Annotated in this window: 52 protein-coding genes and 3 rRNA genes (2 of these 55 only partly in view); 6 read left to right on the top strand and 49 right to left on the bottom strand. The window is 63.4% G+C overall.

Features of this window, described 5'->3' with window-relative positions; translation table 11 throughout:
- A protein-coding gene (locus KPL76_RS10035) for a DUF2252 domain-containing protein (RefSeq protein WP_216332937.1) crosses the window boundary here: on the top strand, nt 1–863 show its 3' portion. Its footprint begins 520 nt before the window's first position; 863 of the gene's 1383 nt are visible here — the last part of the coding sequence; its start codon lies off the left edge, out of view; its stop codon occupies nt 861–863.
- 9 nt (nt 864–872) lie between these two features.
- On the opposite strand, the gene KPL76_RS10030 is transcribed toward KPL76_RS10035, so the two are convergent.
- On the bottom strand, nt 873–1436 hold the full coding sequence (locus tag KPL76_RS10030; RefSeq protein ID WP_216332935.1) for an MOSC domain-containing protein: 564 nt from the start codon (nt 1434–1436) through the stop codon (nt 873–875).
- A gap of 65 nt (nt 1437–1501) precedes the next feature.
- Complete coding sequence (locus KPL76_RS10025; protein WP_253201992.1) at nt 1502–2131, bottom strand: LysE/ArgO family amino acid transporter; 630 nt, start codon at nt 2129–2131, stop codon at nt 1502–1504.
- 61 nt (nt 2132–2192) lie between these two features.
- Between KPL76_RS10025 and KPL76_RS10020 the strand changes: the two genes are divergently transcribed.
- On the top strand, nt 2193–3110 hold the full coding sequence (locus KPL76_RS10020; RefSeq protein ID WP_253201991.1) for a LysR family transcriptional regulator ArgP: 918 nt from the start codon (nt 2193–2195) through the stop codon (nt 3108–3110).
- An 18-nt stretch (nt 3111–3128) separates the two neighbouring features.
- On the opposite strand, the gene der is transcribed toward KPL76_RS10020, so the two are convergent.
- From der to infC, 35 genes are all read right to left on the bottom strand, one after another.
- The gene (der, locus tag KPL76_RS10015) at nt 3129–4667 is read right to left on the bottom strand and encodes a ribosome biogenesis GTPase Der (protein WP_216332933.1); all 1539 of its coding nucleotides are present in this window, start codon (nt 4665–4667) and stop codon (nt 3129–3131) included.
- A complete protein-coding gene (gene cmk / locus KPL76_RS10010) occupies nt 4645–5415 on the bottom strand; it encodes a (d)CMP kinase (RefSeq protein ID WP_216332931.1) in 771 nt (256 codons plus the stop codon). The genes der and cmk overlap by 23 nt, the downstream gene beginning before the upstream one ends.
- Nucleotides 5412–6494 carry a prephenate dehydrogenase gene (locus tag KPL76_RS10005; protein ID WP_253201990.1) on the bottom strand — a complete coding sequence of 361 codons (1083 nt, stop codon included), beginning with the start codon at nt 6492–6494 and terminating at the stop codon, nt 5412–5414. The genes cmk and KPL76_RS10005 overlap by 4 nt, the downstream gene beginning before the upstream one ends.
- Nucleotides 6495–6561: 67 nt before the next feature.
- Entirely contained in the window at nt 6562–7479 is a 918-nt protein-coding gene (locus KPL76_RS10000; protein WP_216332929.1) for a pseudouridine synthase, read from the bottom strand.
- Nucleotides 7463–8116, bottom strand: a complete 654-nt coding sequence (scpB, locus tag KPL76_RS09995) for an SMC-Scp complex subunit ScpB (protein ID WP_216336339.1) — start codon at nt 8114–8116, stop codon at nt 7463–7465. The genes KPL76_RS10000 and scpB overlap by 17 nt, the downstream gene beginning before the upstream one ends.
- Nucleotides 8117–8213: 97 nt before the next feature.
- Complete coding sequence (locus tag KPL76_RS09990) at nt 8214–9008, bottom strand: ScpA family protein (RefSeq protein WP_253202237.1); 795 nt, start codon at nt 9006–9008, stop codon at nt 8214–8216.
- 109 nt (nt 9009–9117) lie between these two features.
- Complete coding sequence (locus KPL76_RS09985) at nt 9118–10008, bottom strand: ParA family protein (RefSeq protein ID WP_216332925.1); 891 nt, start codon at nt 10006–10008, stop codon at nt 9118–9120.
- 109 nt (nt 10009–10117) lie between these two features.
- Nucleotides 10118–11116: a site-specific tyrosine recombinase XerD gene (gene xerD, locus KPL76_RS09980; protein WP_216332923.1), complete on the bottom strand. Its 999-nt coding sequence runs from the start codon at nt 11114–11116 to the stop codon at nt 10118–10120.
- A 62-nt stretch (nt 11117–11178) separates the two neighbouring features.
- Complete coding sequence (locus KPL76_RS09975; RefSeq protein WP_216332920.1) at nt 11179–11844, bottom strand: NUDIX hydrolase; 666 nt, start codon at nt 11842–11844, stop codon at nt 11179–11181.
- Between the two features lie 4 nt (nt 11845–11848).
- Nucleotides 11849–13537: a CTP synthase gene (locus tag KPL76_RS09970; protein WP_371733957.1), complete on the bottom strand. Its 1689-nt coding sequence runs from the start codon at nt 13535–13537 to the stop codon at nt 11849–11851.
- Between the two features lie 87 nt (nt 13538–13624).
- Entirely contained in the window at nt 13625–15382 is a 1758-nt protein-coding gene (recN, locus tag KPL76_RS09965) for a DNA repair protein RecN (protein WP_216336335.1), read from the bottom strand.
- A gap of 83 nt (nt 15383–15465) precedes the next feature.
- Entirely contained in the window at nt 15466–16383 is a 918-nt protein-coding gene (locus KPL76_RS09960; RefSeq protein WP_216332917.1) for an NAD kinase, read from the bottom strand.
- Complete coding sequence (locus tag KPL76_RS09955; protein ID WP_371733891.1) at nt 16380–17243, bottom strand: TlyA family RNA methyltransferase; 864 nt, start codon at nt 17241–17243, stop codon at nt 16380–16382. The genes KPL76_RS09960 and KPL76_RS09955 overlap by 4 nt, the downstream gene beginning before the upstream one ends.
- Nucleotides 17236–17400 carry a hypothetical protein gene (locus KPL76_RS09950; protein ID WP_216332912.1) on the bottom strand — a complete coding sequence of 55 codons (165 nt, stop codon included), beginning with the start codon at nt 17398–17400 and terminating at the stop codon, nt 17236–17238. Before KPL76_RS09950 ends, KPL76_RS09955 begins: the two co-directional genes overlap by 8 nt.
- A gap of 22 nt (nt 17401–17422) precedes the next feature.
- The gene (locus KPL76_RS09945; protein ID WP_216332909.1) at nt 17423–18451 is read right to left on the bottom strand and encodes an HAD-IIA family hydrolase; all 1029 of its coding nucleotides are present in this window, start codon (nt 18449–18451) and stop codon (nt 17423–17425) included.
- A complete protein-coding gene (locus tag KPL76_RS09940; protein ID WP_253201988.1) occupies nt 18420–19400 on the bottom strand; it encodes a hypothetical protein in 981 nt (326 codons plus the stop codon). The genes KPL76_RS09945 and KPL76_RS09940 overlap by 32 nt, the downstream gene beginning before the upstream one ends.
- A 183-nt stretch (nt 19401–19583) precedes the next feature.
- Nucleotides 19584–19700 (bottom strand): 5S ribosomal RNA (gene rrf, locus KPL76_RS09935).
- Nucleotides 19701–19892: 192 nt separating this feature from the next.
- Nucleotides 19893–23013: ribosomal RNA gene (locus KPL76_RS09930) — 23S ribosomal RNA — on the bottom strand.
- A 494-nt stretch (nt 23014–23507) separates the two neighbouring features.
- Nucleotides 23508–25032, bottom strand: a 16S ribosomal RNA gene (locus KPL76_RS09925).
- Together the 16S, 23S and 5S rRNA genes form the textbook arrangement of a ribosomal RNA operon.
- A 692-nt stretch (nt 25033–25724) precedes the next feature.
- Nucleotides 25725–27023: a tyrosine--tRNA ligase gene (tyrS, locus tag KPL76_RS09920; protein ID WP_253202235.1), complete on the bottom strand. Its 1299-nt coding sequence runs from the start codon at nt 27021–27023 to the stop codon at nt 25725–25727.
- Nucleotides 27024–27042: 19 nt separating this feature from the next.
- Nucleotides 27043–27747 (bottom strand): DNA-3-methyladenine glycosylase, encoded by a 705-nt coding sequence (locus KPL76_RS09915; RefSeq protein WP_216332907.1) that lies wholly within the window; start codon nt 27745–27747, stop codon nt 27043–27045.
- Between the two features lie 34 nt (nt 27748–27781).
- Nucleotides 27782–28009 carry a hypothetical protein gene (locus KPL76_RS09910; protein ID WP_216332904.1) on the bottom strand — a complete coding sequence of 76 codons (228 nt, stop codon included), beginning with the start codon at nt 28007–28009 and terminating at the stop codon, nt 27782–27784.
- Complete coding sequence (gene argH, locus KPL76_RS09905) at nt 28006–29499, bottom strand: argininosuccinate lyase (protein WP_216332901.1); 1494 nt, start codon at nt 29497–29499, stop codon at nt 28006–28008. Before argH ends, KPL76_RS09910 begins: the two co-directional genes overlap by 4 nt.
- Before the next feature lie 7 nt (nt 29500–29506).
- Complete coding sequence (locus KPL76_RS09900; RefSeq protein WP_216332891.1) at nt 29507–30721, bottom strand: argininosuccinate synthase; 1215 nt, start codon at nt 30719–30721, stop codon at nt 29507–29509.
- Between the two features lie 138 nt (nt 30722–30859).
- Nucleotides 30860–31795, bottom strand: coding sequence for an ornithine carbamoyltransferase (argF, locus tag KPL76_RS09895; protein WP_216332889.1), 936 nt, complete (start codon nt 31793–31795; stop codon nt 30860–30862).
- Entirely contained in the window at nt 31792–33051 is a 1260-nt protein-coding gene (locus KPL76_RS09890; RefSeq protein WP_256438710.1) for an acetylornithine transaminase, read from the bottom strand. The genes argF and KPL76_RS09890 overlap by 4 nt, the downstream gene beginning before the upstream one ends.
- A complete protein-coding gene (gene argB / locus KPL76_RS09885) occupies nt 33048–34055 on the bottom strand; it encodes an acetylglutamate kinase (RefSeq protein ID WP_216332874.1) in 1008 nt (335 codons plus the stop codon). Before argB ends, KPL76_RS09890 begins: the two co-directional genes overlap by 4 nt.
- Nucleotides 34055–35212, bottom strand: a complete 1158-nt coding sequence (argJ, locus tag KPL76_RS09880) for a bifunctional glutamate N-acetyltransferase/amino-acid acetyltransferase ArgJ (RefSeq protein WP_216332872.1) — start codon at nt 35210–35212, stop codon at nt 34055–34057. Before argJ ends, argB begins: the two co-directional genes overlap by 1 nt.
- Nucleotides 35209–36255: an N-acetyl-gamma-glutamyl-phosphate reductase gene (gene argC, locus KPL76_RS09875; RefSeq protein ID WP_216332870.1), complete on the bottom strand. Its 1047-nt coding sequence runs from the start codon at nt 36253–36255 to the stop codon at nt 35209–35211. The genes argJ and argC overlap by 4 nt, the downstream gene beginning before the upstream one ends.
- Before the next feature lie 16 nt (nt 36256–36271).
- Complete coding sequence (pheT, locus tag KPL76_RS09870; RefSeq protein ID WP_216332869.1) at nt 36272–38848, bottom strand: phenylalanine--tRNA ligase subunit beta; 2577 nt, start codon at nt 38846–38848, stop codon at nt 36272–36274.
- 4 nt (nt 38849–38852) lie between these two features.
- A complete protein-coding gene (gene pheS / locus KPL76_RS09865; protein WP_216332867.1) occupies nt 38853–39908 on the bottom strand; it encodes a phenylalanine--tRNA ligase subunit alpha in 1056 nt (351 codons plus the stop codon).
- A gap of 95 nt (nt 39909–40003) precedes the next feature.
- Nucleotides 40004–40810 carry an RNA methyltransferase gene (locus tag KPL76_RS09860; protein ID WP_216332865.1) on the bottom strand — a complete coding sequence of 269 codons (807 nt, stop codon included), beginning with the start codon at nt 40808–40810 and terminating at the stop codon, nt 40004–40006.
- Between the two features lie 98 nt (nt 40811–40908).
- Nucleotides 40909–41301, bottom strand: coding sequence for a 50S ribosomal protein L20 (gene rplT, locus KPL76_RS09855; protein WP_216332863.1), 393 nt, complete (start codon nt 41299–41301; stop codon nt 40909–40911).
- 32 nt (nt 41302–41333) lie between these two features.
- Nucleotides 41334–41528: a 50S ribosomal protein L35 gene (gene rpmI, locus KPL76_RS09850; RefSeq protein WP_104243253.1), complete on the bottom strand. Its 195-nt coding sequence runs from the start codon at nt 41526–41528 to the stop codon at nt 41334–41336.
- A gap of 27 nt (nt 41529–41555) precedes the next feature.
- Entirely contained in the window at nt 41556–42257 is a 702-nt protein-coding gene (gene infC, locus KPL76_RS09845) for a translation initiation factor IF-3 (RefSeq protein ID WP_216336330.1), read from the bottom strand.
- 308 nt (nt 42258–42565) lie between these two features.
- Between infC and KPL76_RS09840 the strand changes: the two genes are divergently transcribed.
- Nucleotides 42566–42916: a DUF1844 domain-containing protein gene (locus KPL76_RS09840; protein ID WP_253201986.1), complete on the top strand. Its 351-nt coding sequence runs from the start codon at nt 42566–42568 to the stop codon at nt 42914–42916.
- Nucleotide 42917: 1 nt separating this feature from the next.
- Nucleotides 42918–44414, top strand: coding sequence for a cryptochrome/photolyase family protein (locus KPL76_RS09835; protein ID WP_253201985.1), 1497 nt, complete (start codon nt 42918–42920; stop codon nt 44412–44414).
- A gap of 33 nt (nt 44415–44447) precedes the next feature.
- On the opposite strand, the gene KPL76_RS09830 is transcribed toward KPL76_RS09835, so the two are convergent.
- From KPL76_RS09830 to KPL76_RS09805, 6 genes are all read right to left on the bottom strand, one after another.
- Nucleotides 44448–45407 carry an SseB family protein gene (locus tag KPL76_RS09830; protein WP_371733890.1) on the bottom strand — a complete coding sequence of 320 codons (960 nt, stop codon included), beginning with the start codon at nt 45405–45407 and terminating at the stop codon, nt 44448–44450.
- 14 nt (nt 45408–45421) lie between these two features.
- A complete protein-coding gene (gene priA / locus KPL76_RS09825) occupies nt 45422–46162 on the bottom strand; it encodes a bifunctional 1-(5-phosphoribosyl)-5-((5-phosphoribosylamino)methylideneamino)imidazole-4-carboxamide isomerase/phosphoribosylanthranilate isomerase PriA (RefSeq protein WP_216332858.1) in 741 nt (246 codons plus the stop codon).
- A gap of 81 nt (nt 46163–46243) precedes the next feature.
- The gene (hisH, locus tag KPL76_RS09820; protein WP_216332857.1) at nt 46244–46876 is read right to left on the bottom strand and encodes an imidazole glycerol phosphate synthase subunit HisH; all 633 of its coding nucleotides are present in this window, start codon (nt 46874–46876) and stop codon (nt 46244–46246) included.
- Nucleotides 46873–47481, bottom strand: coding sequence for an imidazoleglycerol-phosphate dehydratase HisB (gene hisB / locus KPL76_RS09815; RefSeq protein WP_216332854.1), 609 nt, complete (start codon nt 47479–47481; stop codon nt 46873–46875). Before hisB ends, hisH begins: the two co-directional genes overlap by 4 nt.
- Before the next feature lie 77 nt (nt 47482–47558).
- A complete protein-coding gene (locus KPL76_RS09810) occupies nt 47559–48683 on the bottom strand; it encodes a histidinol-phosphate transaminase (protein ID WP_216332852.1) in 1125 nt (374 codons plus the stop codon).
- A gap of 91 nt (nt 48684–48774) precedes the next feature.
- Nucleotides 48775–49149, bottom strand: a complete 375-nt coding sequence (locus tag KPL76_RS09805; protein ID WP_216332850.1) for a LysM peptidoglycan-binding domain-containing protein — start codon at nt 49147–49149, stop codon at nt 48775–48777.
- Between the two features lie 306 nt (nt 49150–49455).
- Between KPL76_RS09805 and lexA the strand changes: the two genes are divergently transcribed.
- Nucleotides 49456–50121, top strand: a complete 666-nt coding sequence (gene lexA, locus KPL76_RS09800; RefSeq protein ID WP_216332848.1) for a transcriptional repressor LexA — start codon at nt 49456–49458, stop codon at nt 50119–50121.
- 115 nt (nt 50122–50236) lie between these two features.
- Here lexA and hflX read toward each other — a convergent pair whose 3' ends face one another.
- Nucleotides 50237–51850 (bottom strand): GTPase HflX, encoded by a 1614-nt coding sequence (hflX, locus tag KPL76_RS09795; protein WP_216332846.1) that lies wholly within the window; start codon nt 51848–51850, stop codon nt 50237–50239.
- 46 nt (nt 51851–51896) lie between these two features.
- Between hflX and KPL76_RS09790 the strand changes: the two genes are divergently transcribed.
- Nucleotides 51897–52523, top strand: a complete 627-nt coding sequence (locus tag KPL76_RS09790; protein WP_216336323.1) for a class I SAM-dependent methyltransferase — start codon at nt 51897–51899, stop codon at nt 52521–52523.
- Nucleotides 52524–52610: 87 nt separating this feature from the next.
- Here the strand turns inward: KPL76_RS09790 and dapF are convergent, their stop codons facing one another.
- From dapF to recA, 5 genes are all read right to left on the bottom strand, one after another.
- Nucleotides 52611–53492, bottom strand: a complete 882-nt coding sequence (dapF, locus tag KPL76_RS09785) for a diaminopimelate epimerase (RefSeq protein ID WP_216332844.1) — start codon at nt 53490–53492, stop codon at nt 52611–52613.
- Between the two features lie 9 nt (nt 53493–53501).
- The gene (gene miaA, locus KPL76_RS09780) at nt 53502–54422 is read right to left on the bottom strand and encodes a tRNA (adenosine(37)-N6)-dimethylallyltransferase MiaA (RefSeq protein ID WP_216332825.1); all 921 of its coding nucleotides are present in this window, start codon (nt 54420–54422) and stop codon (nt 53502–53504) included.
- Nucleotides 54423–54440: 18 nt separating this feature from the next.
- The gene (gene miaB / locus KPL76_RS09775; RefSeq protein WP_216332822.1) at nt 54441–56030 is read right to left on the bottom strand and encodes a tRNA (N6-isopentenyl adenosine(37)-C2)-methylthiotransferase MiaB; all 1590 of its coding nucleotides are present in this window, start codon (nt 56028–56030) and stop codon (nt 54441–54443) included.
- A gap of 63 nt (nt 56031–56093) precedes the next feature.
- Nucleotides 56094–56687 carry a regulatory protein RecX gene (locus KPL76_RS09770; RefSeq protein ID WP_216332819.1) on the bottom strand — a complete coding sequence of 198 codons (594 nt, stop codon included), beginning with the start codon at nt 56685–56687 and terminating at the stop codon, nt 56094–56096.
- 15 nt (nt 56688–56702) lie between these two features.
- A protein-coding gene (gene recA, locus KPL76_RS09765; RefSeq protein WP_216332814.1) for a recombinase RecA crosses the window boundary here: on the bottom strand, nt 56703–57671 show its 3' portion. Its footprint extends 111 nt past the window's final position; only the last 969 of its 1080 coding nucleotides appear in the window; the start codon falls outside the window, past its right edge; the stop codon is at nt 56703–56705.

Raw genomic sequence — 57671 nt, 5'->3', positions numbered from 1 at the left:
GCCTCTGCGACATGATGAAGCTCTCGGTACTCGAGCGGTTCTACTTTCGCGTGGACATCGAGGGTGAGAACAAGAACCTCGATTCAGCGGCCCGAAAGGTGCTGAAGAAGGCGACCAAGCAGGCGCGCCAGCGAACCTCTGAAGCGTTCGTCGAGAAGATCTCCGAACGCGGGCCCGACGGCCGGCTGCTGCTCAAAGAGAACCCTCCCGTGCTCGCCCATGTGCCGTACACCGACGAAGAATCCATCATCGAGCTCTTCGAGAAATACCGCCGAACGGTGCCTGCAGACATCGCCCAGTTGCTTTCGCAGTTCACCATCACCGACATCGCTCGCCGGGTCGTCGGAGTGGGCAGCGTCGGCACGCGGTGCTACATCATGATCCTCACGGGGCCGCAGGGCGAATCACTGGTGCTGCAGATCAAAGAGGCGCAGGTCTCTGTGCTGCAGTCGTACGCCGGCGAACCGGTCAACCCGCGCTTTCTGGGGCTCGAGACGGCGGATGCCCCGCAAGCCCTTCGCGTGGTGTCGAACCAGCGCATCCTGCAGGCTGTCTCCGACCTCTTTCTCGGGTACGTCCGCTACGACGAGAAGGACTTCTATGTTCGCCAGTTCCGCGACATGAAGGGGTCGATCGACGTCTCCAAGCTCACGATCGACCCGTTCGTGACCTACGCGGCCGCGTGCGGCACGCTGCTGGCACGGGCACACTCGCAGAGCGAGAACGCAGCGCTCATCGCCGGGTACCTTGGCGGCTCCGGGGTGTTCGACGACGCGGTCGTGGACTGGTCGCTGGCGTACGCTGACCAGTCGCAGGCCGACTTCGAGCTGCTGACGGCGGCGAACGCACAGCTCACCGCCTGAATCACACCGTCAGGCTGCCGGCGAAGCAGTACCGGTGAAGACCTCGGTGATCGTCGGTGCGTCGGCGGGAACGTCGATGACCTCGATCGTGTCGCCGGCAACGATCTCGCCGGCCTTGACCACGCGCAGGTAGAGTCCGGTGCGCCTGGCTGCAGCGAAACGCTTCACCCAGCCGCGTTCATCCGGCCCACCGACCCAGCGCGCGAAGGTGGCGCAGGGTTCGCGAGGGGAGGTGACTTCGACGATCACGGTGGAGCCGATCATCCATCGCTCGCCGACCCTGGCGCCCGACACGTCAAGGCCCGAGACACGGAGGTTCTCGCCGAACCAGCCGGCCTCGAGCGGGCGACCGAGTTCGTTCTGCCAGTACTCGGCGTCTTCCTGCGCGTAGACGTAGAGCGCCTGCAGTTCGCCGCCGTGGTGCTTGCGGCTGGCCTGAACGTCGGCGTGCAGGCCGAGCTTGCGCACGCGCACGGGGCCGGAGACAGGGCGTTTGTCGATGGCGGTGACGCCGACCGAACCCGCGTCTGGCCTGAGCTCATGGACGACACATGCTGCTACCAGTTCTGCCACGATGATGCCCCTCTCGTGCGCTGGGTTCTGCCAGCGTGATTCAGAGTTTACCGACCAGCAGCACGTCAGACTCCCAGTGCCATGCGCAGGCCGAGCGCGATCATGACGACAGCGATGATGCCGTCGAGAATGCGCCAGGAGGAGGGCCTGGCGAAGAACGGCCGCAGCAGCCTCGCGCCAAACCCGACGCCGAAGAACCAGATAAAGCTCCCGGCGATGGCGCCGGCCGCCCACCACCATCGCTCGGCCGCGCCCTGCTGGTTGGCGACGGACCCCAGAAAGATCACGGTGTCGAGGTACACGTGCGGGTTGAGCCAGGTGAGTGCGACTGCGGTGACGACGGCCATCTTCAGGGTGATCGATGCGGGACCCTCAGCTGCGACCAGGACTTTCGGATGCACGGCTCTCGCAGCGGCAAACAACCCGTACACGATCAGAAACCCCGAGCCGACGATGCGGATGAATATGAGCGCCAGCGGCGCGGCCTGGATGACGGCCCCGATGCCGACGACTCCGGCCAGGATCAGCACGGCGTCAGAGAGTGCGCACACGAGAACCACGGGCAGAATCGTGCGGTTGCGACCTTCGATACCCAGGCGGAGCACAAAGGCGTTCTGGGCACCGATTGCGACGATGAGCGCCAACCCCGTTCCGAGGCCGAAGAGGGCAGGCAACAGAGTCTGAGAGAACGGCACAGGCCAACCGTAGGTGGTGAAGTGAATTCAGTACAGCTAATGTTTCTTACCATACATAAGCATGACTAATGACGTGAGGCTGATGATGCCATTCCAGTTCGAGCAACTGCAGACGCTGACCACGCTTCTCGAAGAGGGCACCTTCGAGAAGACCGCACTCCGGTTGCACATCACCGCGTCGGCCGTCTCGCAGCGCATCAAGGCCATGGAGCAGGCCGCGTCGCAGATCCTCGTCGAACGTACGACTCCGGTCACGCTCACTGCCGCGGGCACCGTCGTCGTGAGGTACGCGCGCCAGGTTCAGCTTCTCGACGAAGACACCCGGCGCGAGCTCCACGCCGGGGGCTCAGGTGATTCGGGCGAACAGACGACCACGATCGCCCTTGCGGTGAACGCCGACAGCCTCGCGACGTGGTTCCTCGAGAGCATCGCCGAGGTGTCTGTCTCGCACAAACTCGTCTTCGACCTGCACAGGGACGACCAGGAGCACACGACCACCCTGCTTCGCTCGGGCACGGTGCTCGCCGCTGTCACCTCGACGCCCGAACCCGTGCAGGGCTGCACCTCTGAGCGTCTCGGCATCATGCAGTACCGGGCGGTCTGCAGCCCGGCCTTCGCCCGGCGATGGATGATCGGGCCCGACACCCTCGACCGACTCGGCCGCTCCCCCATGGTCAACTTCGATCGCAAAGACGAACTGCAGCGCACTTTTCTGGCCACTCACAGCAACGACGTTCCGCCGACGCATTTCGTGCCGACGTCAGCGGATTTCGCCCGCTCGCTGCTGCTCGGTTTCGGGTGGGGGCTCCTCCCCGAGCAGCAGTGCGGTGCCGACCTGAAACAGGGTCGACTGATCGAACTGGACCCCGACCATCCGGTCGACGTCGTGCTCTACTGGCAACGGTGGAACCTGAAGTCTGCCCTACTCGACGCCGTCACCGACGCCGTGCGGGCAGGGACGGCCGCAAACCTCCACTGAGAGAAGCGGGTGCCAGTGCTAGCGCTTGCGCTTCTCGCGCACGCGCATGTTCACGTTGACCGGTGAGCCCTCGAAGCCCCAGATCTCGCGCAGGCGCCGCGTGATATACCGGCGGTAGCCCGGGTCGAGAAAACCGGTCGTGAACAGCACGAATGTCGGCGGGCGTGACGACGCCTGGGTGCCGAACAGAATACGCGGCTGCTTTCCGCCGCGAACCGGGTGAGGATGCTCGGCGGTGAGTTCTGCGAGGAACGCGTTGAACTTTCCGGTCGGGATACGGGTGTCCCATGACTCGAGTGCAAGCTCGAGAGCCGGTACCAGCTTCTCCATGTGGCGCCCGGTCTTCGCCGAGATGTTCACGCGGGGTGCCCACGACACGTGCGCGAGATCCTGCTCGATCTCGCGTTCGAGGTAGCGCCTGCGTTCGTCGTCGAGCAGGTCCCACTTGTTGAAGGCCAGCACCAGGGCGCGGCCGGATTCGAGAACGAGGTCGATGATCCGAACATCCTGTTCGCTCACCGGCTGCGAGACGTCGATCATCACGACGGCGACTTCGGCCTTCTCGAGTGCAGCCGAGGTGCGAAGCGAAGCGTAGAAGTCGGCACCCTGCTGCAGGTGCACGCGGCGACGGATGCCGGCGGTGTCGACGAAGCGCCAGATCTTGCCGGCGATCTCGACCTGCTCGTCGACCGGGTCACGTGTTGTACCCGCGAGCTCGTTGACGACGACCCGCTCTTCACCGGCGGCGCGGTTGAGCAGTGACGACTTGCCGACGTTCGGCCGGCCGAGGATGGCGACACGACGGGGGCCGCCCACCTCCTGCTTGGCAACGGCAGAGACCTCAGGAAGCACCTTCATGATCTGGTCGAGCAGGTCGGCGACCCCACGCCCGTGAAGTGCGGAGACCGGGTACGGGTTGCCGAGGCCGAGTGACCAGAGTGCGGCCGCGTTCGGCTCCTGGCGCACGTCGTCGATCTTGTTCGCGGCGACGAAGACGGGTCGCTTGGTCTTGCGAAGCATGCGAACGACGTGCTCGTCGGTGGCCGTCGGGCCCACGTTGGCGTCGACGACGAACAGTACGGCGTCGGCGAGGTCGATCGCGATCTCGGCCTGTGCGGCGACAGAGGCGTCGATGCCGCGGGCATCGGGCTCCCAGCCGCCGGTGTCGACGATGGTGAAGTGCCGACCGGCCCATTCGGCCTTGTAGTTGACGCGGTCGCGCGTGACTCCGGGGGTGTCTTCGACGACGGCTTCGCGCCGACCGATGATGCGGTTGACGAGCGCTGACTTGCCGACGTTCGGGCGACCCACGATGGCGAGCACCGGGAGCGCGGGCAGGTAGGTGATCGCGTTGGGATCTTCGGTCGCCGCGTCGAGGATGGCGAGGTCGTCTTCACCCAGGTCGTAGTCGGCGAGACCGGTGCGGAGCGCGTCGGCCCGACGCGACACCAGGTCTTCGTCGAGGTCGGAGAGACGTTCGACAACCGCGTTCGAGACGGCTGGGTAGTCGTCGAAGTCGCCGTCGGTGTCTTTGTCAGCGCTGTGGATGTTGACCATGGAAAACCCTCAATGAAGCAAGATTGACAACCCCGACCACCGCTGAAACGGTCTGGTCGAAGTCGAGTTCGGTGGAATCGACGGTGGTTACACCGTCTGCGGCATTCATGAAGTCGACGACGCGGGAGTCAGCCCGGTCGCGTGATCGGAGCTGTTCACCGACGACGGCGGCCGATTGATCGACAAGTTCTGCTGAACGCCTACCCATTCTAGCCTCTTCTGACGCCGTGAGCAGGATTCTGGCGGTAGCATCCGGCGCGACGACCGTCGTGATGTCACGCCCCTCCACCACGATGCCGGGCTTCGAGGTGTTCCGGATGATCGAACGGAACATCTCCGTGAGATGCGCACGCACCTCCGGAAGGCGAGCCACAAGGCGCACTTCGCTCGTCACCCACGGCTCCCTGATCGCCACGGTGACATCGTCGGGGCCGACTTTGACGAAGTACCCCTCAGGTTCTGTTCCGATGGTGAAGTCGAATTCTGCCAGCGATTCGACCACCACCGCGGGGTTCTCCGCGTCGAGCCCGCGGTCGAGCAGCATCCACGCCAGCGCCCGATACGCGGCTCCCGTATCGAGATAGGCGTAGCCGAGCTTCAGGGCGGCCTGCTTGCTCACGCTCGATTTGCCGCTGCCTGCCGGGCCGTCGATGGCAACGACGACGGTTGTTGGCGTCGAATCGAGGGGCCCCGAGGCCAGGTCGGCCGGGTCTGGCTCCCCTGATACGAAATTCTCTGGGCCGCTCATCCGGCGATCCGCCATCCGCGCGCCCGCAGGAACTCCACGAGGTACCCGAGGCGCTCCGGCAGAACCGAGATGTCGGCGAACCCGATCTGTGCCCCCGGCGAATGTTCGAGGCGCAGGTCTTCGAGGTTCACGCCCGCTTCACCGATCTCGGCGAGCAGCCGCGCGAGCTCACCGGGGCTGTCGTCGACCATGACCACGAGTTGCGCATACCGGCGGTCGACCCCGTGCTTGCCGGGAATCCGTGCCACACCCGCATTGCCCCCGGCCAGCTCTTCGGCGAGTCGACGGCTCGCGCCCACCGCCTCGGGTGCCTCGAGAGTCTCGATCATGCGCTCGAGATCGTCGCTGAAGAGCCTCAGGATGCTCGCAACAGGCGCCGCGTTCGCCCCGAGAATCTGCACCCACAGTTCGGGGTCGCTCGCAGCGATGCGGGTCACGTCTCGAAGCCCCTGGCCAGCCAGGTTCACAGCAGCACCCGGCGCGTCGACCAGGCGCCTCGCCATGAGCGAGGAGACGACCTGGGGCACGTGCGAGACGAGCGCCACACTGCGGTCGTGTGCCTCTGGCGTCATCTCCACGAGAGAGCCACCAAGATCGAGGATGAGGTCGTCGATGACGCTGCCGCGCTGGTACGAGATGCCGTCGTGCGCTGCGACGACCCAGGGCCTGCCCACGAAGAGGTCGACCCGGCCCGAGAGCGGGCCGCCGCGCTCAGCACCGGCCATCGGGTGCGTGCCGACGTATCGCGACACATCTGCCCCGGCCGCACGAAGCTCGTGCAGGGGTGCCAGCTTGACGCTGGCCACGTCGGTGACGATCGCCCGCGGAAACGCTTCGAGCTCTGCCGCGACGACTCTGGCAGTGACGTCGGGCGGAACGCAGACCACGATGAGCTGGGGCTCGTCTCCCTCGGCAGCCACGCGGCCGGCACCGTAGTCGACGGCAATGCTGAGGTGCGTCGGCGACGCATCGGCGAGAATCACCTCGACGCCGCGGGCGCGTAGCCCGAGCCCGATGCTCGTACCGAGCAGGCCGACGCCGACAACCCGCACCGGCCCCGTCAAACGACTCTCAACCACAACACTGCCCTTCACACCACAAGACGAACATGTTCACGCTACAGCCCCGCCACTGGCAGGCTGCGATCTACTTCGAACGTGCGGGCTTCTTCTCGCCTGTGGAGGAGGAGTGCCCCGAGCCGGCCGACGACCCAGTCGACCCAGACCGGGCCGCAGTGGCCGAAACTGCCGCAGCATCGGCTCCCGGCGCGGTAGCCACGCGCGACAGCGTCAGCAGCGCACCGAGTTCGTCACGGTTCAGGTCGCGCAGCTCCCCCGCCTTCAGCGAGCCGAGGTGCAACGGCCCGAACTGGCGCCGAACAAGTTCGAGAACCGGGTGACCGACTTCTTCGAGCATCCGTCGCACAATGCGGTTGCGCCCGGAGTGAAGCGTCACCTCCACGAGGCTGTTGCCCGCAGAACTGTCGAGCAGTCGCGCCTTATCGGCGACGATAGGCCCGTCGTCGAGCTCGACGCCCTTGATGAGCTTCGCGATCGTCTGGGCCGTGACGCGCCCCTCGACCTGGGCGATGTAGGTCTTCATCACGCCGAACGACGGGTGTGCCAGCACGTGGGCGAGCTCACCGTCGTTCGTCAGGATGAGCAGGCCCGACGTCTCGGCGTCGAGGCGCCCGACGTTGAACAGGCGTTCCTCGAACTGCGATGTGTATCGCGAAAGGTCGGGCCGGCCGTGCTGGTCGGAAAGCGAGCTGACGATGCCGACCGGCTTGTTGAGCATGACGTAGCGCTTGGTCGTGTCGAGCTGCACGGCCTGGTTGTCGACAGCCACCTTGTCGGTCTCGGGGTTGATTCTGCGCCCGAGTTCACGAACGATCTCGCCGTTGACGCGAACGCGCCCGGCGGTGATCAGGTCTTCGGAGACGCGCCGGGAGGCGACCCCTGCCGAAGCGAGAACCTTCTGCAGCCGCACGCCATCTGGCTGCTCCCCTGCCCGCCCGTCGCCGGAGTGACCCTCGAAATCAGGACTGTCAGTGAAATTGGTCATCGAAACCCTCCGCACCATCGGCCAGGAGTGGTGAAATCTTGGGCAGCTCGTCGAGGCTGTTGATGCCGAGCTGCGTCAGCAGTAAGTCTGTCGTTCCATAGTAAATGGCACCGGTTTCGTTGTCGGTCGAAACCTCGGTGATGAGGCCGCGACCGAGCAGGGTCCGGATGACCGAATCCACGTTGACCGCACGAATCGCCGCGACGGCACTCCGCGTCACAGGTTGCTTGTAGGCGATGACCGAGAGCGTCTCAAGGGCGGCCTGGGAGAGCCTCGACGGGTTCTCGGTGACCACGAACTCGCGCACGACCCGGTCGTACTCGGGGCGCACATACAGGCGCCAACCGCCCGCGACCTCGCGCAGTTCGAAACCGCGACGTACGCCGCCACCAGCTCCCCCGGGGGCCGCGCTGCTCACTCCATCGTAGTCGTCAACGAGCCGTTCGATGCTCTGGCGCACGGCCGCGACCGGCCGGCCGAGGGTGGTGGCAAGCGTCACGAGACCCTGGGGTTCGTCGGCCACCATGAGAATCGCCTCGAGGGCGCGTTCGAGGTCGAAGGGCCGGGCATCCACGTCGGCTTCGGCCTCGGCCTCTGGCGCTGACACCGGCGCTGACCCCGTTGCGGTCGCTGTCATGGCCGCTGTCGCTGTCATGGCCGCTGTCGCTGAGGTGGTCTCTGCCGCGGAGACGGGCGCCTGCTCTGCGGCTGGCACCGGCGCAACCGGCGTGGCTTCAGTTGTCATAGTCTGCTCCGAGGTTCGACAGGCTCTCTTCTGACCAGGATTCTGCCGTCCAGCGGAGAGTGAGTTCGCCGAGCGGCTCGAGCTGCTCGAACGACACGGCCGAGCGGCGATACAACTCCAGAACCGCGAGAAACCGGGCGACGACGACGCCCTTCTCGACGATTCCCGCAATCAGCCGCTGGAAGGTCACCGGCTCGCCGCCCCGCAGCATCACGACGACGTGCGCCGCCTGCTCGCGAATACTGACGAGCGGGGCATGCAGGTGTTCGAGCCCCACGACAGGAACCTCGCGTGGGGTCAGCGCGAGCATCGCCAACGCGGCGAAATCGTCGGCGCTGAGCGTCCACACCAGGTCGGGGGCGCTCTGACGGTACTTCTCTTCGAGCCGCACCGCCCGCGCGTGCCGGCCGGTCTCGTCGTCGAAGTGGGAGCTGAACCAGGCAGAGACCTGCTTGAAGGCTCGGTATTGAAGGAGCCGGGCAAACAGCAGGTCGCGAGCTTCGAGCAGCGCCACATCTTCGGCATCGACCAGCTCACCCTGCGGCAACAACCCCACGATCTTCAGGTCGAGCAGGGTCGCGGCGACGACAAGGAACTCGGATGCCCGTTCCAGCTCCTCTTCGGAGTCGAGGTCTTTGAGGTAGCTGATGAACTCATCGGTGACCACACTCAGCGCGATGTCAGTGATGTCGACTTCGTGCTTCGAGATCAGCGACAGCAGGAGGTCGAACGGCCCCTCGAAGTTCGACAGGCGCAGCGAGAACCCGCCGGGCGCCGAGCCCACGGCTCCGTCAACTCCTGCAGTGGAGGAATCATCGACGCTGGCCGCCGCTGTCACGCTCCGACCGCGACCTGATGTCGCGAGCTGTCGCCGCCCGGTCGTAGGGGTCGCTTCAGGCGACCGCGCCACGGAAGACCAATTCGCGAGCAAGTTGCCGATAGGCATTCGCTGCCGGATGATCGGGGGCGAACTGTGTGATCGGAGTGCCCGACACGCTCGCGTCAGGGAACTTGATCGTGCGGCCGATGACCGTCTCGAGCACATCGGCGCCGAAGGCATCGACGACGCGCTGCATCACCTCGCGCGAATGCAGGGTCCGCGAGTCGTACATGGTGGCGAGGATTCCGTCGAGTTTGATGGCGGGGTTCAGTCGATCGCGAACCTTCTCGATCGTCTCAACTAGCAGCGCGACGCCGCGAAGCGCGAAGAACTCGCACTCCAGTGGAATCAGCACGCCGTGGCTCGCCGTCAACGCGTTCACGGTGAGCAGCCCGAGCGAGGGCTGGCAGTCGATCAGAATGACGTCGTACTCGTCGGAGACCTTGCGGAGCACTCGGGCGAGGATCGTCTCGCGGGCGACCTCGTTGATGAGGTGCACTTCGGCCGCCGAGAGGTCGATGTTCGCCGGAATGATGTCGAAGTTCGGCACGCTGGTCGACTTGATCGCGTCGTGCGGATCTTTGGCGGTGCCGAGCAGCAGGTCATAGATGGTGAGGCCGTCGTGCGTGTCGACCCCGAGGCCCGCCGAAAGGGCACCCTGCGGGTCGAAGTCGATAGCGAGAACCCGGCGGCCGTCTTCGGCGAGTGTCGCACCCAGGTTCACGGTCGTCGTGGTCTTGCCGACACCGCCCTTCTGGTTGCAGAGCGAGATGATGCGCGCGGGGCCGTGGCTCGTGAGCGGAGCGGGCTTCGGAAACTGCCTCAGCGGCCGACCGGTCGGGCCGAGAACGGGCGATTCAAGGCCCGGCAACTCGGCGGCAAGGCTGTTCTTCTTCGCCGTCACAGGCACTGCTCCTTACTCGCCCCGACCTCTCCCAGGGCGGTACTGCGATTCTAGGGCCCGCAGGCACCCGAGCTGTGGAGGTGCGTCAGCGTGTGACACACGCGCGCGCTCATCCGCGGGCTCGAGGATGCGCGCTCTGGTACATGTCACGAAGCGTATCGGCGGTGACGTGCGTATAGATCTGCGTTGTGGTCACCGAGGAGTGGCCCAATAGTTCCTGGACCACCCGCACGTCCGCACCACCGGCGATCAGGTGTGTGGCGAACGAGTGCCGGAACGTGTGCGGCGAGATGTGCTGTTCGAGCCCCGCACGCCGGGCCGCCGACTGGATGATCAGCCAGGCCCCCTGGCGACTCAACCTGTCGCCGCGCAGCCCCAGAAAGAGCGCCGGCGTCGACCGGCCGCGGGCCGAGTACAGCGGCCTCACGCGCACCAGGTACGTCTGCAGCGCTGCGCGGGCAAAACTGCCGACCGGAACAAGGCGCTGCTTGCTGCCCTTGCCGACGACCCGCACGAAGTCCGAGTCGTCGGGGACGTCGTCGACGTTGAGGGCGACGATCTCCGAGATCCGTGCTCCCGTCGCGTAGAGAAGTTCGAGCAGGGCGCGGTCTCGGAGTGCAGCCGGGTCATCGCCCCCTGTCCCGTCGAGGAGAGCCGTCATCTGCTCGATCGAGATGGCCTTGGGCAGCTTCGTGCCGAGCTTCGGAGGCTTCACCTCTCGGGCCACATTGTTCGAGACGACGCCTTCCTCGGCGAGAAACTTGTGCAGGCCGCGCACCGACGACATGATGCGGGCGACCGACGACGGCGCGAGGCGCACCGGCGCAGCCGCATCCTGAAACTCGTCTGGCCCAGCGACAGCATCCTCTGCCACGGCGGGCACGCTCGCAACAGACGTTGCGGCGACCAGCTGCCGGGTGAAGGCGCCGATCTGGGCTTCGCCGACACTCTCGATGCCCGTCACGCCCTGTGCCCCAAGCCACACGGAATACCGTGCGAGGTCGCGACGATAGGCTGCCAGCGTATTGGCCGAGAGCCCGCGCTCGATCGCCAGGTGCCGGAGATACCCGTCGATCAGAACGTCGAGCGGCGTTCGTTCGGTCGGCATTGTCGGCTGCAGGCTCTGGGCGACGGAGTCGGTGTTTCGGTATTCGTGAGTCGAGGGGAGAGTCAGTCGGCGACCGGGTGCAGCCGGGTCCACTCCGGCCAGGGGGCATCCCCAGGCTGGAGCGAGGCCCAGTCCGACTGGCGCGAGGCGTGGGCGGCCAGCGAGGCGATCACGAGCGACGGGTTCTGGATGCGGCCGGCGAGCACGGCTTGCACCACCTCGTCGAGGCCGACCCAGCGAAGCTCCATGTCGGCTTCTTCATCGGTGCGTTCGAACGTCGACTCCGTCGCACGCAGCCCGCGGGCCAGGTAGATGCGAATGAGCTCGTTGTTGCCGCCCGGTGTTGTCGCGTAGTCGAGAAGCACGCTCCACTCCGCGGCTTCGAGGTCGGCCTCTTCGGCCAGTTCACGCTGCGCACCGACCAGGAAATCCTCGCCCGTCACATCGAGGAGACCCGCAGGGATCTCCCATTCGCGGCTGCGAACCGGGTGTCGGTACTGCTTGATGAGCAGCACGCGGTCGTTGTCGTCGAGTGCGAGCACCGCAACGGCGCCCGGATGATCGACGAACTCCCTCAGCACGTTCTCGCCGTTGTAGTCGAAGGTCTCGCTCCGCACGTCCCAGATCTTGCCTGCGAAGACGCGGTCGCTCCGGCTGATCGTCAGGTCGACGGGCTCGTCTGCGAGGGCGGGCAATGCCTGTTCGTCTGTCGCTATGCCGGTAGTCATCGGGTCACGCCTCTGCAGCGAAGAGCCGGCTGGCTTCCTGGCGATCGAGTGCGGCGACGATGAGCCCGTCGAACAGGGGGTGGGCGCGGTTGGGGCGGGAACGCAGCTCTGGGTGCGCCTGGGTGCCGACGTAGTACGGGTGCACTTCGCGCGGCAGCTCGACGAACTCCACGAGGTGGCCGTCGGGAGACGTGCCGGAGAACCAGAGCCCGGCCTCGGAGATCTTGTCGCGGTAGTTGTTGTTGACCTCGTAGCGATGCCGGTGCCGCTCGTCTACGGAGGGAGCGCCGTACAGGTCTTCGACCAGCGAACCCGGGGCCAGCCTGGCCTCGTAGAGACCCAGGCGCATCGTGCCGCCGAGGTCGCCCCCGGCGATGATGTCGACCTGCTCGGCCATCGTCGCAATGACGGGGAACGGCGTCTCCGGGTTGAACTCACTCGACGACGCATCGGCGAGGCCGACGACGTTGCGTGCGTATTCGATCACCATGCACTGAAGGCCAAGGCACAGGCCGAGGCTCGGGATCCCGTTCTCGCGGGCGAACCGCAGTGCGCCGAGCTTGCCCTCGATGCCCCGCACGCCGAACCCCCCGGGCACGCAGATGCCGTCGACATCAGACAGCTGCTTGGCTGCCATCTCTGGCGTCTCGCAGTCGTCTGACGGGATCCACTTGAGTGTGACCTTCGTCTTATGGGCGAACCCTCCGGCGCGCAGCGCTTCGGTGACCGACAGGTACGCATCGGGCAGGTCGATGTACTTGCCCACCAGACCGATCGTCACCTGGTGTTTGGGTTCATGGACTGCCTCGAGAAGCGTGGACCAGCCCGACCAGTCGACGTCGTCGGTCGTGAGTCCGAAGTGGTCGATGATGTAGGCGTCGAGACCCTGCTCATGGAGCATGGTCGGAATGTCGTAGATGCTCGGCACGTCGATCGCGTTGACGACGGCGTCTTCGTCGACGTCGCACATCAGGGCGATCTTGCGCTTGTTGGACTCTGAGACCGGGCGGTCGCTCCTGAGCACCAGGGCATCCGGCTGGATACCGATCGATCGAAGCGCGGCAACGGAGTGCTGGGTGGGCTTGGTCTTCTGCTCGCCAGAGGCATTCATGAACGGAACCAGCGAGACGTGCACGAAGAACACGTTGCGTCGGCCGAGCTCGTGGCGCACCTGCCTGGCCGATTCGAGGAACGGCTGCGATTCGATGTCGCCGACCGTGCCCCCGATTTCGGTGATGATGACGTCAGGGGCATCGGCACCCTGCGCCTGCAGGCGCATTCTGCGCTTGATCTCGTCAGTGATGTGGGGAATGACCTGCACGGTGTCACCGAGATACTCGCCGCGCCGCTCTTTGGCGATGACCGTCGAATAGATCTGGCCGGTGGTGACGTTTGCCGCCTGGTTGAGGTTGATGTCGAGAAAGCGCTCGTAGTGACCGATATCGAGATCCGTCTCGGCGCCGTCGTCGGTGACGAAGACCTCACCGTGCTGGAACGGGTTCATCGTTCCCGGGTCGACGTTCAGGTACGGGTCGAGTTTCTGCATCACGACGTGAAGACCGCGAGCTGTGAGCAGGTTGCCGAGACTTGCCGCAGTGAGGCCCTTGCCAAGGGAGGAGACGACACCACCTGTAACGAAGATGTGCTTCGTCAGCTTGGGCTGCGACCCAGCTTTGACCAGTTGTTCAGGCACAGAGTGAGGCCCGGAATCGGGGTCAGAGGGGGTTCTTCTCGGGCTCGCGTTTTCATGATCATCCACGGAGTTCCACTCTAACAGTACCTATGACCGCCACTGCCGCCTCGACTCGGCCGCGAGCTCGATCAGCTCCCTGGCATGGGCCAGCCCGCTCTCGGAATCGGGCAGCCCGGAGAGCAACCTGGCCATCTCGGCCACGCGTTCTTCACCCTGGAGTTGCTGAACGCTGCTCTCGGTCACAGCACCATCGCTGTCTTTCACCACAGACAGGTGGTTTGTCGCGAAGGCGGCGACCTGCGCCAGATGCGTGACGACGATGACCTGGGAGCCGACAGCCAACCGGGCAAGGCGCCGGCCGATCTCGATCGCCGATGCTCCGCCCACCCCGGCGTCGACCTCGTCGAACACGAACGTCGGTACCGGGTCGGTCGCGGCGAGAACCACCTCGATGGCGAGCATGATGCGTGAAAGCTCCCCACCGGAGGCGCCCTTGCCGAGTGGCCGGGGCTCAGCGCCCTCATGAGAGGCGAGAAGGAAGGCTATGGTGTCGCGGCCCGATGGAGTCGGTTCGACCCCTTGGGTGACCTCGACCATCAGCTGGGACCCGCCCATCGCGAGCGCTGCGAGCTCACCAGAGACGAGCGTGCTGAGCTGCTCTGCGGCGCGAACCCGCTCGACCGTCAGCTCGGCTGCCAGCTCGAGCACCACAGACTCGGCCTCGGCGACGGCGGCCGAGAGTGCGTCGATGCGATCGGAGTCGTTGTCGAGTTCGAGCAGCCGCGGCCCCGCCGAAGCGAAGAATCCGATGACGTCATCGAGCGAGGGGCCGTACTTTCGCGCCAGCACCGAGAGTTCGGCACGTCGCTCCTGCACATCGTCGAGCTCGGCCCCACCGTCTGTGTCCAGTTCCGCAAGATAGCTCGAGAGCTGCGTCGAGATCTCGGCGACCAGGAACGACGCGCTCGCCAGGGATTCCACGATGGGCTCGAGAGCACCGTCGTGCGCACTCACCCGCTCGAGCTGGCGCAGGGCTGAATCGAGCAGGGTCACCGTATCGGGCCTGCCGTCGAGCTCGTCGCTCGAGACTGCTTCGCGCGCCCCGGCAGCAGCGACCCTCAGGTCTTCGAGATTCGTGAGCCTGCTCGCCCGTTCGGCGAGGGCGACGTCTTCGCCGCTCTCGGGGCCCACGAGCTCGATCTCGGCGACGGCTGTGCGCAGTGCGTCGGCTTCGCGCAGGCGATCCTCCCGCTGCGAGACGAGTTCGTCTCGTTCCCGCCTGAGCTCCTGCCAGCCCCGGAACTCCGATTCGTACTTCTCCAGCAGTGCGCGGAACTCTGTTCCGGCAAAGCGATCGAGCGCAAGGCGCTGTTGAGTGGATGATCGGAGCCTCAGCTGGTCGGATTGACCATGCACCACCACCAACCGCTCACCGAGCTCGCTCAGCACACCCACCGGCGCACTCCGACCCCCGACGATGGCGCGGCTGCGCCCCTCGCCTGAGACCGAGCGCGTAAGGATGAGCTCCCCCAGCCCGTGGGCACCGAGCCCGTCAGCACCGAGCTCGTCAGCACCGAGCTCGTCGATCTGGCCGCCGGCGTCGTTCACCCGATCGGCGACCGGGCCGACCGTGGGAATCCGCCAGCGCCCTTCGACCCAGCTCTGGGGACTGCCCACGCGCACCTGGCCTGCGACTGCGCGCTCGCCCATCAGAAGTCCGAGAGCCTGCACCACCATGGTCTTGCCCGCGCCGGTCTCACCGGTCACCGCGGTGAATCCAGGCCCCAGCGGGAGCACGGCCTCGGCGATGACCCCGAGGTCACGAATGGTGATCTCATCGATCACACCGCGAACCGGCTGACCGGCGCGCTCAGGTGTGTTCGAATCGAAATCGAGTTCTGTATTCATATCTGTTTGGCGCACGCGCCTCACTCCCCGCGTCTCACAGGGCCACGCCAACCTTGAACAGGCAGGGCGAACTTCTGAACAAGCCTGTCGGAGAACGGCCCGTGGGTGAGCCGGGCAAGGCGCACCGGCACCGACGACCGGCGTGACTCGACCCGCGACCCACTCGGAAGGTCAAAACCCCGACGACCGTCGCACCAGAGCACACCGGCCCCCGGCGCACGCTCGAGCAGCTCGACGGCGAGAACGGACTCCGGACCGATCACGAGCGCTCGTGAGAACAGGGCGTGCGGGCTGAGTGGAACGAACAGCAGCGCGTCGAGGCTCGGCCACACGATCGGCCCGCCGGCCGAGAACGAGTAGGCAGTCGAGCCTGTGGGCGTCGCCATCACCACTCCATCACAGCCGAACGACGAGAGTGGGCGGCCATCGACCTCGATGACCACCTCGATCATGCGTTCCCGGCTGGCTTTCTCGACTGTGGCCTCGTTGAGAGCCCAATCCTCGTAGATCACCTCGTCATTACTGGTCACCACGATGTCGAGAGTCATTCGTTCTTCGACGATGTAGTCACCGGAGAGCACCCGCTCGACCGACTCGGTCAGGTCTTCGCGCTCACTCTCTGCGAGGAACCCCACGTGGCCGAGATTCACGCCCAGCAGCGGCACTGAACACCCCCGAACCACCTCGGCCGCGCGCAGTATGGTGCCGTCGCCACCGAGAACGATCACGAGTTCGAGGTCGCCGAGGTCGACATTGTCACCCAGTACCCCGATCACGCTGGCATCGGTGAGTCGCGCCGCGATGTCGGCAAGGTCGCTCGGGGCCAGCACGGGCACGACCCCCGAGGCGACGAGCTGGTCGCACACCCGGATGGCCGCTTCGACCGAGTCCCGTCGACCGGTGTGCAGCACGACGAGAATGTAGCGGGATCGTGTCACGGGGTGTGTGCTCCTGAAAGGTCAAAGACGACGTCCAACCATTCTGTCGGATTGCTGCCTGCGGTTGCGCTGAGCCAAACGAGATACTCGTGATTCCCAGCGTTCCCGAGAACTGGGGAGGAGATGATGCCCGAAGTACCGAGCCCGAGGTCGAAAGCGGCCCACAACACCGCCGAAATGGCGTCGGCGCGCAGCCCGGCGTTCCGCACGACACCTTCCCGGATGCCCGTGCGACCGACCTCGAACTGCGGCTTGATCAGCAGAACGAAGTCAGCACCGTCTGCGGCGACCGCGACCAGCGCCGGCAGCACCGTCGTCAACGAGATGAACGAGAGATCCGCGACGACGAGGGTGGGGGCATCCGTGACCCCAGAAACCTGCGCAAGGGATTCCGGCGTTGCATACCGGATGTTGTAGCCCTCGACGACGCTCACCCGAGGGTCAGCAGAGACGATCGGCGACAACTGCCCGTGCCCCACGTCGGCCGAGATCACCTTCGCCACACCTCGTTCGAGCAGTACCTGGCTGAAACCGCCGGTGGAAGCACCGGCATCGAGGGCAATGCGACCGGCCACGCCCACCGCAGCGAAGGCGTCGAGCGCGGCCACCAGCTTGCCCGCTCCCCTGCTGACGTAGTGGTCGTCACCTTCGACGCGCAATTCCTGGCCGGCATTCACGCGCGCAGACGGCTTCACGATGACGACACCATCGACGCTGACCAGGCCGTCGGCGATCAGCTGGGCCGCCTGGTTGCGGGAGCGCGCCAGGCCGCTGGTGGTCAGTGCGGAATCCAGGCGGGACGAGACGAGTGCCTCATCGTGTTCGTCGCGGGGTTCTTCGCTGAAGGTGTTGTCAACCACGGGTCGCCGCGACGTCTCCACCTTCGAGCCGGATGCGTAGTTCATCGTGCAGTTGAACGTACGCCGCTGCACGCGCCTCGAGCGGCTGGTCTTCGATCAGCCCGAGCCGCGGCAGCAACGTGCCCTGGCCGGTGGGTTCATTCGCTTCTGACGTCACCCTCCAAGGCTACCCGCGCGTTTCAGCTATAGAGCTCAGGCGCTACGACCAGCCCATAAATCGGGCGACCGGATGCCCAGAGCAGGCTGCACGCGGCCCTCAGTCTGTTGACGCCAGAGTCGCCGGCCTTTGCGACCTCGAGACTGTTCCCACGAAGACGCACGACCGCCTTGCCCGCGGTCGCCGACAACAGATCGTCTGCGACCTGCACGTCAGGGTACGGCTCGAACAACCCGCGCAGGTCGTCGAGAATGAAGGTCGGCCGGGAATCCTTGTCCGCGGCGAGCAGCTGCTTCGGGCCATCGATGCCGGTGAGCACCTGCACGGATCGCATTCCTGCGCGGTTCGCGCCGATGATGTCTGTGTCGAGACGGTCGCCGATGAAGAGCGGATTCTCCGCACCGAAACGAGCCACGGCTGCATCGAAGATCGCCTTCTCGGGCTTTCCGCCCACGACGGGCAGGATGCCCACAGCGGTGTGTACCGCAGACACAAGCGTGCCGTTGCCCGGCGCGATGCCGCCCTCAACGGGAATGGTCCAGTCGGTGTTGGTGGCCACCCACGGAATTCCTCGGTGGAGGGCAAAACTGGCCTGAGCAAGGTCTTTCCAGCCGACATCAGGCGAAAAGCCCTGGATGACGGCCGCGGGCAGGTCATCCGCCTGCCGTGTCACGCTGAATCCCGCCCTCTCGACCTCACTGGTCAACCCGATACCCCCGACGACCAGGATCGTGGAGCCCGCCGGCACGAGCCCCGAAAGCAGCCGAACGGCAGCCTGCGGACTGGTCACGACATCAGCAGCTCCAACCGAGAGACCGAAACTGGAAAGGTGTTCAGCGACCTGTGCGTCTGTGCGCGACGCGTTGTTCGTGATGTAGCCCACGCGAATCCCGGAACCCGCGGCGCGGCTCAGGGCACCGACGGCGTGGTCGATGGCACCTTTGCCCTTGTAGACCACCCCGTCGAGGTCGGCGAGCAGAACATCCACACCATCGATCGGAGCAGCAAGCAGCCCTCCGTCACTCACCTTCTTCGTGAAGAGCGCCACCATCCACCTCCTCCTCGAAGACCTCGATCGTGTCGTCATCACCTTCGGCCGCGTCGAGCGCGTCTTCGGCACGCTCGGCGTAGGCACGCCACTGCGCCGCGTCGCTCTCGCGACCGAGGTCATCGAGCACCTCTGCGTACGCCCAGAACAGCTCGGGGCTGTAGGAGTAGGCGAGGTTGCGATCGAGCTGGGGAATCTCGAGCTCGGCAAGTGCCGCCTCGGGCTGGTTCAGATCGAGACGCGCCCCCGACATGGCAATCGCCACGGCCACCTGGGTTGCGGGCGTGAGAGTGTGACGCTCCACAGAGCGGCCCAGCTCCAGTGCTCGATCGGGGCGTCCGAGTCCACGCTCACTGTCGACCATGAGCGCAAGTTGCTCATTCGACCCCGAGATCCGTCGATAGGTGCGCAATTCGCGAATCGCGAGGGCGTAGTCGCCTGTCGCATAGGCCGTGATGGCGAGTGTCTCGCGCACCATGGCGATGCGCCCCGCGCGACGGGAAGCAGACGTTGCGTGCTTGTGCGCCAGCTCCGGATCCGATTCGATCAGTCGTGCGACCATCACGAGGTGCTTTGCCACACCGTCGGCGTTCTCTTTCGACAAAGTCTTCAGTTCATTGAACGCACCCCGGTCGAGTTCCTTGACCGAAACGTCTTCGGGCACCTCGGGGTCGTCATGATGTGGGCGGACGGCGCGGAGTTCCCTGGCGCGGAGTTCTTCGGGGGTGAGCTCCTCTTCCCGGCGACCGCCACGCTGCGCGTGCTGCTTGTCACGGGAACCGGGAGCTGCACTGCGGGCAGGCTTACCGTCGCTGGTCCAGAGGCGCCGTTCACCTGACGCCTGAGGAGGCTTGGCGCTCCGCGGTCGAGCTGAACCCGTCCTGCCGCCATCTGATCGCGCGCCGTCTTCACGTCGCCCTGGGCGCTTCTCCCTGTCTGGTGAATCGCTCATGACACTCCTTGTTTATTCGTACGCGCGCTGTGTAGGTATGGATTCCAGTGTAAACGTCTCGGTGTGTTCACGAGGCTCTGCACGGATTCCCGTTGGTCACTTTAGGTGCCGGTTGTGGGGGTTGTCTGTTAACGAGAAGAGGCCCACCTGGTGGGGTGGGCCTCTGTCGTGTTTCTAAAGTGAGTCCGGCGGTGTCCTACTCTCCCACAAGGTCTCCCTTGCAGTACCATCGGCGCTGCGAGTCTTAGCTTCCGGGTTCGGAATGTTGCCGGGCGTTTCCCTCGCGCTATGGCCGCCGAAACATTAGGGACATCCTTACGGGTGTCTAAAAATGTTCGGAAGTGTTTAGCTTCGTTCATGTTTAGTTGTACCGAACCCTTGGGGGTTTGGTTGTGACCCGACCGTATGTCGGGAACCACAGAGTGGACGCGAGTGTTTTTGTTGCGCAAAGATTTTCAGCCACACCATGCCGTTGCTGGGGGTGTGGTGGTGGTGTTGAAGTTATCGGCTTATTAGTACAGGTCAGCTCCACACCTCTTTCGTCGGTGCTTCCACATCCTGCCTATCAACCCAGTAGTCTCCTGGGAGCCTCTCACCATAAATGGTATGGAAATCTCATCTCGAAGCCGGCTTCCCGCTTAGATGCTTTCAGCGGTTATCCGTTCCGAACGTAGCTAATCAGCGGTGCACTTGGCAGTACAACTGACACACCAGAGGTTCGTCCATCCCGGTCCTCTCGTACTAGGGATAGCTCTTCTCAAATTTCCTGCGCGCGCAGAGGATAGGGACCGAACTGTCTCACGACGTTCTAAACCCAGCTCGCGTACCGCTTTAATGGGCGAACAGCCCAACCCTTGGGACCTACTCCAGCCCCAGGATGCGACGAGCCGACATCGAGGTGCCAAACCATGCCGTCGATATGGACTCTTGGGCAAGATCAGCCTGTTATCCCCGAGGTACCTTTTATCCGTTGAGCGACAGCGCTTCCACAAGCCACTGCCGGATCACTAGTCCCGACTTTCGTCCCTGCTCGACTTGTCAGTCTCACAGTCAAGCTCCCTTGTGCACTTACACTCGCCACCTGATTGCCAACCAGGTTGAGGGAACCTTTGGGCGCCTCCGTTACTCTTTAGGAGGCAACCGCCCCAGTTAAACTACCCACCATGCACTGTCCCAGAACCGGATTACGGTTCGTAGTTAGATATCCAGAGTGACCAGAGTGGTATTTCAACAATGACTCCACCAGCACTAGCGTGCCCGCTTCACAGTCTCCCACCTATCCTACACAAGCCACACCGAACACCAATACAAAGCTATAGTAAAGGTCACGGGGTCTTTCCGTCCTTCTGCGCGTAACGAGCATCTTTACTCGTAGTGCAATTTCGCCGAGTTCGCGGTTGAGACAGCTGGGAAGTCGTTACGCCATTCGTGCAGGTCGGAACTTACCCGACAAGGAATTTCGCTACCTTAGGATGGTTATAGTTACCACCGCCGTTTACTGGGGCTTAAATTCTGGGCTTCGCCTTGCGGCTAACTCTTCCTCTTAACCTTCCAGCACCGGGCAGGCGTCAGTCCGTATACATCGTCTTGCGACTTGGCACGGACCTGTGTTTTTAGTAAACAGTCGCTTCCCACTGGTCTCTGCGGCCATACATCGCTCCAGGAGTAAATCCCTTCACGACTCCGGCCCCCCTTCTCCCGAAGTTACGGGGGCATTTTGCCGAGTTCCTTAACCACGATTCTCTCGATCTCCTTAGTATTCTCTACCTGATCACCTGAGTCGGTTTGGGGTACGGGCACATGGAACCTCGCGCCGATGCTTTTCTTGGCAGCAGACGATCACTGATTTCCCCAATGAAGGGTACCCATCGAGTCTCAGCCTTATATGAGGGGCGGATTTGCCTACCCCTCGGCCTACATCCTTAGACCGGGACAACCATCGCCCGGCTCAGCTACGTTCCTGCGTCACACCTGTTAATACGCTAACCGCACCACATCGGGTCGCACGCTACGCCAGAACGCTTCACCCCGAAGGGATCCGTCTATCTGGTTTCAGATGCTTAGCATTAGCGGATTGGCTTGGACGGTTCTTCTGCGGTACGGGAATATCAACCCGTTGTCCATCGACTACGCCTGTCGGCCTCGCCTTAGGTCCCGACTTACCCAGGGCGGATTAGCCTGGCCCTGGAAACCTTGATCTTTCGGAGGACGGGTTTCTCACCCGTCTTTCGCTACTCATGCCTGCATTCTCACTCGTGTGGCCTCCACGGCTGGTTTACACCGCCGCTTCGCTGGCCACACGACGCTCTCCTACCCATCCATACGGCTGGACCACGAAGGCCTGCCAAAAATATAAATGCCACAACTTCGGTGGCGTGCTTGAGCCCCGTTACATTGTCGGCGCGGAATCACTTGACCAGTGAGCTATTACGCACTCTTTCAAGGGTGGCTGCTTCTAAGCCAACCTCCTGGTTGTCTATGCAACTCCACATCCTTTCCCACTTAGCACGCGCTTAGGGACCTTAGATGGTGGTCTGGGTTGTTTCCCTCTCGACGATGAAGCTTATCCCCCACCGTCTCACTGCTGCGCTCTCACTTACCGGCATTCGGAGTTTGGCTAACGTCAGTAACCTTTTAGGGCCCATCGGCTATCCAGTAGCTCTACCTCCGGCAAGAAACACGCAACGCTGCACCTAAATGCATTTCGGAGAGAACCAGCTATCACGAAGTTTGATTGGCCTTTCACCCCTATCCACAGCTCATCCCCTCCATTTTCAACTGAAGTGGGTTCGGTCCTCCACGACGTCTTACCGTCGCTTCAACCTGGCCATGGATAGATCACTTCGCTTCGGGTCTAGAACCAGCGACTCAAACGCTCTATTCGAACTCGCTTTCGCTACGCATTCCCCTCACGGGTTAAGCTCGCCACTGATCACTAACTCGCAGGCTCATTCTTCAAAAGGCACGCCGTCACACCAACAAAGGGCGCTCCGACGGCTTGTAAGCAAACGGTTTCAGGTACTATTTCACTCCCCTCCCGGGGTACTTTTCACCTTTCCCTCACGGTACTTGTTCACTATCGGTCATCTGGGAGTATTTAGGCTTATCAGGTGGTCCTGACAGATTCACGCGGGATTTCTCGGGCCCCGCGATACTTGGGATACTCTTCGGACCATAACCACATTTCGACTACAGGGCTGGCACCTGCTACGGCTGGGCTTTCAATCCCATTCGTCTATATGGCGCTGTAATCCTCGCAGTACGGCAGTAACTGCTGAAAAGTCCCACAACCCCGACCATGCAACGCCTGCCGGCTATCACACATGATCGGTTTAGCCTGTTCCGGTTTCGCTCGCCACTACTCACGGAATCACATGTTGTTTTCTCTTCCTGTGGGTACTGAGATGTTTCACTTCCCCACGTTCCCTCTACCCGCCCTATATATTCAGGCGGGAGTCACCAGGTCACCTCACGGGCCTGGCGGGGTTTCCCCATTCGGAGACCCTCGGATCACAGCTCTATTATCAGCTCCCCGAGGCTTATCGCAGATTTATACGTCCTTCTTCGGCTCCAGATGCCAAGGCATTCACCGTTTGCTCTTAAAAACTTCAACAAACAAAATTACACAACAAAGACCAATGTTAATCCCGAACCATAAAGGCCCGGGGAACATTGATTATCAGACAGTGCCCGCAACAATCACCGGCCACCCCAAAAGGCATCCGGTTCATATACGTGACACATCTGAAGATGCTCGCGTCCACTGTGTAGTTCTCAAAATACGGGCGGTACCCCAAACAACCCCAAGCCAAAAGCCAGGGCCGAAATAAGGTCCAAACAAGTTACAGCCAACCCTCCCACCACCCACAAACCATAAGGCCTGCGAACGACGAAAAAGCTGCCCGGTCCCTCAGGACCCAACAGCGTGCACAACACGGTCACACCCAACCCCCCGTTCCAAACCCGAAGGTCGTACTAACAGAATCCGATGCACTACGTGAATGTCAAATGTTCCACCCATGAGCGCCACCAACAGATAACTTCCGTTGAAATGACTGTCATCGTTTGTGTCCCTGTATACAGAGGACCGATGAACGTGCTCCTTAGAAAGGAGGTGATCCAGCCGCACCTTCCGGTACGGCTACCTTGTTACGACTTAGTCCTAATCACCGATCCCACCTTAGACAGCTCCCTCCCTTACGGGTTAGGCCACTGGCGTTGGGTGTTACCGACTTTCATGACTTGACGGGCGGTGTGTACAAGGCCCGGGAACGTATTCACCGCAGCGTTGCTGATCTGCGATTACTAGCGACTCCGACTTCATGAGGTCGAGTTGCAGACCTCAATCCGAACTGAGACCGGCTTTTTGGGATTCGCTCCACCTTACGGTATTGCAGCCCTTTGTACCGGCCATTGTAGCATGCGTGAAGCCCAAGACATAAGGGGCATGATGATTTGACGTCATCCCCACCTTCCTCCGAGTTGACCCCGGCAGTCTCCTATGAGTTCCCACCATAACGTGCTGGCAACATAGAACGAGGGTTGCGCTCGTTGCGGGACTTAACCCAACATCTCACGACACGAGCTGACGACAACCATGCACCACCTGTATACCGACCTTGCGGGGCCTACATTTCTGCAGGTTTCCGGTATATGTCAAGCCTTGGTAAGGTTCTTCGCGTTGCATCGAATTAATCCGCATGCTCCGCCGCTTGTGCGGGCCCCCGTCAATTCCTTTGAGTTTTAGCCTTGCGGCCGTACTCCCCAGGCGGGGAACTTAATGCGTTAGCTGCGACACAGAAACCGTGGAATGGCCCCTACATCTAGTTCCCAACGTTTACGGCATGGACTACCAGGGTATCTAATCCTGTTCGCTCCCCATGCTTTCGCTCCTCAGCGTCAGTTACGGCCCAGAGATCTGCCTTCGCCATCGGTGTTCCTCCTGATATCTGCGCATTCCACCGCTACACCAGGAATTCCAATCTCCCCTACCGCACTCTAGTCTGCCCGTACCCACTGCAGGCTGGAGGTTGAGCCTCCAGTTTTCACAGCAGACGCGACAAACCGCCTACGAGCTCTTTACGCCCAATAATTCCGGACAACGCTTGCACCCTACGTATTACCGCGGCTGCTGGCACGTAGTTAGCCGGTGCTTTTTCTGCAAGTACCGTCAAACCGAAGTTCTTCTTCCTTACTAAAAGAGGTTTACAACCCGAAGGCCGTCATCCCTCACGCGGCGTTGCTGCATCAGGCTTTCGCCCATTGTGCAATATTCCCCACTGCTGCCTCCCGTAGGAGTCTGGGCCGTGTCTCAGTCCCAGTGTGGCCGGTCACCCTCTCAGGCCGGCTACCCGTCGTAGGCTTGGTGAGCCATTACCTCACCAACAACCTGATAGGCCGCGAGTCCATCCTTGACCAAAATTCTTTCCACCAATAGACGATGCCGTCAAAGGTCGTATCCGGTATTAGACACCGTTTCCAGTGCTTATCCCAGAGTCAAGGGCAGGTTACTCACGTGTTACTCACCCGTTCGCCACTAATCACCAAAGCAAGCTCTGGATCATCGTTCGACTTGCATGTGTTAAGCACGCCGCCAGCGTTCGTCCTGAGCCAGGATCAAACTCTCCGTAAATGCTTACGCGCCAAACGCTCAACGGGAATCGAAGAACGAATGACAAGTTTGATGCTGACAGAACAAATCATTACTGACTTGCTTGTCCGCAAACCACTAAAAGTGATCTGCTAATTTCATTTCCCAAAGGAACCCGGACACCCAAAAGGTGCCACGGGGATTTGGCATTTGACAATGTGCACGCTGTTGAGTTCTCAAAGATCGGACGCTCTGAACCGGTTGCTTCATCGTTACGACGAAGACCCGAACAGGCAACTTCACTACTATATATCTACATCCGACGAGCTGTGCCCAAACTCTCGAAGTTCTTTCGAACAAGAGGTTTTCACTGCTGTGGATGGCCCCGCTTGAGGCCGGTAAGCTCTTCCGCTTTCCGAACCTTTGGGGTGACAAGAGGAAACATTACGGGCATGTTTCGTGTCTGGCAAGTTGGGCTCTACGCCCGGGCGTGTCGCTTCGCGTCTCGCCCGGGAACCCGGGCCAGCACAGCTGTCCCGGGCGCTGGCGTCGCGGAATCGCGATGCGATTCTCCAAGCTCCAGCGCGCAGGCGTGTCGAGTGTGCGCGTCCTCCCGGGAACCCGGGCCAGCACAGCTGTCCCGGGCGCTGGCGTCGCGGAATCGCGATGCGATTCTCCAAGCTCCAGCGCGCAGGCGTGTCGAGCGTGCGCGCCGTTCCGGACACCCGGGAACCTCAGGCGACGAAGACGCCGGCGAAGGACTTCTTGCCGCGACGCAGAACGATGATGCCCCGATCAGCGAGAGCACCAGACAGTTCTGCCGGTGAAGAGATCTTCACGTTGTTCGCGTACACACCACCCTGGTCAACCGCACGACGCGCTTCACTCAGCGATGCGCAGAGCGAGGTCTGAACCAGTAGTTCCGTGACAGGAACGTCAGCGCCCGCCTCGATGGCCGTGACTTCAGCAAGGGCCTGCCGAAGTACCGGTTCGGCAAGATCGGAGAGCTCACCCTGGCCGAAGAGGGCTGCAGAGGCTGCGATGGCAGCATCCGTCGCGTCTGTGCCATGCACCAGAGAGGTGACCTCGTAGGCGAGCGTGCGCTGGGCCTCCCGCCGGAACGGTTCGGATTCTGTGGCCGCGGCCAGGCGGTCGAGTTCGGCGCGGCTCAGGAAGGTGAAGATCTTGAGCCTCTCGACGACGTCGGCGTCGTCGGTGTTGAGCCAGAACTGGTAGAACGCGTACGGGCTGGTGAGCCGATCATCCAGCCAGATCGCATTGCCCTCACTCTTGCCGAACTTCGTACCATCGGAATTCGTGATGAGCGGCGTGCCGATTGCGTGCACACTCGCCTGTTCCGCCTTGCGGATGAGGTCGGTGCCGCTGGTGAGGTTGCCCCACTGGTCACTCCCACCGGTTTGAAGTACACACCCGTAGGTTCTGAAGAGTTCGAGGTAGTCGAGCCCCTGCAGGATCTGGTAACTGAACTCGGTGTAGCTGATTCCGGCGTCAGAGTGGAGCCTCGCGCTGACTGCGTCTTTCTTGAGCATGGTGCCGACACGGAAGTACTTGCCGATATCGCGGAGGAAGTCGATGGCGCTGAGCGGTGCTGTCCAGTCGAGGTTGTTGACGAGCCGAGCGGCGTTGACATCGTCGAAACTCAGAAACCTTGAGATCTGGGTCTGGAGGTAGCCGACCCACTCGGCCACCGTGTCCCTCGCCGTCAGCGTTCTCTCGGCCGTGGGACGAGGGTCACCGATGAGACCCGTCGACCCGCCGACGAGTGCCAGTGGTCTGTGGCCGGCAAGTTGCAGCCGGCGCATCACCAACAGCTGCACCAGGTTGCCGAGGTGGAGACTCGGCGCGGTCGGGTCGAAACCGCAGTAGAACGTGATCGGGTCACCGGCGAGCAGAGAACCGAGCTCGGCCTCGTCGGTCGACACATGCACCAGGCCTCGCCACTTCAGCTCCTCCCACACTGAGCCGAACGACGGATCGTTCTTTTGGGAAGACAGGGTCACTGAGGCAGGCACAGACACGGTGTTCAGAGTATCAGCGCGCCGAGCCCTGCGAGCCTTCGGTGCCGGGCCGCCCTCCGATACGAGGCGGTGTCACGTCGGCGAGCGGGACAGTTTGGTGACGCCTGTAGGGCGAGACGGTCGGCTCCCCCGGAAGGAAGAACCGCCACGGGTAGGTGCTTGTGCCGCCCGCCCCGCTGACGCCAGTGCGTGAACTGGTGGCGAACGGCAATGGATGCCCGGGCATCCGCAGCTCGTATGGTGCCTGGTCGAGCCGCACTCCCCCATCGCTCAACGGAATGCCGAGCGCCTTGGTGAGCCTGGCCGGGCCGCGCGCCAGATCTCTGACCGCAACCGCGGCACCGCGGCGGGCGCGGGCGAGCGTCTCGCCTTCGATGATCTCGCCCGCCCGCAGCAGCACGGCGCTTGCCGTGCCCACTGGGGAACAGACGATGTTCGCACAGGTGTGCATTCCGTAGGTGAAATACGTGTAGAGGTGGAAGGGATCGCCGAACATCGCCGAGTTCGAGCGCGTCTGGCCTCGGAACGAATGCGAACCCGGGTCATCGCCCTGACCGAGGTACGCCTCGACTTCGGTGATGCGCAACGCGACGACCCCATCAGGCGACGATCGGCTGAGAACCGCGCCCAGAAGGAGCGGGGCGACCACGATCGCCGACTGCTCGAAGAGTGCGGCGTCTGCGGGCTCACCTGGCAGCTCGATCGGGGGCCCCGTCATCTCGACTCAGTCTTCGGTGCCCAGGCCGGCGTTCTCAGAAGAGACGAATGCCCAGCGACAGGGAGAGGACGATGGCGACGACCACGATGACTGCTGCCACTATGGCCACGATCCAGTACGTGAGCGGCCCCATCGGCTTGCGCCACCACGGCATCTTGTACTGGGGGTGATTGCGGATGTCACGGTCGATCTTGGGCTTGCCGGCCTTGCCGCCCTGAGATGGGCGATCGTCGTCAGGGAGATTCTGGCTGCTGAGTGTCATCGTGCTACGCCCTTCGGGTGGTAGATCGTGGGCTCTGACGGTGCGAGCGATTCGTCGCCTGCCGTACCGGTCACTGTGTTCTGCAGCGCTCGAACCTGCTGGGTGAGGCTGGCAAGTTGCTCGGCGACGCGAATACCTGCCGTTCCTCCGACACCGTCGCGGCTGGCAATCGACCCGGCGACGGTGACGACAGCGCGAACGTCAGCGGTGAGAAGTGGAGACACCGAAGCGAGTTGCTCGTCAGTCGGCTCGTGCAACTCGAGGCCCCGCTCCTCGCAGAAGCGCACCAGGTCACCGCTGATCTCGTGCGCATCCCGGAACGGAACGCCCTGTTTCACGAGCCACTCGGCGACGTCGGTCGCGAGCGAGAAACCGAGAGGTGCCAGCTCGGCCAGCCGCTCGGTGTTGAACGTGAGCGACGCGACCATGCCGGTGAAGGCCGGCAGCAGGACTTCGAGCTGTTCGACCGAGTCGAAGACCGGCTCCTTGTCTTCCTGCAGGTCGCGGTTGTACGCCAGCGGCAGACCCTTCAGGGTGGCAAGCAGCCCCGCGAGGTTGCCGATCAAGCGGCCGGATTTTCCCCTGGCGAGCTCCGCGATGTCGGGATTCTTCTTCTGCGGCATGATCGACGAGCCTGTGGAGTACCCGTCGTGCAGCTTCACGAAGCCGAATTCGCGCGTGGCCCACACGATGATCTCTTCGGCGAACCGCGAGAGGTTGATGCCGATCAGGCTGGTGATGAATGCGAACTCCGCCACGACATCGCGGCTCGCGGTCGCATCAATGGAGTTGGGCATCGGCCCGCCACCGAGTCCGAGTTCGCGGGCGACGAGGGCCGGGTCGAGTCCCAGCGAACTGCCCGCCAACGCCCCTGCGCCGTACGGCGACGCGGATGCCCTGACCGACCAGTCCCGCAACCGTTCGAGATCGCGAACGAGCGGCCACGCGTGCGCAAGCAGGTGATGTGACAGCAGAACCGGTTGTGCGTGCTGCAGATGTGTGCGCCCCGGCATCGGTGCATTCGGGTGCGCCGCTGCCTGTGAGGCGATCGCATCGATCAGTTGCACCACCAGATGGGCGATCTCACGACCGTGATCGAGAAGGTACAGGCGTACCAGCGTCGCGATCTGGTCGTTACGGCTTCGACCTGCTCGCAGCTTTCCGCCGAGGTCAGAGCCTGCCTGGATGATCAACCCACGCTCGAGCGCCGAATGAACGTCTTCGTCGCCTTCCTCCGCGACGAACTCGCCCGACTCGATGGCCTCGGCCAGACGGTCGAATGCCGAAGACATCGACACGAGTTCTGGCTCGGTGAGGTAACCGGCTGCGGCGAGCGCTTTGGCGTGCGCGCGCGACCCGGCGATGTCATACGGCCAGAGCTGCCAGTCGAACTGGGTCGACTTGCTGAGCGCGAGGAGTTCGGGTGAGGGTCCGCTCGCGAAGCGGCCGCCCCACAGGGCGCCCGCTTCTCCGGCTCGGTTCTGTACCATTTCGGTGTTACGCCTCGATCGACCCGCCCGCGGCGATGTCACGCCGCGCCGAGATCTTGCTCGGGAGCGACCAGATCTCGATGAAGCCCTTCGCCTGTGTCTGGTCGAAGCTGTCACCGGTGTCGTAGGTCGCGAGGTCGAAGTCATAGAGGCTCTGCTCGCTGCGGCGACCGGTGACGGTGGCCTTGCCTGCGTGGAGCTCGAGACGGATCTCGCCGGAGACGTAGCGCTGGGTGTCGTCGATGAAGACGTCGAGCGAGCGCTTGAGACCGGAGAACCAGAGTCCGTCGTAGACGAGCTCTGACCATTTGGCCTCGACGCTGCGCTTGTACCGGCCGAGGTCACGTTCGAGCGTGAGGTTCTCGAGCTCTTCGTGGGCGGCAATCAGGGTGAGGCCCGCCGGAGACTCGTAGATTTCGCGGCTCTTGATGCCGACGAGACGGTCTTCGACGATGTCGATACGGCCGATTCCCTGGTCGCCTGCGAGCTTGTTGAGAAGCACAACAGCCTCGAGGGGGGTCACGGGCTTGCCATCGATCGCTGTGGGAATTCCCTCGACGAAGGTGATGGTGACCTCGGTCGCCGGGCGTGCAACAGCAGGATCCTGGGAGTAGGTGTAGAGGTCTTCTATGGGGCCGTTCCACGGGTCTTCGAGGAACCCGGTCTCGACCGCGCGACCCCAGACGTTCTGGTCGATCGAGTAGGGGCTCTTCTTCGACTGGGCGATCGGCAGGTTGTGCTTCGCAGCGTACTCGATGGCCTTGTCTCGGGTGAGGGCGAAATCTCTCACAGGGGCAAGCGAGATCAGGTCGGGAGCGAGTGCAGCGACCGCCGCCTCGAACCTCACCTGGTCGTTGCCCTTGCCCGTGCATCCATGCGCCACGCTGTCGGCACCGAGCGCGATCGCGGTCGAGGCGAGGTGCTTGGCGATCAGTGGGCGGCTGAGAGCGGAGACCAGCGGATAACGCTTCTGGTAGAGCGCATTCGCCTTGAGGGCGGGCATGAGGTAGTCGTTCGCGAACTCGTCACGGGCATCGACGACGACGGCTTCGACAGCACCGCAGTCGAGTGCGCGCTGGCGGATGACCTCCATGTCTTCACCCTCCTGGCCCACATCGACCGCGAGAGCCACGACATCCTTACCCGTCGCGTCTTTCAGCCAGCCGATGCCGACGGAGGTATCGAGACCTCCGGAATACGCGAGCACTACCCGTTCTGACACTTTTTCTCCTTGAGGTTTGCAGCGCTTGTAGTTTACTGTGGGCCAGCACCAGGGCCCGTGCCACGGCCGGGCCAGCTCGACTCTGCGCGCCGGTCGGGCGCGCAGAAGAACTGACGCAGGTACGGCGAAAGTCCTGAGTCAGGCAGCCACGGTCTGTTGACGGAGCAGCCAGACCAGCAGTGCCTTCTGGGCGTGCAGCCTGTTCTCGGCCTCGTCCCAGATCACACTCTGCGGGCCGTCGATGACCTCGGCGCTCACCTCGTAGCCCCGATCTGCCGGCAGGCAGTGCAGGAAGAGCGCGTCGGGTTTTGCGCCGGCCATGAGGGCAGCGTCGACCTGGTAACCGCCGAAGACCTTCACCCTGGCAGCCTTCTCGTCTTCTTTGCCCATCGAGACCCAGGTGTCGGTGACGACGATGTCTGCGCCCGCAACCGCTTCTGCCGGGTCGGAGAGAACAGTGGCCGACCCTCCGGTTGTTGACGCGATCGTGCGCGCATCGTCCGCGACCACCGGGTCGGGCGAGTATGCCGCGGGCGAGCCGACGCGAACGTGCATACCTGCCGTTGCGCACGCGAGGAGGTAGGACTGGGCCATGTTGCTGGCGCCGTCACCAAGGAAGGCCACGGTGAGGCCGGCGAGTTCGCCCCGGTGCTCACGAATGGTGAGAAGATCGGCGAGAAGCTGGCACGGGTGGAACTCGTCGGAAAGCGCGTTGACCACGGGCACTGTGGTGTTGAGGGCCATCTCTTCGAGGCCCGTCTGGGCATAGGTGCGCCACACGATGGCGGCAACCTGGCGTTCGAGGACTCGTGCCGTGTCTGACGCGGTTTCTTTACCGCTCAGTTGACTGTTCGCGGTGCTGATGATGAGCGGGCTCCCTCCCAGGTCGGCGATACCGACGGCGAATGAGACCCTGGTGCGTGTCGACGACTTGTCGAAGATGACCGCAACGGTCTGCGGGCCAGCAAGAGGCTTCGCTGCGAAACGGTCACGCTTCAGCTCTGCCGCCAGGTCGAGGATCTCAGCCTGCTCGGCTGGTGTCAGGTCGTCGTCGCGAAGAAAGTGGCGGGTCATCGGAGTTGGCCTTCTGGTTCGGGGAGTGCTCCGAGCGCGCGAAGCGCCGCGCTGAAGCGAGTGATGAATGCGTCGACTTCGAGGTCGCGGATGATCAGCGGTGGTGCCATGCGAATGCTCGACTCATTCGCCGCGTTGATGATGAGCCCGGCATCCATCGCAGCGGCCGAGAGCTGAAGGGCAATGGGTTCGGTGAGGCCGAGCCCGATCAGGAGCCCGTGGCCGCGAATCTCACCAATGAGCGGGGAGTTCAGCTCGGCAATACGAGAGCGGAGCTGGATGCCCCGGCGCTCGGCATTGCCCACGAGGTCTTTGTCTTCGATCTCTTCGAGCACCGCGTTCGCCGCGGCGGTCGCGAGCGGGTTTCCTCCGAAGGTGCTGCCGTGCATGCCTCGCTGGAAGAGCTCTGATGCCCACCCGAAAGTCACTAGCGAGCCGATCGGCACACCGCCGGCCATTCCCTTGGCGATCGTCACAGCGTCGGGCTTGATGCCTGCGAGCTCGTAAGCGAACCATCGGCCCGTGCGGCCGATGCCAGTCTGGATCTCGTCGAGAATGAGGAGGACCCCGTGTTTCTCGGTGAGTTCTCGAGCGCGTGCGAGGTAACCCTCTGGCAGGTCGATGACTCCGGCCTCGCCCTTGATCGGCTCGACGAAGAACGCAGCGACCGAGTCGTCGATCGTCGCCTCGAGGGCTTCCATCGTCGAGTCGATGTGCATGACCCCGCCGGGGAGCGGGAGGAACGGCTGCTGCATCTCCGGCTTGCCGGTGAGGGCGAGAGCGCCCATGGTGCGACCATGGAACGAGTTCCTGAGGGCGACTATCGTCTTTCGCGCTGGGGTCGAATTGAGTCGCGCCAGCTTGAACGCTGCCTCATTGGCCTCTGCGCCGGAATTGCAGAAATAGGCACGGCCTTCGGCGCCCGCGCCGGTGATGCGCTTGAGGCGTTCTGCGAGCTCGAGTTGCGGGCGTGTCGAGAAGTAGTTCGACACATGGGCAAGGGTGTTGATCTGGCGTGTGACGGCCTCAACCAGCACGGGGTGCGCATGACCCAGCGAATTGACGGCGATGCCAGCGAGAAAATCGAGGTACTCCTTCTCGTTCTCATCCCAGACGAACGCCCCGCGCCCGTGAGTGAGCAGCGCAAGGGGCCGGCCCATCGTTCGCATCATCGACTCGTCGAAGGTGTCGACCCATGCCCCCGGGGTGAAGCCCGGGGCCGCATGATTGACGGTCACATTCACGTCGGAGGTCACGAGAGTTGCCTTTCGGTTGAGGCTGTTGCTTCGGTTGCTGCTGGTGCTTCGCTGGGTGTTGCCGTGGGGACAGGCGACACTGCGGCATGCGGCACGACTTCTGTTCCGCTCCCGTTCTGAGTGAAGACTTCGAGCAGGATCGAGTGGGGCGTACGCCCGTCGATGATCGCAGCTTTGGGAACGCCGCCGTCGACCGCTTCGAGACAGGCGCCCATTTTCGGAATCATGCCGGATTCGAGCGAAGGGAGGAGGGACCGGAGTTGCTCGACCTCGATGACCGACACAAGCGAATCGCGGTTGGGCCAGTCGGAGTACAGACCGGCGACGTCGGTGAGAATGACGAGCTTCTCAGCCCCCAGTGCAACGGCGAGCGCCGCGGCCGCGGCATCGGCATTGATATTGAGAACCTGGCCCGGTTCGTCACGGTCGGGAGCGATCGAGGAGATGACCGGAATCCGCCCGGCCGCCAGGTGTTCGAAGACCGTCTCGGGATTCACCCCCACCACATCGCCCACGAGACCGAGGTCGACCACTGCACCATCGATCTCGACGAGGCGCTTCTGCCCCTCGAACAGCCCTGCATCTTCACCGGAGAGAGCTGTCGCGAGCGGACCGTGCTCGTTGATGTGGCTGACGATGTCCCTGCTGATCTGGCCGGTGAGAACCATGCGAACGACATCCATTGCTTCGGGGCTCGTGACCCGGTAGCCACCACGGAATTCGCTCTCGATGCCGAGCCTGTCGAGCATCCGTGAGATCTGCGGGCCACCTCCGTGAACGACAACGGGCTTGATTCCTGCATACCGCAGGTAGACGATGTCTTCAGCGAAGGTGCGCTGCAACTCGGGGTCGACCATGGCGTTGCCGCCGAACTTGATCACCATGATCTTGTCGTGGAAGGTTTTGAGCCACGGCAAGGACTCGATGAGTGTCGCGGCCTTCACACCGGCGAGGCCCTGCGCACTCTCGCCCCCCAGGATTTCTGGATCGTTCACGTCGGCCATCAGCTGGCGTACGCGCTGTTCTCGTGAACGTACTCGTGAGTCAGGTCGTTCGTCCAGATGGTGGCAGTGGCGTCTCCGAAGTGGAGGTCGATGATCACTGAAACGGCGCGCGGAGTCAGGTCGATCAGATCCCGGCTCTCGAAGGGTTCGCCTGCCTTGCAGATCTTGACACCGTTGATCGTGACGTCGATGTCGTAGGGGTCGAATGCGGCATCGGTGGTTCCCACAGCGGCCAGCACCCTTCCCCAGTTGGGGTCGTTGCCGAAGATGGCGGCCTTGAAGAGATTGCTGCGAGAGACGGCGCGAGCTACTGCGACGCCGTCGTCTTCGCTCTCGGCGTTCACGACCGTGATGGTGATGTCGTGGCTTGCGCCCTCGGCATCGGCCTGCAACTGAAGCGAGAGGTCCAGGCACAGGGCTGTCAGCGCTGCGCTGAATTCAGCGGGCTCCGGGGTGATTCCGGATGCCCCACTCGCCATCAGCGTGACGGTGTCGTTGGTCGACATGCAGCCGTCGGAGTCGAGCCTGTCGAAGGTGACCCTCGTGGCTTCGCGAAGTGCGGAGTCGAGCCCCGACGGCGAGATGTCTGCGTCGGTCGTGATGACGACGAGCATCGTCGCAAGCCCTGGTGCGAGCATCCCTGCCCCTTTGGCCATGCCACCGATCGACCAGCCATCGCCGACAACGACAGATTGCTTCGCCTTGGTGTCAGTTGTCATGATCGCCAATGCGGCATCTGTGCCGCCATCGGCAGACAACGCGGCGACAACCTCGGGCACTCCCCCGACCACCTTGTCGCGAAAGACCTGGTCGCCCGTGCCGATGAGTCCGGTTGAGCAGACGACCACGTCTCCCGCGGAAACGCCGAGACTCTCGGCTACGGCCTCTGCCGTGAGATGTGTCGTCTGGAACCCGAAGGAGCCGGTGTAGCAGTTGGCTCCGCCGGAATTCAGGATGACCGCCGAGACGGCGCCGTCGAGCAGAGCTTTTTCAGACCAGAGCACCGGGTTGGCCTTGCACCGGTTCGACGTGAAGACAGCCGCCGCTGCCGAACTCGGCCCGCGGTTCACAACGAGAGCAAGGTCACGGGCACCCGTGGACTTCAATCCGCGAACGATGCCCGCTGCTTCGAACCCTGCCGGTGTGGTGACACTCACGGTGAAACTCCATTCAGAGGAAGGCCAAGGGTCTCGGGGAGCCCGAGTGCGATGTTCGCTGACTGGATGGCAGCCCCTGCAGTGCCCTTGACCAGATTGTCGATGGCCGTCACCGTCACAACACGGTCAGCGGCCTCGTCGACCGCGATGCCGATCAGAGCGGTGTTCGCCCCCACCACGTCGGAGATTCGAGGGAAGCGGCCCTCCGGAAGCGCGTGCACAAACGGCTCGTCGGCGTAGGCCGTCTCCCAGGCTGAACGAACGTCGTGCGCAGATACACCGGCGGCGAGTCTCGCCGTCGAGGTGGCCAGGATGCCCCGTGCCATGGGAACGAGAACCGGGGTGAACGAGACGGAGACGGTTGCCCCCGCTGCGGCCGAAAGGTTCTGCACGATCTCGGGGTTGTGCCGATGGGCTCCCCCCACACCGTAGACACTGGCCGAACCGAGGATCTCGCTCGCCAGCAGATCTGTTCGAAGACTCTTGCCTGCCCCGGAGGGGCCGACGGCGAGCACTGCAACAATGTCGACAGGCTGGATGACGCCGGCCCGAAGCCCGGGTGCAAGACCCAGGCTGATGGCTGTGACGTTACAGCCAGGTACAGCAATCCGTTTGACGCCGACGAGTTTCGAGCGCTGGCGCTGGAAGTCCTCGATGAGGAGTTCGGGTAATCCGTACGGCCAGGCGCCGTAGAACTCTCCTCCGTAGAATTTGGACCAATCCGCCTCGTCTGTGAGGCGGTGATCGGCACCGCAGTCGACGACCAGCGTCGCTGGGTCGAGTGTTTCGGTCACTGCTCCCGACTTACCGTGAGGCAGAGCGAGAAAGACGATGTCGTGCCCGTTCAGCACCTCGGGCGATGTCTCGCCGAGTGTCAGGTCACCATAGGTACGCAGGTGAGGATGCAGCGCGATCAACGGCTGGCCGGCGTTCGCGTTCGCCGTCACCGTGCGAACCTCGAACTCGGGGTGAAGGGCAAGAAGGCGCAACAACTCGCCGCCGGCATACCCGCTCGCGCCGGCTACGGCTACCGAAAAAGACATACGCCCAACCTACCGCTCACTCGCGCGACACCGCCCCGAAGCGAAGCGCCGCCTCGGCGACACCGGCGATACGCGCCTCACTGGCCTCGGCCGCAGTGAGCGTGCGCTCTGACGAGCGGAATCGGAGGGCGAAGGTCAGTGATTTGTGCCCTTCTTCGATGCCTGCTGCCCGGTAGTCGTCGACGAGCCGGATGCTCTCGAGCAGTTCACCGGCCCCGTGTGCCAAAGCCTCCCGAACGTCGCCTGCCGGTACGTCAACGGGAACGACAAGCGACACGTCCTGGGTTGCAGCAGGGTACGCCGAGAGCGGAGTGGCCTCGACGCTGCGGGCTGCGAGTGCCATAAGCAGCGAGAGGTCGAGCTCGGCGACAGCAACAACGCGAGGGAGATCGAACTCGTCGGCGAGCGCAGGCAACAGCTCGCCCGCGTAACCCACGGGAATGTCAGAAGTGGCTTCGCTCGATGGGGCCGTCTCTTCGCCATCGTGATGGTTGACGATCGTGGCGAAGAGCTCTGCCGTACGCCCCGGGTGCAACGCTTTGTGGCTACCCTGGCGAACAGTCAGCGTGACATCGAGCGCGTCGGTGAGCAGGCGAACAGCATCGAGTGCGTCCGCGATGCCAAAACCGAGGGCGGGCTGCCCCGGCTGCTTCTCTACCGAGTTACCGAGGAAGAGCATGCCGATGTGCCACGGCTGTGGCGGGATACTGGCGTCCAGCTCAGCGAGGGTTTCCTGGGAGGGACTCATCGCCCCTGGCGGAACCTCGGTTATGCCGTAGCGGATACCCTCCTCCGGTTGGAAGACAGCACCGACTTCGTAGAGTGCGAGGTCTGTCAGGCCTCGTGAGAGGTTGCGGCGCGCAATGTCGATCAACCCAGGAAGGAGCGTTGCCCTCAGGAATGGCACTTCGGCGTCGAGCGGGTTCGCCAACAGGATCGCCGGCACCGCGCTGTCGTCAGGCGACGCGAACAGGGTGTTCGAGGTGCTGGAGACGAAGGGGTACGCGAGGATTTCGGTCAGGCCTGCGGCCGCGAGCGTCTCTGCCGACAGTCGACGCAACCGCTGCTCGCGCGTGAGCCCCCGGCCGGGTGGCGCAGTGGGAAGCACACTCGGGATGCGTGAATACCCCACAATTCGCGCCACCTCTTCAGCGAGGGTCGACTTGTGAGTGAGATCAGGGCGCCACGACGGCGGCGAGACGATCAAACCGTCGTGGCCGTGCTCGAGCGTCGCCCCGATCTCGACGAGTGAGTCGCTGATCTCGTCGTCTGTGTAGTCGACGCCGACGAGCTTCGAGATGTAGCCGTCTGGCAGGAAGATCGCAGAAAGCTCGTCATGGGCATGGAAGAGCGACCCGGCACTCTCAGCCCGACCGCCCGCCAATTCCTCCAAGAGCTGCACGACTCGCGCCGCCGCCGCCGCCGCGACGTCTGGGTCCACTCCTCGCTCGAAGCGTTTTGACGCTTCGCTTGGAAGCTTGTGGCGACGGGCGCTGCGCGCGATGCTGATGGGGTCGAAATTGGCAGCCTCGACGAGCACATTCGTGGTGGCATCGGTGATCTCGGTCTGCAGGCCACCCATGACTCCGGCAAGGCCGATCGCCCCGCTGTCGTCGGTTATCAGAAGGTCTTCCGGGTTCAGAACCCGGGTCTGGCCGTCGAGTGTCATGAGGGTTTCGCCGGGTACGGCACGCCGCACGACGATTCCGCCCCTGATCGTGTCGAGGTCGTAGCCGTGGAGTGGCTGACCCAACTCCAGCATCACGTAGTTGGTGATGTCGACGACCAGCGATATCGAACGGATACCTGCGAGCTTGAGTCTGGCAACCATCCACGCCGGCGTCGGCCGCGTCGCATCGATCCCGCGAACGACGCGGGTCACGAACACCGTGGCTCCGACCCTGCCCCTGATGGGCGCTTGGTCGTCGATGATCACAGAGAACCCGTTCTCCGCGGCCGCGACCGGGAGCACTGCAGCCGGGTCACGGAACACCGCCCCCGTGGCGTGGGCGTATTCACGGGCGATGCCCCTGATCGAGAAGGCATAACCACGGTCAGGAGTGACGTTCACTTCGACGGCGGCATCATTCAGCCCGAGCAGTGCGAGTGCGTCGGTACCGACCTCAGGATCGAGGCCCAGGGTCGACAGCCGCAGAATGCCATCGTGCTCGTCACCGAGCCCGAGTTCACGAGTGGACGCAATCATGCCGTCGGAGACGTGGCCGTAGGTCTTGCGCGCGGCGATGGCGAAGTTTCCGGGTAGCACTGCGCCCGGCAGCGTCACGACGACCTTGTCGCCCACGAAGAAGTTGGGGGCACCGCAGACGATGCCGCGCACATCAGCCCCTCCGTCTGCCGCCGTGTCACCGGCGGCAGCCACCCGAACGCTGCACCACCGGATGGTCTTGCCGTTGCTCTGCGGTTCCTCGGTGAATTCGAGCACTTCGCCTACGACGACCGGGCCCGTGATGTCGAAGTCGTGTGAACCTTCTTCTTCGAGCCCGACGCTAACGAGGGCAGCGTGGACGTCGGCAATCGTGGTGCCTGCCGGGAGTTCGACGAACTCCGCGAGCCAGCTCAGGGGGATACGCATGGGTCTAGACCACCATTCCGAATTGCTGGCTGAACCTGACATCGCCTTCGACCATGTCGCGCATGTCGTTCAGGTTGTTGCGGAACTGGAGCGTTCGTTCGATTCCGACGCCGAACGCGAACCCGGAATAGACCTCGGGGTCGATACCGGCAGAGAGCAGAACGTTGGGATTCACCATGCCGCAGCCACCCCATTCCACCCATCTGGCACCACCTTTGGCGTTGGGTTGCCACACGTCCATCTCAGCGCTCGGCTCAGTGAACGGAAAGTAGTTCGGGCGCAGGCGGATCTTCGCCTCATCACCGAACATCTGGCGCGCGAAGAATTCGAGTGTGCCCCGCAGATGGGCCATAGTCAGCCCCTTGTCGACAGCGATGCCCTCCACCTGGCTGAAGACCGGCGTGTGGGTGGCGTCGAGCTCGTCGGTGCGGTACGTACGACCCGGCGCGATCACGTAGACCGGCAGCTCGCGTTCGAGAAGAGAACGCACCTGCACCGGCGACGTGTGGGTACGCAGCAGCAGGTGCGACTCGACGGGGTCGACGAAGAACGTGTCTTGCATGGCACGGGCCGGATGATCGGGGTCGAAGTTGAGCGCATCGAAATTGAACCACTCATTCTCAAGCTCCGGCCCCTCAGCGATCTCCCACCCCATGCCGAGGAAGATGTCACCGATCTTCTCCTGAAGGAGCGAGAGTGGGTGACGTGCGCCCAGGCGCCGACGCACGGGAAGGGCCGTCACATCGAGCGACTCGGATGCCAGCTGCGCCGCATTCTCCAGCTCGACGACGTCGGCCTCTTTCGCAGCGAGGGCTTGCGTGACCCTACCCCTCGCCTGGCCCACCAGCTTGCCAGCCGCTGACTTCTGGTCGTTGGGCAGCGTGCGCAGCAGGCCGTTCAGACGCGCAAGGGTCGATGCTTCACCCGCGTGCTCAGAGCGTACGGCCCTGAATGACGCCGTGTCGACGATCGAGTCGATCGCGGCAAGTGCGGCAGCGACTGCAGTGGCAACCGACTCGTCGGAAATGGTGAGCTCAGGGGGGAGGGAGGGTTCTGACACGAGACACAAGTTTAGCCAGCTTGCCCGCCCCTGATTTCGGCTGTTCCGCGCCTGTGCAGAAATCTCGAGGCAACGAGCTCGGTGAGGGACGAGTGTTACAGCGCTGAATGCTGGGCGAAAGCACTCTCGTACAAGCACACCGACGCGGCCGTGGCGAGATTCATCGACTCTGCCCTTCCGTAGATCGGCACCGAGATCACCCGGTCTGCGAGAGTCAGGTTCTCGTCGGTGAGACCCCGCGCCTCGTTACCGAACAACCACACGGTCGGCGCGGCCAACAGCCCTGTCGAACGCACCTCGAGGAGGTCGTCACCCTTGATGTCGGCTGCCAGGAGCTGCATTCCGGCCTCGGTCACCCTGCGCTTCACGTCGTCGAGGTTCGCATCGACGGCCACGGGCAGGTGGAACAGCGAACCAGTGGTCGACCGCACCACCTTGGGGTTGTAGAGGTCGACAGAACGGCCGGTCAGAATAACTGCGTCAGCCCCCGCTGCATCCGCAGCCCGGATGATCGTGCCCGCGTTGCCTGGATCGCGAACTTCTTCGAGCACAGCGATGAGGCGCGGCTTCGCCGCGAAGATGTCTTTGACCGCCGTGGGGAACTGGTGGCACACGGCGATGAAGCCCTGCGGCGTGACGGTGTCTGACATCACTTCGAGCACGTGCTCGGAGACGAACTCGACATCGACGCCGGCATCCACTGCCGTTTCGGCGATGTCGGTGTAACGCTCGAGGGCGGTGGGCGTTGCGTACAGTTCGACGACGAGTTGGGGGCTGAACATGAGCGCCTCAGCTACCGCCTGCGGGCCTTCCAACAAAAAGAGCCCGGTCTCAGACCGGGCCCCTTTTTTTGCAAGTTTGGCGACGGCCCGAACACGCGGTGAACGCGGATTATCAAGCATGTGCCAAGTCAAGCAGATATTGAGTTGTTTTTCGGCCAAGGGACGGCAACGAATAATCGCGCCGAACCCGGGCATGCCCCCGGAAAGGGAGCGGTGAGCTACGCTACTGCGTCAGCCTTCGGAGCCGAGGTGTCTTCGGGCAGAGCGGCCTTCGCGCTGGCGACGAGCGCCGCGAAGGTGGCGGGCTCGGTGACGGCGAGGTCGGCCAGGATACGGCGGTCGACCTCGATGCCGGCCAGGTTCAGACCCTGGATGAGGCGGTTGTAGGTGAGGCCGTTGAGACGTGCGGCCGCGTTGATGCGCTGGATCCACAGGCGACGGAAGTCACCCTTGCGGGCGCGGCGGTCGCGGTATGAGTAGACGAGGGAGTGAGTGACCTGCTCCTTGGCCTTGCGGTAGAGGCGCGAACGCTGGCCGCGGTAGCCCTCTGCGCGCTCGAGAATTACGCGACGCTTCTTGTGGGCGTTGACGGCCCTCTTTACTCTTGCCATTTTCTTCTGTCCTTAAATCGTCGTCGTGAGTTCTAGAGGCCGAGGAGCTTCTTGATGACCTTGGCGTCCTGCGGGGCAAGAACCTGGTCGGTGTTCAGGCGGCGCTTGCGCTGGCCTGACTTGACCTCCAGGTTGTGGCGCATGCCGGCCTGCTGCTTCATGACCTTGCCGCTGCCGGTGATCTTGAATCGCTTCTTGGCTCCGGAGTGGGTCTTCATCTTGGGCATTGTTGTCTCCTCGTGGGTTATGGAAAGTTACTCGGCTGCGGGTGTTGCTGCAGCGGTGGTCGGTGCACTGGTGCTTTCGACGCTGCTTGTATCGGCGCTGCTGGGCGCCGGCGCCTCGCGGGGAGCCTTTGCAGCAGCTCGTTGTGCGTTGGCCTCGGCTTTGGCCTCTGACTTGTTCTTCAGGGGGCCGATCACCATGACCATGTTGCGACCGTCGATGGTCGGGCTCGATTCGACAGAACCGAACTCCGAAACGTCTTCGGCAAATCTTTGGAGAAGGCGCACACCCTGGTCGGGGCGTGACTGCTCGCGCCCTCGGAACAGGATCATCGCTTTGACCTTGTCACCGGCCTTGAGAAAGCCTTCGGCGCGTTTGCGCTTGGTCTCGTAGTCGTGAACATCGATCTTCAGACGGAAGCGAACCTCTTTGAGGATCGTGTTCGCCTGGTTGCGCCTGGCCTCTTTGGCCTTTTGGGCAGCTTCGTACTTGAACTTTCCGTAGTCCATGATCTTGGCAACGGGCGGCTTGGAGTTCGGGGCCACCTCAACCAGGTCAAGGTCGGCCTCTTGCGCGAGTCTGAGTGCCACGTCGATGCTGACGACGCCAACCTGCTCACCGGCCGGACCCACGAGGCGGACCTCGGGTACTCGTATACGGTCGTTTGTACGGGGATCGCTGATGCGTTGCTCCTTTGTGCTGACGGATGCCCGGCCGACGCACCACGGCATGAACCGTGGGCACGCAAAACTGAAATCATCCACGCACAAACGACACCGCCGAACTTCGGCAGCACACATCACACACGTACCGCACCCTCATCTGCTCTCGCAGACACCTGCCCTGCTGACGTTCACGAAGCTATTCGTTCTCATCGACGGGGCGGAGTGCAATCAACCCGGTAACCTTGAGGCATCAAGCCAAACGGTCAAGCGCGGGTGGGAGAATCTCCACTTTCGTCTGAAGCCATAATGGCCTCAGAGCCGCATAGAGCATATCAGAGTCTCAGGCCAACATGTTAGAACGGAACCAAATCACTGTGAGCGATGCGTATCTCGAAGACGATTCGATCGGAGCGGCGCGCGACATCGCCGATGTACAGGCCGTCGAAGTCATCACCACGACCGCCGTGCACCTGATGAGCGCCGCTGCGGTGAAGGTCGGGCTTGCCGACGACCCCGAGAACCAGCTCGATCTCGACGAGGCGCGAAAACTCATCATCGCCCTCGCCGGGCTCGTGACGGCAGGGGCTCCGGAGATCGGCGACATGCACGCCCGAAGCCTGCGCGACGGCCTGCGTTCGCTTCAGCTGGCCTTCCGCGAAGCGTCACCCTTCCCCGACGCAATCGGCCAGGGCCCGGGCGAGAAGCTGACCGGGCCCGTCAACTAGCGTGCCCGGCCGGCCGGTTCGGTGGATCTTCGCGGGCCAGCTGGGCTCCGCGTTCGACGATGGCGGCCCGATGCTGCTCATCGAATCGAGGCGGGCACTCGGGCGGGGGCCGATTCACAGGGCGAAAGCGCACCTGCTGCTGTCGGGCATCCGGCATCGAGCCAGGGAGCTGGGCGACAGAGTCGAATTCCACCAGGTCGACACGTACTCCGAGATAGTGGATGGCCGGACCGACCTGGAGGTCATCGACCCCACCTCGTGGCGGGCCAGGCGCAAGGTGCGGCAGATCGGGGCAGCCATCCTGCCGAGCCGGGGTTTCGTCTCGAGCGAAACGGAATTTGCGGAATGGGCGGCCTCACGAGGAGCCAAGCGGCTTCTGCTGGAGGACTTCTACCGGGCGATGCGCCTTCGAACGGGCATCCTGATGGAAGGTGACGGACCGGCCGGCGGCCAGTGGAACTACGACCACAACAACCGCCAGTCCCCTCCGAAGAACGCCGTCAGCCTGGGACTGCCAGACCCCTGGTGGCCGGTCGAGGACGACATCGACGAGGAGGTTCGGGCTGATCTCGACCGCTGGCAGGCCGAGGGATCAGTGACCCTGGTCGGTGACGATGGGCCGCGCAGGTTCGCCGTCACGGAAGGCGAGGCGAACGCGGCGCTCGAGGACTTCGTTTCCGTCAGACTCAACGACTTCGGCCCGTTCGAAGACGCGACTCTCTCAGGTGACTGGTCGATGGCTCACTCCCTGCTGAGCGTGCCCCTGAATCTCGGGCTGCTCGACCCTCGCGCAGTGGTCAACAGGGTGGTGAGCGAATACGACGCCGGCCGCGCGCCACTGGCGAGCGTGGAGGGCTTCGTTCGCCAGATCGCCGGGTGGCGCGACTACGTCTGGCATCTCTACTGGCATCTCGGCGAGAAGTACCCGACGAGCCACAATGGGCTGAACGCGAGGCGGGAACTGCCGATCGAGTTCAGGCGACTCGACGCTGACGCAATCGAGGCGAACTGCCTGGGCGAGAGCTTGCGAGGTGTTCGCGAACGGGGTTGGGCCCACCACATCCAGCGCCTGATGGTCATCGGGAACTGGGCGCTCCAACGCGGCTACGATCCGGTTGCGCTGAATGACTGGTTCGTATCGATGTTCGTCGATGGCACCCCGTGGGTGATGCCGGCGAATGTCATCGGCATGTCACAGCACGCAGACGGAGGCATCGTCGCTACCAAACCGTATTCGGCTGGCGGTGCCTACATCTCGAAGATGACCGACTACTGCGGAAGCTGCCGCTTCGACCCGAAGGTTCGTCTCGGGCCTGATGCCTGCCCGTTCACGGCAGGGTACTGGGCCTTTCTCGACCGGGTCGAGCCGCAGCTCCGCACGAACCACCGCATGGCCCAGCCCCTCGCGGGTCTCCGGCGCCTGCCCGATCGCGAAGCTGTCGTCGCCCAGGAGCGCGTTCGCGAACAGCTCGGCGAATTCACGGCCGTCATCGAGTGATGCTCCCGTAATCGGGAACGGGAACTCGGCCGGTCAGGCGGCGATGAGCCTGATCGACAGGGAGTCCACCCGATCTGCGATCAGCGCCGACTGGGCCCAACGGTCCTGCAGGCGAGCGAGAAGAAGAGCCAGGGCTTCGCGGTCGAGACCCGGTGCCAGCGCGAGAACGACGGTCACTTCGGGGGCGGCCAGCCGGGCATCCGGGTCGCCCTGCACCAGCGCGAGCGAGACCACCGCCGGTTCGCCCAGCACCGCCACACGGAACTCTGCCAGCAGAGGGCTGGAATCACGATCACCGTGTGGTGCACCTCCGATTTCAGCGTCGGTGTCAGTGTCGGTGTCGGTGTCGGTGTCGAACGGTGACGCCCACGGTGAGCCCTGGGCGATGGCCCACACGGCCGGGCGCCGCACGACGAACTCGGTGGCCGATGTCGGATCGATGATGAGCAGGTCGGTGCCCTCTGCTGCGGCCGAGAGCGCTATCCGCCGAGCTTCGTTGGGCACCGGTCGTGCGGCAGGGTTCCAGCTCGCCATCGCAGCCACAGAGGTGAAGACCGGCAGAGCGGTGCGGCCGTCGGGCGCCGTCACTGTGACGATCGCGAGTTCCTGGGTCTTGTCGACGGTGCGACCATAGTGGTCCACCGCGGTCTGCCCGGCCTCGGCCACCAGCGGTACCAGGAGACGTGCGCTGCTGAATGCTTCGATGACTGCGGCCTGGGAACGCGGTGGGCGGGGAAGCCCGTCCCCGGCACGAAATACTCGGATCGCCTCGACCAGGCCAGAGGCTTCTTCTCCCTGGTCGTCCTCGTAGCCACTCGTGCTCGCGTCGAACGTGCGACCTGCCCACGGCTGGCCTGCCGAGTCTGCGAATAGTGCTCCGCCCTCCTCGGAGGACTGCGAGCGTGCTGGTGGCATGCCTGTCGAGGGAAGCACCCGGGCACGGCCGGGCCTGCTGGCCGAAGCAGGCTCCTGCTCTGGATGCTCGGGGGGCATGGGCTTCGAACCGCTCAGTCTGACGCGACCGCGAGTGCCTCGACGAGAGTGAAGGCTCCCGCGTAGAGGGCCCGGCCTACAATCGCGCCTTCCAGACCGTCGGAAACGAGTGCGCGCAGCTCGACCAGGTCGTCGAGGCTCGAGATTCCGCCGGAGGCGATGACGGGTTTGTCGGTCTTCTGCATGACCTGCTTGAGGAGGTCGACATTCGGACCCTTGAGCGTGCCGTCCTTGGTGACGTCGGTGACCACATAACGGGCACAGCCCGCGTCCTCGAGGCGCGCGAGCACCTCCCAGAGGTCACCCCCGTCTTCAGTCCAGCCGCGCGCCGCCAGAGTCGTACCCCGCACATCCAGGCCGACCGCGATGGCCTCGCCGAATCGCGCGATCGCCTTGGCCGCCCACTCCGGGTTCTCCAGCGCTGCGGTGCCGAGGTTGATGCGCGTGGCACCGCTCTCGAGCGCATGCTCCAGCGACGCGTCATCGCGGATGCCGCCGGAGAGCTCGATCTTGATGCCGGTCGCCTGGGCGATGACTCGGCGGATGACGTCGACATTGTTGCCTCTCCCGAAGGCAGCATCGAGGTCGACGAGATGGATCCACTCTGCTCCCTGCGCAACCCAGTCGGCCGCGGCGTCAGCAGGATCGCCGTGATTGGTCTCGGTTCCGGCCTGGCCCTGAGTCAGGCGCACGGCCTGCCCGTCGGCTATGTCGACTGCGGGCAGGAGAACGAGCGCGGGGCCAGGTGTAGTCATGATCGGGTTCAGGTGCTTTCAGGCTTGGAGTGAGAGAGGGGTTCAGTCGCACGAAGCGACAGACGAATGGGTCGTACGGAGTCAGAGCGTGAGGAGCCAGTTGGACAGGAGCTGCATTCCCGCCTCCCCGGACTTCTCCGGGTGGAACTGGGTGGCTGAGAGCGGACCGTTCTCCACTGCGGCGATGAACCGGCCACCATGTTCTGCCCAGGTGACGGACGCGGCGGGAAGTGGAGGCTGCACATCGAGCTCCCAGGTCTGGGCAGCGTTCGAGTGCACGAAGTAGAAGCGCTCCTCAGCGATTCCGGCGAAGAGCCTCGATTCCTCCGGTGCGATGACGGTGTTCCACCCCATGTGGGGCAGCACATCCGCCTTCAGCTCGTCGACCGTGCCCGGCCATTCGCCGAGGCCTTCGGTATCGACCCCGCGTTCGACGCCACGACTGAACAGCACCTGCATACCGACACAGATGCCCAGCACCGGCCTGCCGCCAGCCAGCCGCTTGTCGATCAGCTCACCCCCGCGCACGGACTCGAGCGCCCGCATGACGGCGTCGAACGCACCCACGCCCGGCACGAGCAGACCGTCGGCTTCAGCCACCGCGCGTCGATCGGCCGTCAGTTCGACCTCGGCTCCGACCCTTTCGAGTGCTTTCACAGCCGAGTGGACATTGCCGCTGCCGTAGTCGAGCACGACAACCTTGCGAGGGGTCACAACGCGCCCTTTGTCGACGGAACTCCCGAAACCTGGGGGTCGAGTTGTTTGGCAAAACGGAACGCCCTGGCGAACGCCTTGAACTCCGCCTCAGCAATGTGGTGTGGATCGCGGCCGCCGAGCACGGTGATGTGCACTGTCAGGCCAGCATGGAAGGTGATCGCCTCGAAGACGTGGCGAACCATGGAGCCGGTGAAGTGGCCGCCGATCAGGTGGAACTCGAACCCTGCCGGCTCACCGGTGTGCACAAGGAATGGTCGACCCGAAATGTCGACAACGGCCTGAACGAGCGCCTCGTCAAGTGGCACGAGAGCATCACCGAACCGCGAGATGCCACTCTTGTCCCCGAGCGCCTGCCGGATGGCCTGTCCCAGCACGATGCCGATGTCTTCGACGGTGTGGTGTACGTCGATATCGGTGTCTCCGGTTGCCGTCACGGTGAGGTCTGTGAGGGAGTGCTTGGCAAACGCTGTCAGCATGTGGTTGAAGAACGGAACACTCGTGTCGATGTGCGAAGTGCCGGTGCCGTCGAGGTCCACGGAGAGTTGGATGCTCGATTCGCTGGTTTTGCGCGTCAGGCTGGCAGTGCGGGGTTCTGTCGACATGCGAAAAAGTCTATCGGCCCCGGCAGTTGTCGACCGCGCGCGCAACGATGGCCAATACGCCGCGACCCGGGCAACGGCTACCGCGAAGGAGTGAGTTCTTTCATAGCGTCGAGGAACGCTGTCGTCTCATCTTCTGTACCAGCGCTCACGCGAAGGTGTCCGGGAATACCGAGATCCCTGATGATGATGTCGCGCTCGAGCAGCTGTTCGAACAGTTCATGGGAATCGGGCACTCCCCCGAACAACACAAAATTCGACGCACTCGGGAACGGCGTGTAGCCCAGCTCACGGAGTGTGTCTTCGATGCGGTCACGCTGCCGCTTGATGTCGTCGACCATGGCGAGCATCTCCGGTGCATGAGCGAGAGCTGCTACTGCAGCCGCCTGCGTCAGGGCTGAGAGATGGTAGGGCAACCGAACCAGTCTGAGGGCATCGCTGATTGCCGGGGCCGCGGCGAGGTACCCGAGTCGGGCGCCGGCGAAGGCGAAAGCCTTGCTCATCGTGCGAGTGACGATCAGTCGCTCACGGCCGGGGAGCAAGGAGAGTGCTGTCTGCTCCCCCGCGCGACCGAACTCTGCATAGGCCTCATCGACAACCACGATCTTGTCCGTCGCGTCGTACGCGGCGGCAATGGTGTCAAGGGTTATGGCTGTACCCGTCGGGTTGTTGGGGGAACAGAAGAAGACCAGATCGGGGTCGGTGCGGGTGACCCAGTCGACCGCGGTCTGCGGAGAGATCTCATACCCGGCGTCACGCTCGCCGGCGACCCATTCCGTACCGGTTCCTGCCGCGATGATCGAATGCATCGAATAGGTGGGAGGGAACCCGAGCACTGACCTGCCGGGGCCACCGAAAGCCTGGAGAATCTGCTGCAGGACCTCGTTCGACCCGTTCGCAGCCCAGATGTTCTCCCGCGTGAGCCCGTGTCCGAGGTAGGAAGCCAGGCTGTCGCGAAGCGCTGGAAACTCTCGATCAGGGTAGCGATTGACCGTCAGGAGCTGAGTGGCCAAGGCTTCGATGATCGAGCGCGCAACGGCTTCAGGGATCGGGTGCGTGTTCTCGTTGACGTTGAGAGCCACCTTGACCTTGAGTTCCGGCGCCCCGTAGGGAGTCAGTCCACGCAGGTCGTCTCGGATGGGCAGATCTGCCAGGGAGAACGGTCTTGGATCGCTGAAACCACCATCAGGGCTATTGGAACTCACGCAACCAATGGTAGCGCGGTGACCAGATCAGCCTTCGTACGCCCGACAACCTCGGCGCAGCTTCGCGCGCGCGGCGGTGCATAGTTTCGAATTACCGTGCGTATTCACTCGGAAGCGCCAGTCGCTGGCCCGGCTGCACGTCTGACGACGGCAGCTGGTTCAGGCTCTGGATGGCTGCAATCACGTCGCGCGGGTCACCAGACGGATCGATGCTCTGGGCGATGGACCACAGGCTCTGCCCTGACTGGACGGTGACATAGGTGAAGGTACTGGACGACCCGCTCGAAGTGGCGATTGCAGCGGCACCACCGAAGACCGCGAACGCGGCCATCGCACCGATCAATGCCATCGACGCAACAGCACCCAGAAAGACCCGACCGCGGCGGGTGAGACGGAGGTGGACTCGCACGGGAGCGGACAGGGCACGCTGTGCGTGAGGGCCTGGTGCGAAATTCAGTGCAGTCATCGTGACCTCCTGGGGTGTATTCGTATGCGACCCTCGGCCGGGAGGGCCGCATACGAAGCTTTGTTCCGAATATATCTTCGATTGTTCGAATAAACAAGTTCGAAATGTGCCCCAATCTCGCGACACACTCGAACACCTGTTTGCTCTGGGCACGGTCTTCGATACAGTTTCGATTGTCGAAAGAAACTTTGAACTTGCCCACTGACAGTGAAACCCCACCCACTGACATTGGGTCGCCAACGAAGATCCACCCTTCATCCAGCCGGCCAAGGGGTGCGACTGCGAATCCGATGAGAGCGAGAGAACATGACCAGTGAACGTGGCGGTACGCGGAGGCGAAAATCACTCAGCGAGAAGCAGCTGGCAATCCTCGAAGTGATTTCCGAGGCGGTCAACCAGCAGGGCTATCCGCCGAGTATGCGCGAGATCGGTGACGCTGTGGGGCTCGCTTCCCTCTCGAGCGTGACGCACCAGTTGAACCAGCTCGAATTGAGCGGATACCTCCGCCGCGACCCGAACAGGCCGCGTGCACTGGAGATCCTCATCGACATCCCGAAGAGTGACAGCGTCGCCACAGACTCACCGACTCCCCACGGCGATGTGGCGCTCGTTCCGATGGTCGGCCGCATCGCAGCGGGTATCCCCATCACCGCCGAACAGCAGGTGGAGGAGATCTATCCGCTTCCCCGTCAGCTCGTGGGCAAGGGTGAACTCTTCATGTTGAAGGTCGTCGGTGAGTCAATGATCGACGCTGCGATCTGCGACGGCGACTGGGTCGTCGTGCGCACCCAGAAGACAGCAGAGAACGGTGACATCGTTGCCGCCATGCTCGACGAAGAGGCCACAGTGAAGGTCTTCCGCCAGCGTGATGGCCACACCTGGTTGCTGCCGCGAAACTCGAACTTTGAGCCTATTCTCGGCGATTTCGCGACCGTTCTGGGCAAGGTCGTCGCTGTGCTGCGCTCGGTCTAGGCGCACAGCCACTGTTCTCGAAGACAACGTCTTCGAGAACAGCGAGGCGGCGAATGGTCACATTCCGAAGGCTCCCTGTTCGGGAGGATTCGGGCAGAGTGGTTTGCCGTTGGGCCTATGACGACCGGGCGGAGTCGACGCTGAATTCCAGCAGCTGAGCCTCGAATTCAGGAGTGACCATTGCGCGCACGTGGGTTCCACCTTCTTCGTACTCCGTACTGAGCACCGTGCTGTGCTGGTGCATTTGTGACACCAGGTCACCACGGTCATAGGGAATCAACACGTCGACCTCGACGGATGGCGTCGGCAGCAGGCCGTCGATCGCGCCGAGGAGTTCTTCGATGCCTTCGCCTGTGCGCGCGGAGACGAACATCGAACGGGGCTCAAGACCCCGAAGCACGATCCGGTCACTTTCGGAGATGAGATCGCTCTTGTTGAAGACGACGAGCTCAGGGATACCTCTGGCTCCCGCCTCGCCGATGACGTCGCGCACAGTCGTGAGCTGGCTCGCAGGGTCTGGGTGCGAACCGTCGACGACATGCACGATGACATCTGCGTCGGCGACCTCTTCGAGCGTCGATCGAAACGCTTCGACGAGCTGCGTGGGGAGGCTGCGCACGAACCCGACCGTATCGACGAACGTGTATTCACGGCCATCAGCGGTCTGCGTGCGACGAACCGTCGCATCGAGGGTGGCGAACAGGGCGTTCTCGACCAGCAGGCCGGCACCGGTGATGCGATTCAGCAGCGACGACTTGCCGGCGTTCGTGTAGCCCGCAATCGCTACCGACGGCACCGTGTTGCGCTTGCGGTTGGCCCTCTTGGCGTCACGCGCGGGCTTCATGGCAGCGATCTGCTTGCGCAGGCGAGACATGCGGGTGTGAATGCGGCGGCGATCCAGTTCGATCTTGGTCTCACCGGGGCCGCGAGAGCCCATGCCGGCACCCGCACCACCCACCTGGCCACCGGCCTGGCGAGACATCGAGTCACCCCAGCCTCGCAATCGCGGCAGGAGGTATTCGAGCTGCGCGAGCTCGACCTGCGCCTTGCCTTCGCGGCTCTTGGCGTGCTGGCTGAAGATGTCGAGGATGACGGCGGTGCGGTCGATGACCTTCACCTTGACGATGTCTTCGAGAGCGCGCCTCTGGCTCGGCGCAAGCTCGCTGTCGGCGATCACCGTGTCGGCGCCCAGTGCCTGGACCACCGCGCGCAGCTCTTCTGCCTTGCCCTTGCCGAAGTACGTACTGGGATCAGGGGTCGCGCGTCGCTGCAGCAGACCGTCGAGAACGGCGGCTCCCGCTGTCTCGGCGAGAGCTGCGAGTTCGTGCAAAGAGTTCTCTGCATCGGTCAGGGTGCCCTGGGTGTACACACCGATCAGCACCACGTTCTCAAGGCGCAGTTGGCGGTACTCGACCTCGGTGACGTCTTCGAGCTCGGTCGAGAGCCCGGCGACGCGGCGAAGCGCCTGCCTGTCGGCGAGGTCATACTGGTCGCCGTCGTGATTCTCTCGCCCGTTCAGCGCGTCGTCGCGTTGCAACGCCTGAGCGCTGCCGGGCGTGAAGAGTGCATAGCCCGAGGAGCGGGCGCCAGCACGCGCCAGAACGCGGCCCACAGCATCCTGCGCCTGGGTCTCCGGCCCGCCGGTCGTGGTGGCTTCTCCGTTGGAGTCTGTGGTGGTTCTGCCGTGTGAAGCCGTTTCATCGGCCGAAACTGAATCGTGTTCAAACATTACGTTCAAGACTAGCCCTCTCATTTGCTACATTCCCTGTATGGCTATGGACAATGGGCACTACTTCTCAGCTCGCCCAGCGACCGAACTCCGGCTCAAAGAAGTGCCGGTCACCCTAGCCGGCCACTCGTTCCTCGCCACTACGGCCGGGGGCGTGTTCAGCCCCGACAGAGTGGATGCCGGTACCCAGGTTCTTCTTGCGAACACACCGTCGCCACCGCCCGGTGGCAACCTTCTCGACATCGGCTGTGGGTGGGGCCCGATCTCTCTGGCGCTGGCCCAGCTCTCACCCCGCGCCACCGTGTGGGCCGTCGACGTCAACGAGCGTGCGCTCGACCTGGTGCGAACCAACGCTGCAAAGCTCGGCCTCACAAACATCAACGCTGTACTGCCCGACGATGTTCCCGCCGACCTGCTCTTCATGACCATCTGGTCGAACCCGCCCATCAGGGTGGGTAAGGACGAGCTTCACGCGCTCTTGCTCCGCTGGCTGCCGCGCCTCGACCCCGGCTCCGATGCCTGGCTTGTGGTGCAGCGCAATCTCGGCTCGGACTCGCTGCACCGATGGCTGGAGGGGGCCCTGCCTGCCGGGTTCAGTGTGACCCGCACGGCCACGAGCAAGGGGTATCGGGTACTGCGCGCCCGATTGCACTCTTCGCCGTTGGTGGAGTGACCGGAGCCCAGTAGCGGGATTCGCGTCGAGGCCGCTCGCAGGCCCCGAAGTGCCAAGCTCCGTCGAGCCGATCGTGCAGGGCCAGCGTCAGGCGAGCGTCACGTCGCCTTCGTAGACCAGTTCTGCCGGGCCAGAGAGCGCGACATGCTCGCCGTCTTCTGTGGCGTACATGCGCACACCGACGGCCCCACCCGACACCTCTACGCGCCACTGGTTGGGCGCACCGGCTCCCGCCCAGTGTCGAATCGCGAGGGCTGCAGCGACCGCGCCAGTGCCGCAAGAAAGGGTTTCACCGCTGCCTCGCTCGTGAACCCGCATGCGAATGTGCCCGACGCCGTTTCTCACCAAAGGCTCCAGTGGTACCACGAATTCGATGTTCGCCCCTTCGGCAGGTTCAGGATCGAGCTGAGGTACGTACGTCAGGTCGGCCGACTCGAGCTCGTCTTCGTCGACCAGCGCGACGACGACGTGCGGGTTGCCGACGTTGATTCCGAGGCCCGGGCGAGCCACCTGGAGGTTCTTCGCCCGCACGAGTGGCTCGCCGCCTTCAAGCCGCCAGCGCCCCAGGTCGGCCTGGAACCCTGTGAGGTTGCGCTGTACGTCGATGACCCCTGCGCGAGTGCCGACCACGAAGGTGTCACCCGAATCGAGCGTGGCGAGACCGCTCTCGAGCAGATACTTCGTGAAGACCCGGATGCCGTTGCCACACATTTCGGCGATCGATCCGTCGGCGTTGTAGTAGTCCATGAACCACTCCGCCGCATCGTCGACCGCCAGTGCCGCAGCACCCGCCGGAATGTTCTTCGACTTGACGGCCCTGATCAGTCCGTCTGCGCCGATACCGAAATGACGGTCGCAGAGCGACGCGATCTGCGCGGGCGTCAGGTCGATGAGGCCGTCAGGGTCGGAGAACAGAACAAAGTCGTTGCCGGTGCCCTGGCCCTTGGTGAAGTGCAGATCTAAAGCCATGCGACAAGCCTAGAGGCCGAATGCTGCTGCGGCGTTCCCGAGCAGCTCGGGGTCGTCGGCATCGAGCCAGACAGCATCGCTGTAGCGCCGGAACCAGCTGACCTGACGACGTGCATAGCGACGAGTGAGGGCCTGGGCATCGGCGATCGCCGCCTCTTGTGACAGCGTGCCGTGCAGTTGGGCCAGCGCCTGGGCGTAGCCGATGGCACGGCTGGCCGTGACACCCCGTTCCAGCCCGTCTGGCACGAGTGCTTCGACCTCATCGACCAGACCCCTGGCCCACATCTGCTCCACTCGCCGATCGAGCCTCTCCACCAGCAGATCGCGCGGATGACGAAGCGCCAGGATTGTCGAAGGTCGCCACGCAACGGGTTTATCAGGGAGCTGGCCGCTCACCGGGACGCCCGTGAGTTCGATGACTTCGAGGGCGCGCACGATCCGCCGACCGTTGTGCTGACCGATGGCCAGCGCCGATTCTGGGTCGGCTTCTGCGAGACGACGGTAGAGCATCCCGATGCCGTCGTCTGCAAGTTCCTGTTCCAACCGGGCTCGGACCTCTGCGTCTCGCACAGGGAACTGGAAGTCGAAGATCACAGACGAGACGTAGAGCCCGCTGCCACCGACCAGAATCGGTACAGCGTGGCGTTCGAGCACGCCATCGATGGCAGCGCGAGCATCTGCCTGGTATGCCGCAACAGAGCCCTCGGCAGTCACGTCGAGAACGTCCAGCATGTGGTGGGGAACTCCGCGTCGCTCGCCGAGGGATAGCTTTGCAGTGCCGATGTCCATTCCACGGTAGAGCTGCATCGCATCGGCGTTGATGATCTCAGCGAGCTGACCGGAGTCGGCGAGTCGCTCGGCTATAACGAGGGAGAGCTCTGACTTGCCGGTCCCGGTCGCTCCGACAACGGCGATGATGTCTGTGGCCATCGAAACGGGCCGTCTCCGCTAGCGCAGCCCGTCGGAGTCGTCGTAGATCGGAGTTGTCGACACTCGGAGGGTCGGAAGGCCGAGGGAGACCCGAGCCTTCACAACGGATCCGTCTGCACCGGAAGGAGGTGCCGGCACTTCACAGGAATCGGACTGCTCCCGCTCCCAGGCGTCACCCGCGCGGGTTCGGCGCACTGCCAGGGGAACACCATCGAGCGAGTCAGCGATGAGGTAGTAGGGCTTCGCACCGGTCACAATGACCGAGACAACATCTCCTGGGCGTGGCACGTCAGAACCTTCGGGAACGTCGAAATGCACGAGCCTGCTGTCTTCGGCACGGCCACTCATTCGATGGGTGTCAGCGTCTTTACGGCCCTCACCGTTCGCAACGAGCAGTTCGACACGGCGGCCGACCACTTTCTCGTTCTCCTCCCAGGCGATGCGGTCCTGAAGAGCCATCAGACGCTCGTACCGTTCCTGCACGACCGCTTTGGGTACCTGGTCTGGCATGGTCGCTGCAGGCGTGCCGGGACGGATCGAGTACTGGAAGGTGAATGCCGTGGCGAAACGGGCCTGCTCGACGACACGAAGGGTCTCCTGGAAGTCCTCTTCTGTCTCCCCGGGGAAACCGACGATGATGTCGGTGCTGATCGCTGCGTGAGGCATACGCTCGCGTACACGATCGAGAATTCCGAGGAATTTCGCTGAGCGATACGAGCGCTTCATCGCTTTGAGAACACGATCCGAACCGGACTGCAACGGCATGTGCAACTGAGGCATCACCGACGGAGTCTCGGCCATCGCATCGATCACGTCGTCGGTGAAGGCCGCAGGGTGCGGGCTCGTGAACCGGATGCGTTCGAGCCCAGGAATCTGACCTGCTGCGCGTAGCAGCTTGCTGAATGCCTGCCGATCACCGAATTCCACGCCGTACGAGTTCACGTTCTGGCCGAGAAGCGTCACTTCGATGGCGCCATCGTCGACGAGCAACTGGATCTCCTGCAGGATCTCACCCGGGCGTCGGTCTTTCTCCTTGCCCCGGAGCGCTGGCACGATGCAGAACGTGCAGGTGTTGTTGCAACCGACAGATATTGACACCCAGCCGCTGTAGCTCGAGTCACGCTTTGTCGGCAACGTGGACGGGAAGGTCTCCAGGGAGTCCAGAATCTCGAGCTGGGCCTCGCCATTGTGCCGTGCACGCTCGAGCAGGCTCGGAAGGGCACCCATGTTGTGGGTGCCGAACACGACATCAACCCAGGGCGCCTTCGACAGGATGACCGACTTGTCTTTCTGGGCAAGACACCCACCCACAGCGATCTGCATGCCCACGTGGCGCTTCTTCACTGACGCGAGGTACCCCAGGTTGCCGTAGAGCTTGTTGTCGGCATTCTCACGCACAGCGCAGGTATTGATCACCACGACGTCGGCTTCGCCAGTCTCTGCACGGATGTACCCTGCCGCTTCCAGCGATCCGCTGAGCCGCTCCGAGTCGTGCACGTTCATCTGGCAACCGTAGGTTCGCACCTCGTAGGTGCGGGCATGACCAGAATCGTCCACCGCCGCTGGCGACGGGAGGATGATCGTTGGGGCCTCAGTCATGCTGCTCATAGTGCATCAAGTCTACGGTCGCCACGACGGCGTGGGCCCTTCGAGCCCACGCCGCACGTCGAGCTAGCGGAATCTGACCCCGCGCGGTTGAGGCGCGAGTGCAGACTTCACTGCAGTGCGGATGATTCCTGAGGGATAACCCTTACGCATGAGGAAAGAGGTCAGTCGCCGCTCGGCCGTTGCAGCGTCGAGCCGGGCGAGCGAGGGTGCCCGCTTCTCAGCAAGTTCTGTTGCCCGCTGTAATTCATCATCGTCGTCAAGCGCCTCGAGCGAGGCCGTTATGATCTCGGGTTGGACATGCCTGGCAGCGAGCTCGCTCTTGATCTGCGAACGCCCATAGCCCTTACGTCGATGAAGTGATTCGACGAGGTTCTCGGCCAGGTCGAAATCGTCGATGTACCGATTTGCACGATAGCGATCAAGGAAGACCTCAAACTCAGACTCGTCTACCCCGTTTGCCGCGAGCAGCTTCGTCACCTCCCACTCAGAGAGGGCTTTGCGAGCAAGTGCTCGCACGACGACGTTCTCGAGGAACGCTTCGCGCTCCCCCTCGGTCATGGGCGCCTGCTGCGACTCAACCGCGTCGGTCGAGTCGCCAGCCGAATCTTCGGTTGCGCCTGAAGCCGCTCCCGGGAGAACTCCTGGGAGGTAGCTCACCCGCGCCACCATGGCCTATGCCCCTTTTCGTGCGGCGATCTTCGGAGCCAGAGGCTCGACGTTACTGGCCCCGGCCGCCACCTTGGGGGCATTAGGATCGTCGAGAAGCCCGAGCTTCATCTTGATCTTGTTCTCGATATCGAGGGCCACATCGGGGTTCTCCTTCAGGAAACGACGGGAGTTCTCTTTACCCTGCCCGAGTTGCTCACCGTCGTAGGTGTACCAGGCACCGGACTTGCGCACGATCTCGTGCTCAACACCGAAATCGATGAGGCTGCCCTCGCGTGAGATGCCGATTCCGTAGATGATGTCGAACTCGGCCTGTTTGAAGGGCGGAGCCATCTTGTTCTTGACGACCTTGACGCGTGTACGGTTACCGACCGCCTCTGTACCCTCTTTGAGAGTCTCGATGCGACGGATGTCGAGGCGAATCGAAGCGTAGAACTTGAGGGCCTTACCGCCGGCGGTCGTCTCCGGGCTACCGAAGAAGACGCCGATCTTCTCGCGCAGCTGATTGATGAAGATCATCGTGGTGTTGGTCTGGTTGAGGCCACCGGTGAGCTTGCGGAGAGCCTGCGACATGAGCCTGGCCTGCAAGCCGACGTGCGAGTCGCCCATCTCGCCTTCGATCTCTGCACGGGGCACCAGAGCAGCGACCGAGTCGATCACGATGAGGTCGATCGATCCGGATCGCACAAGCATGTCTGCGATCTCGAGGGCCTGTTCACCGGTGTCGGGCTGCGAGACGAGAAGAGCATCGATGTCGACGCCGAGCTTCTTTGCGTATTCGGGGTCGAGGGCATGTTCGGCATCGATGAAGGCAGCGATACCACCACCTCGCTGTGCGTTCGCGATCGCGTGGAGCGTGAGAGTGGTCTTACCCGACGACTCAGGCCCGTAGATCTCAACGATTCGACCGCGGGGAAGACCGCCTATGCCGAGCGCGACATCGAGGGCGATGGAGCCTGTCGGAATGACTTCGAC

Origin of the sequence: Subtercola sp. PAMC28395, assembly GCF_018889995.1 — a bacterium.
Classification (GTDB): domain Bacteria; phylum Actinomycetota; class Actinomycetes; order Actinomycetales; family Microbacteriaceae; genus Subtercola.
This window is presented reverse-complemented; position numbering and strand designations above follow the sequence as displayed.

Bases quoted from the DNA above. Each gene is read 5' to 3' on its own strand.
- KPL76_RS10020 (WP_253201991.1), top strand. From the start codon at position 2,193: ATGACTAATGACGTGAGGCTGATGATGCCATTCCAGTTCGAGCAACTG.
- der (WP_216332933.1), bottom strand. From the start codon at position 4,667: ATGGTCAACATCCACAGCGCTGACAAAGACACCGACGGCGACTTCGAC.
- cmk (WP_216332931.1), bottom strand. From the start codon at position 5,415: ATGAGCGGCCCAGAGAATTTCGTATCAGGGGAGCCAGACCCGGCCGAC.
- KPL76_RS10000 (WP_216332929.1), bottom strand. From the start codon at position 7,479: ATGACCAATTTCACTGACAGTCCTGATTTCGAGGGTCACTCCGGCGAC.
- scpB (WP_216336339.1), bottom strand. From the start codon at position 8,116: ATGACAGCGACCGCAACGGGGTCAGCGCCGGTGTCAGCGCCAGAGGCC.
- xerD (WP_216332923.1), bottom strand. From the start codon at position 11,116: ATGCCGACCGAACGAACGCCGCTCGACGTTCTGATCGACGGGTATCTC.
- KPL76_RS09975 (WP_216332920.1), bottom strand. From the start codon at position 11,844: ATGACTACCGGCATAGCGACAGACGAACAGGCATTGCCCGCCCTCGCA.
- KPL76_RS09945 (WP_216332909.1), bottom strand. From the start codon at position 18,451: ATGGTGGCGCTCTTCACGAAGAAGGTGAGTGACGGAGGGCTGCTTGCT.
- KPL76_RS09940 (WP_253201988.1), bottom strand. From the start codon at position 19,400: ATGAGCGATTCACCAGACAGGGAGAAGCGCCCAGGGCGACGTGAAGAC.
- KPL76_RS09915 (WP_216332907.1), bottom strand. From the start codon at position 27,747: ATGACGGGGCCCCCGATCGAGCTGCCAGGTGAGCCCGCAGACGCCGCA.
- KPL76_RS09910 (WP_216332904.1), bottom strand. From the start codon at position 28,009: ATGACACTCAGCAGCCAGAATCTCCCTGACGACGATCGCCCATCTCAG.
- argH (WP_216332901.1), bottom strand. From the start codon at position 29,499: ATGGTACAGAACCGAGCCGGAGAAGCGGGCGCCCTGTGGGGCGGCCGC.
- argF (WP_216332889.1), bottom strand. From the start codon at position 31,795: ATGACCCGCCACTTTCTTCGCGACGACGACCTGACACCAGCCGAGCAG.
- argB (WP_216332874.1), bottom strand. From the start codon at position 34,055: ATGGCCGACGTGAACGATCCAGAAATCCTGGGGGGCGAGAGTGCGCAG.
- argC (WP_216332870.1), bottom strand. From the start codon at position 36,255: ATGTCTTTTTCGGTAGCCGTAGCCGGCGCGAGCGGGTATGCCGGCGGC.
- pheT (WP_216332869.1), bottom strand. From the start codon at position 38,848: ATGCGTATCCCCCTGAGCTGGCTCGCGGAGTTCGTCGAACTCCCGGCA.
- KPL76_RS09860 (WP_216332865.1), bottom strand. From the start codon at position 40,810: ATGCTTGATAATCCGCGTTCACCGCGTGTTCGGGCCGTCGCCAAACTT.
- rplT (WP_216332863.1), bottom strand. From the start codon at position 41,301: ATGGCAAGAGTAAAGAGGGCCGTCAACGCCCACAAGAAGCGTCGCGTA.
- rpmI (WP_104243253.1), bottom strand. From the start codon at position 41,528: ATGCCCAAGATGAAGACCCACTCCGGAGCCAAGAAGCGATTCAAGATC.
- infC (WP_216336330.1), bottom strand. From the start codon at position 42,257: ATGCCGTGGTGCGTCGGCCGGGCATCCGTCAGCACAAAGGAGCAACGC.
- KPL76_RS09830 (WP_371733890.1), bottom strand. From the start codon at position 45,407: ATGCCCCCCGAGCATCCAGAGCAGGAGCCTGCTTCGGCCAGCAGGCCC.
- priA (WP_216332858.1), bottom strand. From the start codon at position 46,162: ATGACTACACCTGGCCCCGCGCTCGTTCTCCTGCCCGCAGTCGACATA.
- hisB (WP_216332854.1), bottom strand. From the start codon at position 47,481: ATGTCGACAGAACCCCGCACTGCCAGCCTGACGCGCAAAACCAGCGAA.
- KPL76_RS09805 (WP_216332850.1), bottom strand. From the start codon at position 49,149: ATGACTGCACTGAATTTCGCACCAGGCCCTCACGCACAGCGTGCCCTG.
- lexA (WP_216332848.1), top strand. From the start codon at position 49,456: ATGACCAGTGAACGTGGCGGTACGCGGAGGCGAAAATCACTCAGCGAG.
- hflX (WP_216332846.1), bottom strand. From the start codon at position 51,850: ATGTTTGAACACGATTCAGTTTCGGCCGATGAAACGGCTTCACACGGC.
- KPL76_RS09790 (WP_216336323.1), top strand. From the start codon at position 51,897: ATGGACAATGGGCACTACTTCTCAGCTCGCCCAGCGACCGAACTCCGG.
- dapF (WP_216332844.1), bottom strand. From the start codon at position 53,492: ATGGCTTTAGATCTGCACTTCACCAAGGGCCAGGGCACCGGCAACGAC.
- miaA (WP_216332825.1), bottom strand. From the start codon at position 54,422: ATGGCCACAGACATCATCGCCGTTGTCGGAGCGACCGGGACCGGCAAG.
- miaB (WP_216332822.1), bottom strand. From the start codon at position 56,030: ATGAGCAGCATGACTGAGGCCCCAACGATCATCCTCCCGTCGCCAGCG.